Source organism: Schaedlerella arabinosiphila (assembly GCF_003885045.1).
GTDB classification, from domain to species: Bacteria; Bacillota; Clostridia; order Lachnospirales; family Lachnospiraceae; genus Schaedlerella; species Schaedlerella arabinosiphila.
On sequence record NZ_RHJS01000002.1, the window covers coordinates 1,845,493 to 1,903,163 of the forward strand.

At 54.2% G+C, this 57,671-nt stretch carries 48 protein-coding genes and 2 pseudogenes (1 of these 50 running past the window's edge); 2 read left to right on the forward strand and 48 right to left on the reverse strand.

The window, feature by feature from the left end; all coding sequences use genetic code 11:
- The 37 genes from radC to EBB54_RS09310 form a co-directional block, all read right to left on the reverse strand.
- Positions 1–670, reverse strand: the 5' portion of a protein-coding gene (gene radC, locus EBB54_RS09130) for a RadC family protein (RefSeq protein WP_044990620.1). Its footprint begins 20 nt before the window's first position; the window shows 670 of its 690 coding nt (coding positions 1–670); it begins with the start codon at positions 668–670; the stop codon falls past the left edge of the window.
- A 104-nt stretch (positions 671–774) separates the two neighbouring features.
- Entirely contained in the window at positions 775–2,397 is a 1,623-nt protein-coding gene (locus EBB54_RS09135; protein WP_125127185.1) for an NAD(P)/FAD-dependent oxidoreductase, read from the reverse strand.
- Positions 2,384–3,631 carry a BaiN/RdsA family NAD(P)/FAD-dependent oxidoreductase gene (locus tag EBB54_RS09140; RefSeq protein ID WP_334295298.1) on the reverse strand — a complete coding sequence of 416 codons (1,248 nt, stop codon included), beginning with the start codon at positions 3,629–3,631 and terminating at the stop codon, positions 2,384–2,386. Before EBB54_RS09140 ends, EBB54_RS09135 begins: the two co-directional genes overlap by 14 nt.
- Positions 3,628–4,926 (reverse strand): methionine gamma-lyase family protein, encoded by a 1,299-nt coding sequence (locus tag EBB54_RS09145; RefSeq protein ID WP_125127187.1) that lies wholly within the window; start codon positions 4,924–4,926, stop codon positions 3,628–3,630. Before EBB54_RS09145 ends, EBB54_RS09140 begins: the two co-directional genes overlap by 4 nt.
- Before the next feature lie 17 nt (positions 4,927–4,943).
- Positions 4,944–5,891 carry a tRNA (adenosine(37)-N6)-dimethylallyltransferase MiaA gene (gene miaA / locus EBB54_RS09150; RefSeq protein ID WP_125127188.1) on the reverse strand — a complete coding sequence of 316 codons (948 nt, stop codon included), beginning with the start codon at positions 5,889–5,891 and terminating at the stop codon, positions 4,944–4,946.
- A gap of 23 nt (positions 5,892–5,914) precedes the next feature.
- Positions 5,915–7,960, reverse strand: a complete 2,046-nt coding sequence (mutL, locus tag EBB54_RS09155) for a DNA mismatch repair endonuclease MutL (RefSeq protein ID WP_125127189.1) — start codon at positions 7,958–7,960, stop codon at positions 5,915–5,917.
- Positions 7,961–8,025: 65 nt separating this feature from the next.
- Positions 8,026–10,680, reverse strand: a complete 2,655-nt coding sequence (mutS, locus tag EBB54_RS09160; RefSeq protein ID WP_330554443.1) for a DNA mismatch repair protein MutS — start codon at positions 10,678–10,680, stop codon at positions 8,026–8,028.
- Between the two features lie 22 nt (positions 10,681–10,702).
- A complete protein-coding gene (locus EBB54_RS09165) occupies positions 10,703–11,119 on the reverse strand; it encodes a putative ABC transporter permease (protein ID WP_004079004.1) in 417 nt (138 codons plus the stop codon).
- Positions 11,116–12,576, reverse strand: coding sequence for a tRNA (N6-isopentenyl adenosine(37)-C2)-methylthiotransferase MiaB (miaB, locus tag EBB54_RS09170; protein WP_125127190.1), 1,461 nt, complete (start codon positions 12,574–12,576; stop codon positions 11,116–11,118). The genes EBB54_RS09165 and miaB overlap by 4 nt, the downstream gene beginning before the upstream one ends.
- 69 nt (positions 12,577–12,645) lie before the next feature.
- Positions 12,646–13,170 (reverse strand): hypothetical protein, encoded by a 525-nt coding sequence (locus tag EBB54_RS09175; RefSeq protein WP_125127191.1) that lies wholly within the window; start codon positions 13,168–13,170, stop codon positions 12,646–12,648.
- Positions 13,171–13,221: 51 nt separating this feature from the next.
- Complete coding sequence (locus EBB54_RS09180) at positions 13,222–13,404, reverse strand: DUF4250 domain-containing protein (RefSeq protein WP_125127192.1); 183 nt, start codon at positions 13,402–13,404, stop codon at positions 13,222–13,224.
- On the reverse strand, positions 13,374–13,979 hold the full coding sequence (locus EBB54_RS09185) for a 5-formyltetrahydrofolate cyclo-ligase (RefSeq protein WP_243127592.1): 606 nt from the start codon (positions 13,977–13,979) through the stop codon (positions 13,374–13,376). Before EBB54_RS09185 ends, EBB54_RS09180 begins: the two co-directional genes overlap by 31 nt.
- Positions 13,980–13,989: 10 nt before the next feature.
- On the reverse strand, positions 13,990–14,211 hold the full coding sequence (locus EBB54_RS09190; RefSeq protein ID WP_004078994.1) for a DUF896 domain-containing protein: 222 nt from the start codon (positions 14,209–14,211) through the stop codon (positions 13,990–13,992).
- A 23-nt stretch (positions 14,212–14,234) separates the two neighbouring features.
- A complete protein-coding gene (locus EBB54_RS09195; RefSeq protein WP_125127194.1) occupies positions 14,235–14,621 on the reverse strand; it encodes a hypothetical protein in 387 nt (128 codons plus the stop codon).
- Between the two features lie 62 nt (positions 14,622–14,683).
- Positions 14,684–16,357: a putative polysaccharide biosynthesis protein gene (locus EBB54_RS09200; protein ID WP_125127195.1), complete on the reverse strand. Its 1,674-nt coding sequence runs from the start codon at positions 16,355–16,357 to the stop codon at positions 14,684–14,686.
- 123 nt (positions 16,358–16,480) lie between these two features.
- A complete protein-coding gene (ybeY, locus tag EBB54_RS09205) occupies positions 16,481–16,975 on the reverse strand; it encodes an rRNA maturation RNase YbeY (RefSeq protein ID WP_044990669.1) in 495 nt (164 codons plus the stop codon).
- 147 nt (positions 16,976–17,122) lie between these two features.
- Positions 17,123–18,127, reverse strand: a complete 1,005-nt coding sequence (locus EBB54_RS09210; protein WP_125127196.1) for a PhoH family protein — start codon at positions 18,125–18,127, stop codon at positions 17,123–17,125.
- Complete coding sequence (locus EBB54_RS09215; RefSeq protein ID WP_193554345.1) at positions 18,102–19,400, reverse strand: sporulation protein YqfD; 1,299 nt, start codon at positions 19,398–19,400, stop codon at positions 18,102–18,104. The genes EBB54_RS09210 and EBB54_RS09215 overlap by 26 nt, the downstream gene beginning before the upstream one ends.
- Before the next feature lie 43 nt (positions 19,401–19,443).
- Positions 19,444–19,728, reverse strand: coding sequence for a YabP/YqfC family sporulation protein (locus EBB54_RS09220; RefSeq protein ID WP_243127594.1), 285 nt, complete (start codon positions 19,726–19,728; stop codon positions 19,444–19,446).
- 125 nt (positions 19,729–19,853) lie between these two features.
- Complete coding sequence (locus tag EBB54_RS09225) at positions 19,854–21,446, reverse strand: flotillin family protein (protein ID WP_193554346.1); 1,593 nt, start codon at positions 21,444–21,446, stop codon at positions 19,854–19,856.
- 132 nt (positions 21,447–21,578) lie between these two features.
- Entirely contained in the window at positions 21,579–22,166 is a 588-nt protein-coding gene (locus EBB54_RS09230; protein WP_125127198.1) for an HAD family hydrolase, read from the reverse strand.
- A gap of 31 nt (positions 22,167–22,197) precedes the next feature.
- Complete coding sequence (locus EBB54_RS09235; protein WP_243127596.1) at positions 22,198–23,067, reverse strand: DegV family protein; 870 nt, start codon at positions 23,065–23,067, stop codon at positions 22,198–22,200.
- A 23-nt stretch (positions 23,068–23,090) separates the two neighbouring features.
- Complete coding sequence (rlmH, locus tag EBB54_RS09240; protein ID WP_125127199.1) at positions 23,091–23,570, reverse strand: 23S rRNA (pseudouridine(1915)-N(3))-methyltransferase RlmH; 480 nt, start codon at positions 23,568–23,570, stop codon at positions 23,091–23,093.
- A 12-nt stretch (positions 23,571–23,582) separates the two neighbouring features.
- Positions 23,583–24,971 (reverse strand): NADPH-dependent glutamate synthase, encoded by a 1,389-nt coding sequence (gene gltA / locus EBB54_RS09245; protein WP_004078969.1) that lies wholly within the window; start codon positions 24,969–24,971, stop codon positions 23,583–23,585.
- Entirely contained in the window at positions 24,971–25,861 is an 891-nt protein-coding gene (locus EBB54_RS09250; RefSeq protein ID WP_125127200.1) for a sulfide/dihydroorotate dehydrogenase-like FAD/NAD-binding protein, read from the reverse strand. The genes gltA and EBB54_RS09250 overlap by 1 nt, the downstream gene beginning before the upstream one ends.
- A 205-nt stretch (positions 25,862–26,066) precedes the next feature.
- Complete coding sequence (locus tag EBB54_RS09255) at positions 26,067–27,248, reverse strand: iron-containing alcohol dehydrogenase (RefSeq protein WP_125127201.1); 1,182 nt, start codon at positions 27,246–27,248, stop codon at positions 26,067–26,069.
- A 133-nt stretch (positions 27,249–27,381) separates the two neighbouring features.
- Positions 27,382–29,253 carry a chitobiase/beta-hexosaminidase C-terminal domain-containing protein gene (locus EBB54_RS09260; RefSeq protein WP_125127202.1) on the reverse strand — a complete coding sequence of 624 codons (1,872 nt, stop codon included), beginning with the start codon at positions 29,251–29,253 and terminating at the stop codon, positions 27,382–27,384.
- A 30-nt stretch (positions 29,254–29,283) separates the two neighbouring features.
- Positions 29,284–30,120, reverse strand: coding sequence for a bifunctional methylenetetrahydrofolate dehydrogenase/methenyltetrahydrofolate cyclohydrolase FolD (gene folD / locus EBB54_RS09265; RefSeq protein ID WP_125127203.1), 837 nt, complete (start codon positions 30,118–30,120; stop codon positions 29,284–29,286).
- Positions 30,121–30,241: 121 nt separating this feature from the next.
- Positions 30,242–31,912 carry a formate--tetrahydrofolate ligase gene (locus tag EBB54_RS09270; protein WP_125127204.1) on the reverse strand — a complete coding sequence of 557 codons (1,671 nt, stop codon included), beginning with the start codon at positions 31,910–31,912 and terminating at the stop codon, positions 30,242–30,244.
- Positions 31,913–31,946: 34 nt separating this feature from the next.
- Positions 31,947–34,517, reverse strand: coding sequence for a DNA translocase FtsK (locus EBB54_RS09275; protein ID WP_125127205.1), 2,571 nt, complete (start codon positions 34,515–34,517; stop codon positions 31,947–31,949).
- Positions 34,518–34,620: 103 nt separating this feature from the next.
- Complete coding sequence (locus tag EBB54_RS09280) at positions 34,621–35,313, reverse strand: ClpP family protease (protein ID WP_004078956.1); 693 nt, start codon at positions 35,311–35,313, stop codon at positions 34,621–34,623.
- 148 nt (positions 35,314–35,461) lie between these two features.
- A complete protein-coding gene (locus EBB54_RS09285) occupies positions 35,462–36,736 on the reverse strand; it encodes an O-acetylhomoserine aminocarboxypropyltransferase/cysteine synthase family protein (protein ID WP_125127206.1) in 1,275 nt (424 codons plus the stop codon).
- 64 nt (positions 36,737–36,800) lie between these two features.
- The gene (locus tag EBB54_RS09290) at positions 36,801–37,535 is read right to left on the reverse strand and encodes a YebC/PmpR family DNA-binding transcriptional regulator (RefSeq protein ID WP_125127207.1); all 735 of its coding nucleotides are present in this window, start codon (positions 37,533–37,535) and stop codon (positions 36,801–36,803) included.
- Between the two features lie 144 nt (positions 37,536–37,679).
- A complete protein-coding gene (locus tag EBB54_RS09295) occupies positions 37,680–38,027 on the reverse strand; it encodes a type II toxin-antitoxin system PemK/MazF family toxin (protein ID WP_004078949.1) in 348 nt (115 codons plus the stop codon).
- Positions 38,028–38,167: 140 nt separating this feature from the next.
- Positions 38,168–39,298: an alanine racemase gene (gene alr, locus EBB54_RS09300; RefSeq protein WP_125127208.1), complete on the reverse strand. Its 1,131-nt coding sequence runs from the start codon at positions 39,296–39,298 to the stop codon at positions 38,168–38,170.
- Between the two features lie 50 nt (positions 39,299–39,348).
- Positions 39,349–40,878, reverse strand: coding sequence for an NAD(P)H-hydrate dehydratase (locus tag EBB54_RS09305; RefSeq protein ID WP_125127209.1), 1,530 nt, complete (start codon positions 40,876–40,878; stop codon positions 39,349–39,351).
- Between the two features lie 169 nt (positions 40,879–41,047).
- A complete protein-coding gene (locus EBB54_RS09310) occupies positions 41,048–41,695 on the reverse strand; it encodes a redox-sensing transcriptional repressor Rex (protein WP_125127210.1) in 648 nt (215 codons plus the stop codon).
- 409 nt (positions 41,696–42,104) lie between these two features.
- Between EBB54_RS09310 and abc-f the strand changes: the two genes are divergently transcribed.
- Positions 42,105–44,069 carry a ribosomal protection-like ABC-F family protein gene (abc-f, locus tag EBB54_RS09315; RefSeq protein ID WP_125127211.1) on the forward strand — a complete coding sequence of 655 codons (1,965 nt, stop codon included), beginning with the start codon at positions 42,105–42,107 and terminating at the stop codon, positions 44,067–44,069.
- A gap of 92 nt (positions 44,070–44,161) precedes the next feature.
- Here abc-f and EBB54_RS09320 read toward each other — a convergent pair whose 3' ends face one another.
- The 10 genes and pseudogenes from EBB54_RS09320 to EBB54_RS30120 form a co-directional block, all read right to left on the reverse strand.
- Positions 44,162–46,150 (reverse strand): 2-isopropylmalate synthase, encoded by a 1,989-nt coding sequence (locus EBB54_RS09320; protein ID WP_125127212.1) that lies wholly within the window; start codon positions 46,148–46,150, stop codon positions 44,162–44,164.
- A 134-nt stretch (positions 46,151–46,284) separates the two neighbouring features.
- Positions 46,285–47,607, reverse strand: a complete 1,323-nt coding sequence (locus tag EBB54_RS09325) for a D-alanyl-D-alanine carboxypeptidase family protein (RefSeq protein ID WP_408640794.1) — start codon at positions 47,605–47,607, stop codon at positions 46,285–46,287.
- Positions 47,608–47,883: 276 nt separating this feature from the next.
- On the reverse strand, positions 47,884–48,453 hold the full coding sequence (scpB, locus tag EBB54_RS09330) for an SMC-Scp complex subunit ScpB (RefSeq protein WP_044990663.1): 570 nt from the start codon (positions 48,451–48,453) through the stop codon (positions 47,884–47,886).
- A gap of 56 nt (positions 48,454–48,509) precedes the next feature.
- On the reverse strand, positions 48,510–49,253 hold the full coding sequence (locus EBB54_RS09335; protein ID WP_004078937.1) for a segregation and condensation protein A: 744 nt from the start codon (positions 49,251–49,253) through the stop codon (positions 48,510–48,512).
- Between the two features lie 191 nt (positions 49,254–49,444).
- Positions 49,445–50,311 carry a metallophosphoesterase gene (locus EBB54_RS09340; RefSeq protein WP_125127213.1) on the reverse strand — a complete coding sequence of 289 codons (867 nt, stop codon included), beginning with the start codon at positions 50,309–50,311 and terminating at the stop codon, positions 49,445–49,447.
- Positions 50,312–50,383: 72 nt separating this feature from the next.
- A complete protein-coding gene (gene deoC, locus EBB54_RS09345; RefSeq protein WP_125127214.1) occupies positions 50,384–51,034 on the reverse strand; it encodes a deoxyribose-phosphate aldolase in 651 nt (216 codons plus the stop codon).
- Between the two features lie 294 nt (positions 51,035–51,328).
- A pseudogene (locus tag EBB54_RS09350) lies at positions 51,329–52,126 on the reverse strand (D-alanyl-D-alanine carboxypeptidase family protein); the annotation flags it as partial.
- 57 nt (positions 52,127–52,183) lie between these two features.
- Positions 52,184–53,767: an AAA family ATPase gene (locus EBB54_RS09355; RefSeq protein ID WP_125127215.1), complete on the reverse strand. Its 1,584-nt coding sequence runs from the start codon at positions 53,765–53,767 to the stop codon at positions 52,184–52,186.
- A gap of 96 nt (positions 53,768–53,863) precedes the next feature.
- A complete protein-coding gene (locus EBB54_RS09360) occupies positions 53,864–55,480 on the reverse strand; it encodes a recombinase family protein (protein WP_125127216.1) in 1,617 nt (538 codons plus the stop codon).
- 76 nt (positions 55,481–55,556) lie between these two features.
- Positions 55,557–55,709 carry a hypothetical protein gene (locus tag EBB54_RS30120; protein ID WP_162307114.1) on the reverse strand — a complete coding sequence of 51 codons (153 nt, stop codon included), beginning with the start codon at positions 55,707–55,709 and terminating at the stop codon, positions 55,557–55,559.
- A gap of 225 nt (positions 55,710–55,934) precedes the next feature.
- Here EBB54_RS30120 and EBB54_RS09365 point away from each other — a divergent pair, with 225 nt between their 5' ends.
- Positions 55,935–56,633 carry a PilZ domain-containing protein gene (locus EBB54_RS09365; RefSeq protein ID WP_125127217.1) on the forward strand — a complete coding sequence of 233 codons (699 nt, stop codon included), beginning with the start codon at positions 55,935–55,937 and terminating at the stop codon, positions 56,631–56,633.
- Positions 56,634–56,704: 71 nt separating this feature from the next.
- On the opposite strand, the pseudogene EBB54_RS09370 reads toward EBB54_RS09365, so the two are convergent.
- Positions 56,705–57,208, reverse strand: a pseudogene (locus EBB54_RS09370) (D-alanyl-D-alanine carboxypeptidase family protein); the annotation flags it as partial.
- Positions 57,209–57,671 lie beyond the last annotated feature (463 nt).

The following is a 57,671-nucleotide window of genomic DNA, read 5'->3' on the forward strand; positions in this document are numbered from 1 at the left end:
CCCTCATGCTGCTGTAGCGGTTGTCCCCGATGATGATATGGTCGAGAAGCTCCACGCCGATCATCATGCCCGCCTCATGCACTCTCCTGGTAATCAGAATGTCCTCGCGGCTGGGAGCGGGGTCGCCGCTGGGATGGTTGTGGAGCAGGATAATAGAAACCGCATCCTTCTGCAGGGCTTCTACGAATAATTCCCTGGGGGAAATGACCGACGCGTTGACGGTTCCCCTGGAAATGTCGCTCTCCCCGATGAGCCGCGACTTTGTATTCAGAAGCAGAAGCTTCATGGCCTCCTGCTTCTGATGCCGCAGATCCTCCATGTAATAGCGGGCAATGGTCTCTGGAGTGTCAAATTTCAGCTCCGGCCCCGCGCTTGCCTTGGACAATCTCCTTGCAAGCTCACAGAGGCAGAGGATCTGGATCGCTTTTACCTTCCCGATCCCCTTGATCCGGGTAAGCTGTTCATAGGACCAGCGGCGGATGCCAAGCAGTCCCCCCTGGAAATGGTCCGAATAGAGGAGCCGTTTTGCAAGCTCCAGGGAGTTCTCCCCCCTGGTCCCTGTACGCAAAAGGACCGCCAGCAGCTCGCTGTCTGTCAGATTCTCCGGGCCGAAACGCTCACATTTTTCATAAGGGCGTTCTTCTGTGTTCAGTTCTTTTATTCTTTTCATAAGTTTTTTGCTGTGAAGATGGCGCAACACGCAAGACCTATTTTACCATAATTTGAAAAATGTGTACAGGTTTGGAAAACTGAAATTTTTGTGAAGCGGCTGTATCACTGGTTTTTCGGGGCAAACCGGCGAATCAGCGCCTCCCCCACTTTCAGGCCGTCCATGGCCGCGGACATGATTCCGCCTGCATAGCCGGCTCCTTCGCCGCAGGGATAGATGCCTTGGATCTGGCTTTCCATGGCCTCTCCCCGAAGCATACGCACCGGGGAAGATGTCCGGCTCTCCACCCCGGAAAGCAGTGCGTCCTCCCTGGAAAACCCGGGGATTTTTCGGTTCATGGCGCAGATCCCCTGCTGAAGGGATTCTGAGAGCTCCTCCGGAAAAATGTTCCGTACATTGGCCATCTGCCAGCCTCCCTTCATCTGCGGGACAACCGCCCCCAGCGCCGTCGTCCTCTCGTTTCTGCAGAAATCTCCGAAGCACTGGACCGGGATCTGTCCCTGTCCTTCCCGGTATGCCAGGGCTTCCAGCTTTTGCTGGAACTCCACCCCTGCAAGGGGATGTTCCTTCCCAAAATCTTTGGGAGACACGGTGACGATCACCGCGCTGTTGGCGTTTGTCCCGGCCCGGCCGTGGTAGCTCATGCCGTTGACGGCCAGCCGCCCTTCCTCGGAAGAAGCATTCACCACGTACCCTCCCGGACACATACAGAAGGTATACACCCCTCGATGATTTTCCAGGTTTTCCGACAGCTTGTAGGACGCAGCCGGAAGTTTTTTTGCCCACGTCCTGCCGTACTGCGCTTCCTGGATCATCTGCTGGGGATGCTCGATGCGCACCCCCACCGCAAATGCCTTGGCCTGCATAGGCAGTCCGGCGTCATACAGCATCCGGAAGGTATCTCTTGCGCTGTGCCCCAGCGCAAGGACCAGTGCCTCCGCCGGGATCTGCTCCCGGTGATTCACCGTAACCTTGCACAGGGTCTTTCCTGCGGGCGTATCCTTACAGTCCACTCCGGTGAGGCGGCTGTAAAACCGGATCTCCCCGCCCAGCTTACAGATCTCCTCCCGGAGGTTTTTGATCACCCGGGAAAGGATGTCCGTGCCCACGTGGGGTTTTTGTTCGTACAGAATCTGCTCCGGCGCGCCCAGGCGGACAAAGCTCTCCAGAACCAGCCGGTTCCGGCCGTAAGGGTCTTTGACCAGCGTATTGAGCTTTCCGTCGGAAAAGGTGCCGGCTCCGCCCTCTCCGAACTGGACGTTGGATTCCGGCTTGAGGACGCCGGTTTTCCAGAACTGTTCCACATCCCGAATCCGTTCCTCCACCGGAGCCCCCCGCTCCAGCAAAAGAGGGGCATACCCTTCCCGGGCCAGAATCCAGGCGCAGAACAGTCCGGCAGGCCCGGCCCCGACGATGACCGGCCTGTGCCCAAGCCGCTTTGTTCCGGCCTGGGGCGGACGGTAAAGGACTTCCTCCAGCGCTTCCACCTGTCCGGCCTTCAGCTTTTTCTTACGGAGCCGGCTTAAGACCCGGGATTCCTGATGGATCGTCACATCCACCGTATACGTGTAATAGATCTCCGGCTTTTTCCTGGCGTCGATGGACTGTTTGAAAATCCGGTATTCCAACGGATCTGTCTGTTTGAGATTCAGAAGCTTCCGAATCTTTTCTTCCAGCTCCTGCCCGCTGTGACCGGGTTTCAGCCGGATCTGACTAAGCCTCAGCATGGGCCGCCTCCTTTCCTGACACATGGCCGCTGGACCATGCCCACTGCAGGTTGTACCCTCCGCAGAGCCCGTCCACGTCCAGAATTTCCCCGGCAAAATACAGCCCCGGAACCAGACGGGATTCCAGCGTTTTCGGGTCCACCTCCCGGGTGTCGATGCCTCCCCGGCAGACCTGTGCCTGGGAAAATGGATTGGTTCCGGTGACCTGGGTCTCAAATCTGCGGATCAGCCCCGCCAGCTTCTCAATCTGCCCGTCATTAAGATCTCCCGCCCTCTGGCTTCTGGGAATCCGGCTCAGACGAATCCAGAGATCCCAGAGTTTTTTCGGGAACAGGCCCACAAAAAATTCTTCCAGCGTCTTTTCGGGCCGGGTATTGATCCGCTCCTTCAAAAACGCCAGAAAGGCTTCCCACTCCAGTTCCGGCATGAAGTCCAGCACCGCTTTTACAGACTTCCCCTCATGGAGCGCGGCCGCAGCCGCTCCGCTCACCTGGAAGACGGGGATGCCGGATATCCCGTAGCCGGTGAGCTGGATTTCCCCCCGGTCCCTGCCGATGCAGGCTCCGTCTGCATAGACGGCCACCTCTCCCATCACCCGCACCCCGGAGATACTTTTGTAAAAGTCTTCCCGGCATTTTAACTGCACCAGGGCAGGCACCACCGGTACGATCCGGTGCCCAAGGCGTTTGGCAAGGGTATAGCCGGAATCACCGCTTTCGGCTGAGACTGAGGCGAAAGACCCGGATGCCAGGATCACCCGGCCTGCCGTGACCATTCCTGAGGAGGTTTTCAGGCGGAAACCGGTTTTCACCGGCCGGATGTCCGTACACCGGCAGTCCGTGCGCACCTTCACCTGCAGGCGGGCGCATTCCATCCGCAGGACGTCCAGCACCGAGGATGCCTGGTCGGAATTTGGATAGAGGTAGCCCTCCCGGCTTTTCGGCTGGATTCCCAGCTCCCGGAAAAAAGCGACGGTTTCCGACGCGCCGAACTGAGAGACGATGCCCCACGGGAAGGAGGGGGTTTCGGAATGATAGCAGGAAGGCTCCTGGCGCAGGTTGGTGTAGTTGCACCTCCCGTTGCCTGTGCTTAAGAGCTTTTTTCCCACCCGGTTGTTCTGCTCGATCAGGGTCACTTCTGCTCCGGCTGCAGCGGCGGTGGCCGCAGCCATCAGCCCGGATGCGCCGCCCCCCACGATTGTGATATTTCCCATTGCTGACGCCCTTTCTTTTATATGGATTCGATCTGGCTTTTGGTTACGAGACGGGCATTCTCCAGATACTGAAGGGATTGGAGGATTCCCAGCTTTGCGCTGGGCCAGGTCAGCCCGCCCTGGAAGTACACGGCATAGGGCGGCTTGATGGGGCCGTCGGCGCTCAGTTCGATGGAGGAACCCTGTACAAAGGCTCCCGCAGCCATAATCACATCGCTGTCGTATCCCGGCATGGCCCAGGGCTCCGGGGTCACGTAGCTGTCCACCGGGGCTGCGGCCTGAACCCCTTTGCAGAATGCGATGACGCCCTCCGGACTCCCAAGGGTCACCGCCTGGATGATATCGTGCCTGGATTCCCGGCCGTCTGGAATCACGGAGTAGCCCAGCCGTTCATAGATATTCGCCGCGAATACGGCTCCTTTCAAGGCGCTGGAAACCACCACCGGAGCCAGGAAAAAGCCCTGGTAGAAGGACTGCATCACGCCCAGGGAAGCCCCCACCTCCCGGCCAAGCCCAGGGGAGGTCAGACGGCAGCCGCAGTTCTCGATCAGGTCTTCCCGGCCTGCCACGTAGCCGCCGATGGGCGCCAGTCCCCCGCCCGGATTTTTGATCAGGGAGCCTACCACCATATCCGCCCCCACGTCGCTGGGTTCCCGCGTCTCCACAAATTCTCCGTAGCAGTTGTCCACCATGCAGATCACGTCGGGCCGGATTCCTTTGATGAAGGCGATCAGCTCCCCGATCTGCTCCACGGAATAGCTGGGACGGGTCTGGTAGCCCTTGGAACGCTGGATGGTGACCAGCTTTGTCCGTTCGTTCAGGCTTTGCTCAATGGCCGGATAGTCAAAGTATCCGTCTGCCTTGAGTTCCACCTGCCGGTAGGTAACCCCGTATTCCGCCAGGGAGCCTCTGGAGGGCCGGATGCCGATCACCTCCTCCAGGGTGTCATAGGGCTTACCCACCGGCGAGAGAAGTTCGTCCCCGGGCCGCAGGTTGGCGGAAAGCGCCAAGGCCAGGGCGTGGGTTCCGCAGGTGATCTGGGGACGGACAAGGGCGGCTTCGGTGTGGAAGGTATCCGCGTAGATTTTCTCCAGTGTATCTCTCCCGTTGTCGTTGTATCCGTAGCCGGTGGCATACTGGAAGCACTCCGCGCTGACCCGGTTTTTCTGCATGGCCGCCAGCACCTTTAGCTGGTTAAATTCCGCTGTTTTGTCAAATTCCAGAAACCGGGGCATCAGCTCCTGTTCCAGGCGTTCTCCGGCTTTGTAAACCTCCTCCGAGATTCCCAGGGTTTTGTAGATTTCAAATTGTTCCATTTCTTTCTCCTTTTTTCTCACGCAATGATCTGCCGTTTTCTAAGCTCTGAAAGCATCTGTTCCAACAGCGCCCCTTCGTCATAGCCAGCTTGTCCCTTGTCCAGCCAGATGACCTCCCTCTCCCTCTTAAACCAGGTGATCTGACGCTTGGCAAAATGGCGGGTATCCCGTTTGATGACGGTGACCGCCTCCTCCAGTGAGCAATGTCCCTCCAGATAATCCAGCATCTCCTTATAGCCAAGGCCCTGCATGGAAACCATATCTCTGGTAAAGCCCTGGGCTCTCAGCCGGGATACCTCTTCTACAAGCCCTGATGAGAGCATTTCATCCACCCGGCGGTCGATCCGTTCATAGAGTCGCTGCCGCTGGTCGTTTAAGACGAAATAGGCAAAATTGTAGGGGGATTCCTTTTCCCTCTGGCGGAGATTGTGGTCGGATATTTTTTCCCCGGTCTGGTGAAAATATTCCAGCGCCCGGATGATGCGCTTCACATTGCGGGCATGGATCTCCTCCGCAGACTTTGGGTCCGCCTGGGCGAGCATGGCGTGTAAAACTTCCCCGCCCTGTTTTCGGGCCAGCTCTTCTAACTCCCTCCGGTAAGCTTTGTCTCCGCCGTTTTCCGCGAAATCGATGTCGTAGAGGACGGCCTGGATATAGAACCCGGTTCCGCCTGCCAGGATGGGAATCTTCTTTCTCTCAAAAATCTCCGCCATGGCCGCCTTGGCCATCTCCTGGAAACGGACCACATGAAAGGCTTCGTCCGGGTCCAGCACGTCGATCAGATGATGCCTCACCCCCTCCATCTCGTCGGGCCGGATCTTCGCGGAGCCGATGTCCATCTGCCGGTACACCTGCATGGAGTCCGCGGAAATGATCTCCCCGTCCACCGCCCTGGCCAGGGCTAAGGACATCTTGGTCTTCCCCACCGCGGTAGGGCCTGTCAGTATGATCAATGGTTGTTTCATGCGTTCTTTCACCTTTCCTATGCTCAAATGACCCGTTTAAACTTCTTTTCCAGATCCCGCCTGGACATGGCGATGATGGTGGGCCGCCCGTGGGGGCAGTGATAGGGATTGGATAAAAGGAGAAGCTCCCCGATCAGGGCATCCACTTCCCGGGCGGACAGCCGGCTGTTTCCCTTGACCGCAGCTTTGCAGGACAAAGACGCCACCTTTTCATCGATCAGCTCCGGGGTCATGGAAAGGTTGACGCACTCCGACAGGGAATCCAGCATTTCCATCAGCAGCTCTTTTTTCGCGATTCCGAACAGATTGGCGGGAACGGCCCGCACCGCATACTCTTTTCCGCCGAAGGGCTCGATCTCAAAGCCGATCCTCTGAAACCGGTCCATATGTTCGTTCAGAAGCTGCGCCTCCTGCATGGAAAGGCTTAAGATCACCGGAGGGCTTACGTATTGGGACGTATACTCCCGGGTTTTCATCTCCCGCAGGGTGCGCTCGTACAAAACCCGCTCGTGGGCGGCATGCTGGTCGATGATGTAGAGACTGTCCTGGAACTGAACCAGCCAGTAGGTGTCAAATACCTGTCCCACCAGCTTGTACTCCGCCCGGATGTCCCGTTTTAGAAGCTTTTCCTCAAAAAGATCCAGCTGCTTTGCCTGTTTGCTGCCGTCCTCCTCTAAAGAAGGCTTCCCGGGTACATGGTAGTCCTTCGTCTCCCGGATCTGGGCCGGCTGCTTTCCCTGGCTGCTTTCCGGCTGCTTCTCAGGGCTGGAAGACAGGCAGCCGGAAGACGCGGCTTTTTCCAAGCCGGAATGGGGCTTTTGCTCCACGTCTGCTTTTTCCTGTGTCTTCTGGACTTCCTGGTCTCTGCCGTGGCTTGAAAGCACCCGCTCCCGCATTTTTCGGATAAAATACTCCTCATCCAGGTTCTCCTGCTCCTGCGCCGTCTTTTTCGGCCTGAGCAAAAATGGACTCTCCTTTTGCATCCTCTCCGGCTCTGTATTCCCTGCCGGGATTTGCGTTGGTTTTGGTTCTTCCGCCGGCATGGCTTTTGGCTCAGGCACCTCCACCCTTGGGATCAGCTCCGGTTCCAGCAGCCTTCTGTGAATCCCTTCAAAGACCGTGTTGTAGACCTCCTGCTGCTTCTGGAAGCGGAGCTCCATCTTCGTGGGATGGACATTTACGTCCACCTGCTCCCCGTCGATCTCAAACGCCAGCACCGCAAAGGGGAATTTGTGCTGCATCATAAAGTCCTTGCAGGCATCCTCCAGCGCCCTGGAGATCATGGCGCTTTTCACATATCTGCCGTTCACGAAAAAGGTCTCAAAGTTCCGGTTGCCCCGGGTGATCACCGGCTTCCCGATGTATCCCCGGATGCGGATGCCGGGAGCCCTGTGATCCAGCTCCAAAAGGTTGGAGGCCACGTCCCGGCCGTAGATGCTGTAGATCACCTCGTCCAGCTTCCCGCTCCCGGAGGTTCTCAGCTTTTCCTGGCCATGATTCAAAAAACGAAAGCCCACCTCCGGATGGGAAAGGGCCAGCCTCATCAGCAGGTCCTGCACATGTCCGGCCTCGGTTATGGCCGTCTTCAAAAACTTCCTGCGGGCCGGCACATTGTAAAACAGCTGCCGCACGCAAAACGTGGTCCCGTCGGCCGCCCCGGCGTCCTCCATGGACACCTCCCGGCCGCCCTCAATCACATACCGGGTTCCGAAGGCGTCCTCCCCGGGCTTGGTGATTAGCTCCACCTTGGCCACGGCGGCGATGCTCGACAGCGCCTCCCCCCGAAATCCCAGAGAGGAAATCCGGGATAAGTCCTCCACACACCGGATCTTGCTCGTGGAATGGCGCAGAAAGGCATTCCGGATGTCCTCCCGGAGAATGCCGCATCCATTGTCCGTGATCCGGATCAGGGCGATCCCCCCGTCCTCGATCTCCACCGTAACAGTGGAAGCCCCGGCATCGACGGCGTTTTCCACCAGCTCCTTGACGATCGAAGCCGGCCGCTCGATGACCTCCCCTGCGGCGATCTTGTCAATTGTCATCTGATCCAAAACCTGAATCCGTGCCATAAAACCCGCTCCTTTTTCTCAAAAATGTTGCCCGGAAAACAAAATCATTGCTCCTTGAGCTTTCTTTACCATCGGTTCTTAAGCTTATTCTGCAGCCGGTAAATGGTATTCAGCGCATCAATAGGGGTCAAGTTGCCCACGTCGATGGTTTTCAGCTCCTCCAGCACATCGTCGTCCTGAACGGTATCAAAGAGGGAGAACTGTGCCAGATCCACCTCGTCGTACTTTTTCGATCTGCTCTTTTTCTGCGGCTTCTGGCAGCCCTTCACGGCGATCTCGCTGACCCGGCCCGTGATATCACCTTCCGCCAGTTCTTCTACGATCTCCTTGGCCCGGTTGATGACCAGATCCGGCACGCCGGCCAGCTTGGCCACCTGGATGCCGTAGCTCTTGTCCGCCCCGCCTTTGACGATCTTGCGCAGGAACACGATATCATCGCCCTTTTCCTTCACGGCGATGCAGTAATTATTCACATGCTCAATCTTCCCTTCCAGCTCCGTCAGCTCGTGGTAATGGGTGGCGAACAGAGTCTTGGCTCCCAGAAACCGGGTGTCGCTGATGTACTCCACCACCGCCCAGGCGATGGACAGCCCGTCAAAGGTACTGGTGCCCCTTCCGATCTCGTCCAGAATCAGCAGGCTCTTCGCCGTAGCATTCCGCAGGATGTTGGCCACCTCCGTCATCTCCACCATGAAGGTGCTCTGCCCGGAGGCCAGGTCGTCGGAGGCACCTACCCTGGTAAAAATCCGGTCCACCAGGCCGATGTCCGCGCTCTTTGCCGGCACGAAGGATCCGATCTGGGCCATCAGCACGATCAGGGCGGTCTGCCGCATGTAGGTAGACTTTCCCGCCATATTGGGCCCGGTGATGATGGAGATCCGCTGCTTTTTGTCATCCAGGAAGGTGTCGTTGCAGATAAAGGAGCCGTCCGGGATCATTCGCTCCACCACCGGATGGCGGCCGTCCCGGATATCAATGACCCCTTTCTCATTGATCTGGGGGCGCACATAGTGGTTGTGCTCCGCCACCAGCGCCAGAGTGGAAAACACGTCCAGCTCCGCCACGGCCCTGGCCGTCCTCTGGATTCGCTCCACCTCCCCCGCGATGGTATCCCTGACCTTGCAGTACAGCTCGTATTCCAGAGCATACAGCTTGTCCTCGGCCCCCAGGATGGTATCCTCCAGTTCTTTAAGCTGGGGCGTGATATACCGCTCCGCATTGGCCAGCGTCTGCTTGCGCATAAAATAGTCGGGCACCATGTTTTTGTAGGAATTGGTCACCTCCAGATAGTAGCCGAAGACCTTGTTGTACTTGATCCGCAGATTCTTGATACCGGTCTTTTCCCGTTCTTCCTCTTCTAACTTGGCCAGCCACCCTTTGCCCTCGGACTTGGCCCTGCGCAGGGTGTCCACCTCCTCGCTGTAGCCGTCCCGGATGATATTGCCCTCCTTCATGGCCAGGGGCGGGTCCTCCGCGATGGCCGACTTTACCAGGGTGCACAAGTCCTCCAGGGTATCCAGCCGATTCCGGATCTCACAGAGCAGCTCGGAGTGCATCTCCTCCAATATGTACCGGACATGGGGCAGCATTTCCAGGGAACCGGAAAATGCAGTCAGGTCCCGGGGATTGGCGGTGCCGTAGGTGATCTTCGTGATCAGCCGTTCCAGGTCGTAGACCGGGGAGAGATATTCCCGGATCTCCTCCCGGCAGATGGCCTGTTCTTTTAATTCCGCCACCGCGTCCAGCCGCCGCTCGATCTCCCCCCGCTCGATTAAGGGCTGCTCCGCGTACTTCCGGAGGGTTCTGGCCCCCATGGCGGTGCGGGTCTTGTCCAGTACCCAGAGGAGCGACCCGCGCTTTTGCTTCTCCCGCAGCGTTTCGCACAATTCCAGGTTCCGCCTTGTGGAGCTGTCCAGCATCATATATTTTCCCGTGGTGTAGGGCGTAATGCGGGTCATGTGGGCCAGATTGTTCTTCTGTGTCTCCAGAAGGTAGCCAAGCAATGCCCCCGCGCTGATGACGCCCGAGTCCAGATCTCCCAGCCCCAGCCCGTCCAGTGTCTTCACCTGAAAATGCTCCAGAAGGTTTTTTCTGCACATCCCATCGTCAAAATACCAGGCATCCAGCGCATACAGCGCGATCTTAAGCCGTTCCTTGAGGTCTTCCAGATCCATCCCGCTCATATAAAAAGACTCGTTGCAGATGATCTCGGAAGGGCTGAATCTGGAGATCTCGTCCTTAAGCTTTCCGCTGTCGGGCAGCTCCGTCACGAAGTAATCCCCTGTGGACACATCCGCCACAGAAACCCCGTAACGGTCCGCCAGGTATACGATACACATGATATAATTATTTTTGGATTCATCCATCATCTGGCTGTCCAGGATCGTGCCCGGCGTGACCACCCGAACCACCTCCCGCCGAACCAGCCCTTTGGCCTGCTTCGGGTCTTCTGTCTGCTCGCAGATGGCCACCTTGTAGCCCTTTGCCACCAGACGGTTCAGATACCCGTCCACGGCATGATAAGGGACGCCGCACATGGGCGCCCGTTCATCCAGCCCGCAGCTTTTCCCGGTCAGGGTCAGCTCCAGTTCCCGGGACACTGTAACTGCGTCCTCGAAGAACATCTCATAGAAATCCCCCAGCCTGTAAAACAGGATGCAGCCGGGGTATTCCTCTTTCGTATCCATATATTTCTGCATCATTGGTGTTAACTCTGCCAAATTGTTGCCTTCCTTTCGTATACTAAAGCACGTGAAAATGGGGTTTTTCTTCCCCGTAAATCCAGTGGAGCAGATATCCGGACATGAGTATGCCCAGTGCGCACAGCCCGGAAAACAGGATCAGAAACGGGACGCAGACCTGCCCGAAAAGCTGCAGGGGCTGGTTGGTATAATCCCATACGTTCCATTTCATCCATTTATTGACGATCATCCCGGTAATGAACTCCCCCGCCCCCACAAACAGGGTGCACCGAAGCACCTGCAGCCAGAGCGGGTCCTGCCATTTTTGCATCAGGCCCTGCCATCCGAAGAACAAAAGGCAGAAGCCGCCCAGCACAAACATGGACCAGTGGGAAAACCCGCGGAACACCACCTCGATGGTATAGTATATAATCCCTCCCAGGGCCCAGATAAAAAGGTATTCACTTATCCGTTTCACGAAATAATTTGTCCTCCTTCGCCAAGGTAATAAAACCCCCTGCATTCCTTCAGCCTGACGGAATAAAGCTTCCCGATCAGGGACGCATCCCCCGGAAAATGTACCAGCAGGTTGTTGCTCATGCGCCCGGTCAGAAGCGACGGGTCATGGTCATTTACAGACTCCACCAGTACCTCCTGGACGGAACCTGTATGTACGCTGCATACCTCTGCGGAAATGGACTGTACCTCCGAAAGCAGCCTGTCAAACCGATCCTTCACCACCTCCGGCGCCACCTGCCCGTCCATAACGGCTGCAGGCGTGCCGCTCCGTTTCGAATACTGGAACGTAAACACGGCGTCGTAGCGCACCCGGCGGACGATGTCCAAAGTCTCCTGGAAATCCTCCTCTGTCTCCCCCGGAAATCCCACGATGATGTCTGTAGTCAGGGAAATATCGGGCACGGCACGGCGGATCTTCTCTGTCAGCTCCAGGTATTGTTCCTTCGTATACCTGCGGTTCATCCGCTCCAGAATCCGGGTGCTTCCGGACTGAACCGGAAGGTGTAAGTGCCTGCAGATCTTTTGGGAGCTTCCCATGACCTGAATCAGCTCGTCGGAGAGATCCTTGGGATGGGAGGTCATGAACCGGATTCTCTCAAGCCCGTCAATCCTTTCGATCTCGGTCAGAAGCTGTGCGAAGGTGATCGGATCTTCCAGTGTTTTCCCGTAGGAATTGACATTCTGCCCCAGCAGCATGACTTCCACCACGCCGTCCGCCGCCAGGCTTTTGATCTCCCGAAGGATATCTTCGGGCCTGCGGCTTCTCTCCCGCCCTCTCACATAGGGCACGATGCAGTAGCTGCAGAAATTGTTGCACCCGGTCATGATGTTGACCCCGGATTTGAAGGAGAATTTGCGCTCGCTGGGAATGTCCTCCACGATCTGATCCGTATCCTCCCACACATCAATGACCATCCGGTCCGAATCCAGGCAGGCAGACAAAAGCTCCGGGAATTTGTAGATATTGTGGGTGCCGAAAACCAGGCTCACGAAGGAGTAGCTTTTTTTCAGCTTCTCCAGCACCCCGGCCTCCTGCATCATGCAGCCGCACAGCGCGATCTTCATATCCGGGTTGCGCTTCCGGCTTCTGCCAAGCTGGCCCAGCCGCCCGTACAGACGCTGGTTCGCGTTTTCCCGCACGGTGCAGGTATTGAAGATGACAAAATCCGCCTTCCTTTCATCCGGCTCCGCCGCAAAGCCGGCTTGCTTAAGAACGCCTTCCAGCTTTTCCGAATCCCGGGCGTTCATCTGGCAGCCGAAGGTGGTCACACAGGAGTTAGGCACGCGCCCGTTTCTTTGTTCAAAATCTCTTACCCATTCCCGGCATCTGGCAATGAAATAATACTGTCTGGCGGGTTCTTTAGCTGGAGGGCCTAAAGTTATATCTATTTTGTCTAAATCAATTTCATTGTACATTTCTCTTGACTTTTCTACCTTTCTATCGTACTATAAATAAAAATGAAGCGGGTTTTTTACCGTACAGCCTTATGGCTCAAGCGGGGTGCTCGTTTCTTTTTTTATGTTTATAATATCATATAAATACAGTTTTTTATTTTCAGAGTGTCTTATCACCAACTCTGCATGAAATACATTATACCGCAGAACATCATTATTTTCATCAAAAACCGGTATTGCAAATCTGGAATCATATCGATACCAGCCATATTTTGCATTTCTGTCATGTTTCCTATCAAGATTTTCCCGAAATCTTCTGTTCCCCGCGATTTCTATGATCTCTGGAATGCCCTGTGCGGCATTTGCTTTGGCCTTTGCCAGAGTTCCTTTTAATTTCGCAGTATACTTTGAGCCTGAATATTCATCAGGCAGGTCACTTCCAATATAAATAATTTCTTTACTTTCGGCAATTTCTATGAACTCTCCAACATATTGTTTTAAATACTGCTCCACTTCATCCCAGTCTATATTTCTTTTCCCTTTAAATCGAATGTCATTTACAATGACAATCTGATTCCCATTCACATCTTTTATAACACTTATGTTTCTTTCCATAAATCCTCACTGTGAAATACCGTATATCTAAATCTTCCGGCAGACTCTTGTTCATACAAACTGGTTCTGTTCTTCGCTGTATTCATAATCGATCCGCCCCAGGGCGTCCGTCAGTTCTTCTTTTTGAATCCCCGTCTCCCGGCAGAGCTCGTCCAGCGAGGAGTAATAATCCCTAAGCCTGGTATTGATCACGCTGAGCAAAATCACTGGGTCTTTCGGCAATTGGTTTTGCATGTCACAAAATTTCCTTTCTCTGTTATGACGACTTCCGCGCGGATATCCCACTCCCGGGCGGGAATCTCTTCCACACACTGAACCATATAGGCCAGCCCCATCCGGCGGCACCGGGGAAAATCCTGCAGATACCGGTCGTAGAATCCCTTTCCGTATCCGATCCGGTTTCCCATCCTGTCAAAGGCGGCACCCGGCAGAATCATCAGTATATCATCCTCCCCGGTTTCCGGCAAGCCCCTCCCTAAAGTTTGGGAAATGTCCCGGTCTGCGGCGGCCCTCTCCAGAAGCTCCGCCTCTGGCTCCGGGATGCCGAAATACCCCGGCCGAAGCTGGCGGAAGCTTTCTATGTAGCAGAACTCCATCCGCAGCCCGTCCGTGACACGGGGAACCGCAACCAGTTTTTTATCCCTCCACGCCTGTTCGATCAGGCCGGCGGTGGGCACCTCATCCCGAAAAGAGGCATAACAATAAATCTCCCGGGCATTTTGAAAAAACGGATGGGCCGCCGCCAGCCTGAGGATCTCCCGGTCATGGGATCTTTTCACCTCCGGCGGCAGTTCTCTGCGTTCTTTCAATGCACGGGCTCTAATTTCCTTTTTTGCTGCCATATTTTTCACCAAGATTGACGATCCGGCCATCCTTCTCTTTGATGTCAATATTGTTAAGCTGGCTTCTTAAATTTCCCCGGATGGCTTCCAGATATTCCTCCCGAAGCAGCTTCTGCTCTCTTCGCTCCTCGCTGCTTAAGCCCTCCGCCTTGGATTTCCGGTATAGTTCATTGATCCTGTTTATCTTTTGTTCCTCCATCACCTGTCCGTCCTTTCCTTCGTTCAACTGGAATAATTCTCTAAAAATCCGTACAGCTCCCTGGCTGTCTCCACGTACTTCCCGGCCTCCACCTCCGCCCGGACATTTTCCGGAAGGGTGTCCAGGGGGATCTCCGTCATTTCGTAGATCGTCTCATGGTCGCTTAAGTACACCACCACATATCCCTGCAGCTCACAGAGATAGTACCCTTCATTCTTCTGCGCCGCCCCCTTTGTGGTGACAAGCTCCTCCTCCTTCGGACGATCCGGCGCCCTCTCTTCCCTCTTAGCCTGGGCCTCGGCCTCATGCCTGTCCATGACGTACTGGTAGCTCATCTGGTACCCGATGCCAAGCATAGATGCGATAAAAAACACCGCCATAAAAAAACCAATATAATACTTCTGCTTCATAAGGATTCACTCCTTTTTTACACAGTATTGGTTTTTTTACGAAAATTTATACAAAAAAACGGTTATCTCGGCAGCAAACGGTATTTTCTGCAGATCCGGTAAATCTTCTTCCCCTGGGGAAGATCCTTGATATCCTGTCCTGTAAATACCCCCAGCTTTAAAGCGGCAACCGCATAGATCAGGGCCGAGACCAGGATCGACACCGCAGTCGGGATGAAACGCCCTCCAATCACAATATCCAGTATCAAATGCACCAGATACGTGAAAATCCCCATGATCAGGGCCGCCGTCAGCGGCTTGATGTATGTCCGGTCGATGTCCTGGCGGTAGCCGCAGGCACCGCGGATGGCCCGGGCATTCAAAACGCACATGCACAGGGAGAAAACGATGTTGCTCCCTACCAGCGCGTAAATGTTCCATTTGAGCACCACCAGCATGATAAACAAAGCCCCCAGGTGGATAATCAGGGAGATCCCCGCATTCTTCGCCGGCGCCCCCATCTCGTCCAATCCCTGAAGTATGGAATTGGCGATGGTGGAATAACAATAGAGCACCACGGTGATGGACCCCATGATCAGAAGCGCCGCCGGGGTCTTGCTGTCATCGTTGAACAAAAATACCATCAGCGGTGAGGCAAGCACGGTAAATCCCACAAAACAAGGCATGGCGATCACCATGGTAAAACGCAGAGTCTGGGAGATCTTTGCGTGGATCTGCTTCCGGTCCCTCTTGGTCACCGCCGCCGTCAGGCTGGGAATGACCGACGCGGCCAGTCCGTTTGCCATGGCAAGGGGCACGCTGATGAGGGTATTGTATTTTCCGGTGAAAATCCCCTGCATCGCCATATATTCTTTTTCCGTATAGCCCTGTGCGGACATGATGCTGTTAAAAATCGTCAGATCCAGGATCTGATTGATGTTGTAGATGGCCGTGCTGAAGATCACCGGCGCCACCGTCAAAAGCAATATCTTCAGAATCCGCCCGTAGCTCTCCCGCTTCCGGATATGGTCCATGCGGATCTGCCGGTAAATGACGGGACGGTAGATCAAAAACGAAAATCCCAGGAAAAACAGCGCAAACAGCGCGCCCGCCACCGTTCCGAGGGTCCCCCCCGCAGCCCCGTAGGCCGGCGCAAGCAGTTCTTCCCCGTTCTTTAAGGCGGCGTCCGTCCCGATCCCGAACAGGATGCTGGCACCCACGATGCTGACCACCGCGTTGATGATCTGCTCGATGATCTGGGATACGGCGGTGGGAAGCATGGTCCCAAGCCCCTGAAAATACCCCCGCAGTACCCCCAATACAGCCACCACCACCAAGCCCACTGACAAGACTTTCAGGGCGTAGGCGCTTAAGGGGGACTTCATCATATGCAGGGAAATGGTGTCCGCGCCGAAAAAGATCAGCAGCGTGACCGCCAGGCCCACGGCTGCCGAAAATACAAATGCGCAGACGAATACCCGAAATGCGTTGCGCCGCTGCCGCATGGCGACCCTTGCGGCCACCAGCTTGGAAACGGCCGTGGGGATGCTTAAGGACGACAGGATCAAGGTCATGGCATACACCTCAAAGGCATAGCCGTAGAACCCGTTTCCCTCATCCCCCAGGATGTTGGTCAGCGGAATCCGATAGACCACGCCGATGACCTTGGTCAGAACCATTGCGACAGCGAGGATCATGCCCTGCATCAGAAAATCATCTTTTTTTTGTTTTCGCTTTCTTCCCTGTATCTCAGACATGATATCCTCCGTAACCCCTGCTGTGCACAGCGAAAATAAATTCTTGAAAAGGCATCCCTCTTTTAGGAGCCCAAGCCTTCTTAAGGCCGCACTAACGGCATCTGCCTGATCCGCCCAGGCCGCCTACCGCAGAATACCCAGCTGCTCCAGTATCTCCCGCTGCTTCTGCTCCATAACCAGACGCTCGTCCTCTTCCATATGGTCATATCCAAATAAGTGTAACATACTATGGGCGATCAGAAAAGCAAATTCTCTTAAGGGGGAATGCCCGTATTCCTCCGCCTGCTTCAAAACCATATCCTTGGAAACCATAATATCCCCCAGAAGCAGCTCCCCCGTCTCCGGGTTGAAGGCGTCTGCCTCCTCTTCAAAGCCGGAAAAATCCCCCGGCGTCCCATATTCCAGCATGGGAAACGAAAGCACGTCCGTGGGGGCGTCGATCTGCCGCTGGGCGCGGTTCATCTCCCGAATCTCCTTGTCTGTGACCACCAGAAGGCTGACCTCCGCCTCATAGGGGCACCCCTCATATTCCAGCGCCTTCTCGATGACTACCCTTGCGGTTTTCTCCGGGTTAAAGGGCAGATGGGTGCCGCCCTCTTCCATATAATATAAACTCACTGTACTCACGGTAGTTCTCCTTTCCCTGGGCATGCGCCGATTCCGCCGGGCACACTGCTTTTGTTCCCTGCGGCGCTTTCTCAGGGGCGCTGCCTTTCTTCCTTTTGACACGCTCTAACCTGTGCCTTATTCCTTCCTGCACCGCTTTTATGTGCGCCGCCTTTTGTTCCGCCCGGTGCCTCCGCCGGAACGCAGCTCCTTTTTCTCATAGTCCTCATAAGCCTTCACGATCTTCTGGACAAGGGGATGGCGGACCACGTCCTTGCTGGTGAGCATGCAGATGCTTACGTCCTCAATATTTTTTACCACCTTCACCGCCACATCCAGCCCGGAGGCCGAACCAGAGGGCAGATCCTTCTGGGTGGAGTCCCCGGTGATCACCACTTTGGACCCGAAGCCGATCCGGGTCAGAAACATCTTCATCTGGGCGGGCGTGGTGTTCTGGGCCTCGTCCAGTATGATAAACGCGTTGTCCAGCGTCCGGCCCCGCATGTAGGCCAGAGGCGCCACTTCGATGAGCCCCTTTTCAGAATTTTTCAGGAAGCTCTCGGCTCCCATGATCTGATACAGTGCGTCATAGAGCGGGCGCAGGTAGGGATCAATCTTGCTCTGCAGATCCCCCGGCAAAAAGCCCAGCTTCTCCCCCGCTTCGATGGCCGGCCGGGTGAGGATGATCCGGCCCACCTCGTTCTTTTTAAAGGCCGTCACTGCCATGGCCATGGCCAGATACGTCTTTCCCGTTCCGGCGGGGCCTAAGCCGAAGGTGACCATCCCGGCCTTGATGGCGTCTACATATTTTTTCTGTCCCAGTGTCTTGGGCTTCACAGGCTTTCCCTGGAGGGTATAGCAGATCAGGTCCTTGTCGATCTCCACAAGCTCCTCCTCCTGATCCTCGAATACCAGGGAAATGGCATAATCCACATTTTGTTCGGTGATGGTATTGCCCCGTCTGGACAACTCCGTAAGCTGGGTGAGGACCCGCCTGGCCTTCTCGGCCGCGGCTCCCTCTCCGAGCACCTTCACCACTCCGTCCCGGGCGATCAGCGTCACCCGGAAAGTACGTTCAAGCTTCTTCGCATATTTATCGAACTGTCCAAATACATTATTCTCATGTTCTGCTGGAATGTCAACCACCAGTTCCGTTAGACTCATCCTGTTCGTTCCTTTCCATCGTCAGAATTTCCGTATCTGCCGTCTCCGTAATCTTCTGGTTCAGATACAGCGTGCCCGCGGCAGAGGCAGAATTTTTGTACACATGTATTTTAACACTATTTTCACAAATTTGAATACCCTTTTCTTCCAATTCTTTCGAAAAAAGTACAAAATTTTGTGTCAGAATCTTCTGAAGCTCTTCTTTGGGGTATTTTTTCTCTTCCGTTTCATAAGATTTGACGGAAACCATGCCGTAATCCACGGGCAGATAGAAGTTTTCCCCCAGCCTGAGCTGGTGCTCCTGTGTATAAGTCTCCCACTTTGAAAAATCATGGGACAGGGTGCCGGCCGAGATCCGAAAGGAGCCAAGCCGTATGTACCAGAGCCGCCTCTGTTTGTATGGGTCGTACTTTTTTTTCTGATAGGTGAGGGGAATCTGATCCTGGTATGTCATCCGGGTATCCGCGTAGATATCCGCGTCCGACTGCTGATACTGATAGCCCACCACCTCCCCGGCGTCGTTTTTCACCTCCACCCGCCCGGATACGAGCAGGTCCCCTTTTTTCACCTCGTCCCCCTCATGGACCATGGGAACCCCGCTGCGGGTGATGATGCTGGTGATCACCCCGTCCTGAGACGCCACCAGGTCGGTGGGATGGTCTTTGTCCCCTCCGGCTGCCGTACTTTCCATGGTTTCCCCGGAAGGTACCCCTTTCGTCTCCTCCTCCCGGAACGTGTCCTCATTTTCCTTGATCTGAATCCGCAGCCTGCTCCCGTCGATGGAGGCGGAAACCCATACGATGTCGTCGTACCGCGCCCGGACGTCCTTGACGATGCGGCTGCAGTCCACCCTGCGCTTGGGCATTGCAGGGGATACGTCCTTTGTGTCCAGAAATTCCAGCAGGGTCTGGTCGGTCCACTTCTCGTTTCCCTCAAAATGGATATCCCAGATGTAGCTGGAATAAAAAAACAGAAGCCCGATACAAAGCAGCACTCCCATCAGAAATGCTTTCCGTTTCCGGTGCTTCCGGATAAAAAAAGGAAGCCCGTATCGTTCCAGCAACGCCACCTTTGTATGGGTCTTCCGTATGATCGGCCGAAGCTTGCGGAATCCGTCCAGGGACAGGTACATCTCATAGGCGTTTCCCCTGGGCATCAGTCCCCAGATCAGGATCTGGTGATACCGGCACAGATTCAGGAAACGCTCCGGGGAATAGCCCTGAACCCGGATCTTGACATATCCGCGTATGTAACGAAAGATTGCTTGTATCACAGATGGTCACCTCTCTTTTTCCTTCTTTTCCTCTTTTGGACATTCACTTACAAAATTCCAGAGAACAGATGGTTCCGGTGATCTTCATTTCGTCGTTGGTATAATACTCGATCTGCAGATGCTTTCCGTGCAGACGGATCTGTTTTCCCTTTGCCTGCACCCGGATCAGGCATTCGGTGTATTCGAGGATTCCGCGGTAGTTCTCGATGCACACCTCGGAATCGCCGAGAAGTGTGACGACAGCCGCCCCCAGCACCACATCCTTCGGCATGCCGGCTGCAGAGGCAAGACGGCTCTTGAGCCTTTCGTTTTGACGTTCATGTTCCATAAAAGAATAGCCACACATACACCCTTTATAAAAAGTATATGTGCGGCTCTCCTGTCCTATACCTGCATCTTGGCCGGGTTTTGTTCCGGCCTGTCATTTTCTGCGGCTTCAAAGGGAGTCCTTCGTCAGCCCTGGCTTGCCTTGTCGCTTCCGTCCGCTATTTTTGCGCCCAGAAATCCGGATAAGACGGACTGCACGTCAACGCCTGTGGATTCCTTGAGCCCGTCGGATACCTGGGTAAAGGTTCCCACGATATCCTTCACCAGCTTGGCGGTATTGCCGTCCCCGTACATGGTGATCTTATCCACCTTGGCAAGAGGTTCGGCGATATTTCTGGCAATCTCCGGCATCGCCTTGAAGTACATCTCCAGAATGGCGGCCTCGCCCATCTGCTTCATGGCCTCCGCCTTTTTCTCGATTCCTTCCGCCTCCGCAAGCGCCTTTGCCTTGATGGCCTCGGCTTCCGCAAGCCCCTTGCTGCGGATTCCTTCCGCTTCCTGCTCCATGGCAAACTTCTGGGCTTCGGCGGTGGCTTTGAGCGCTTCCGCTTCCTTCTCCCGCTCAAACTTATCCGCCTCGGCGTTCTTCTGGCGTTCAAAGAGCTGCGCCTCGGAATTGCGCTGTACTTCATAGAGCTTTGCGTCGGATTCCTGCTGCTTCGCATAGCGCTCTGCCTCCGCCTGTTTCTTGACGGTGGCTTCCAGGTTGCGCTCGGTCAGCTCGACTTCCTTTTCCTGCAGGGCAATGGCCTTTTCCTGGCGTGCTAAGTTGGCATCCGCTGTAGCGATCTCCACAGTCTTCCGCTCGGTCTCCTTCTGGATCTGGTATGCGGAATCGGCAATGGCCTTCTTCGTATCCGCATCCTTCTGGAGCTCTGCCTTGCGGATCTCCAGGTCGTTCTCCTTCTGGGCGATCAGAGTTGCCGCGCTGATCTCCGCCTCCTTCGCCTCCTGGTTGGCCTGTGCCTGCACCACTGCCTTTTCCTTCTGGGCCCTTGCCCTGGCATTGGCGATCTCCAGCTCAGAGGTCACCTGGGCGTCGTTGGCTTCCTTCTTGGCCTTGGCCTGTGCCTTGGCGATCTCCTTCTCACTGTCGGCCCTGGAAATGGCCGCGTTTTTCTGGATCTTGACGATGTTGTCCACACCCAGGTTCTCGATTACGCCGTTGCCGTCCACGAAGTTCTGTACGTTGAAGCTGACGATGTCCAGCCCCATTGCCGCAAGGTCCGGCTCTGCGTTCTCCTTGACCAGCGTGGCGAACTTCTGGCGGTCGGATACCATCTCTTCCAGGTTCATCTTGCCCACGATCTCACGCATATTTCCTTCCAGGACTTCCCTGGACACCTGGGCGATGTAATCGGTGGGCCGATTCAGGAAGTTCTGGGCCGCCAGGGAAAGACGTTCAGGCTGGTCGCTGATCTTCACGTTTACCGCCGCGTCCACCCGGATGTTGATATAATCCGCCGTGGGCACCGCGCTGGAGGTCTTCACGTCTATTGGGATCAGCTGCAGGTTCAGCTCATCCTTCTTCTCCAGGAAGGGGATCTTGATGCCCGCCTTCCCGATCAGCACCTTCGGCTGCTTTCTCAATCCAGAGATGATGTAAGCCGTGTCCGGGGACGCCTTCACATATCCCGATGCCAGGATGATGAGAATCACCAGCAGAATCAGGATCACCGGAAGGACTTTCAGTACAACTTCTAGTATCATATTACTCATAGCGCTTTCTCCTTTGTCATTCTATTAGGAACCCTCTCCAAATATTTTTTGACGATCCCCCGCTCTCTACGAATAATTGTATCACTTTCGGGTTCCGGGTGCAATATTTTCTGACGATTCTTTCTATTCTTGTTACAGCTTCTTACGGATCTCCTCAAAATCTCCGCCAAAGACTGCCCCGCTGATCCCCGCTTTTCGGGCGCCCTCCACATTTGCAGCCATGTCGTCGATAAAGAAGCATTCTTCCGGCGCCAGGCCGTATGTTTCCAGGAGATACCGGTAAATGCGGATATCCGGTTTGACGATGTGGATGTCGCAGGACACCACCAGCCCGTCAAAATACTCGAAGGGCGCGAATCTGGGAAAATATTGATAAAACGAACTGCTGGCGTTGGACAGCACATACAGCCGGTATCCCTGCTCCTTCGCATACGCGCAGAACTCTTTCGCCCCGTGGACCGGCTCCATGCACATGTGCCACTGTTCCACGCACTGCCTCAGTTCTGTGTGAAGCTTTTGGGGAACCCTGCGGCTTACGCCGTCGAAGCGCTGTTCGTCGGTGATGTGGCCCAAGTCTCCCTGAACCCACTCCGGCCCCTCAAAGAGCTCCCGCCGGATCAAAGCCCGGTCCTCCTCCCGCTTTACAAAGCGGTTCAGACAGACCTCCGGGTCATAACGGAGCAGCACGTTTCCCATGTCAAATATGATGTTTTTTATCATCTTATCCTCTCCTTGCCTGCCGCCGGTCTTTTTACTTTCCGAACAGGATGACGGCCACCATCCCCGGGCCGGTGTGGGCGCCGATGATGGGAGAAAGCATGGTGCGGCGTATCACTGCCTCCGGCGCCGCCTCTTTGATCCTGTCCGCAAGCCCCTGGGCAAGCTCCGGCGTATCCGAATCGCAGATGTAGATCTTGGTATCCACCTCCGGATTATAATTCTCTTTGAAAAACGTAAGCAGAGACGACATAGCCGCCTTGCTGCCGCGCTTTTTATCCACGGTTTCCAGCTTTCCCTCTTCATTGACCACCAGCATGGGCCTGATATTGAGCGCAGAACCTACGATGGCGGTTGCCGCGCCTACACGTCCGCCCCTCTTTAAGTACATCAGATCCTGTACCATGAAGTAATGGCGGAGTTTGGGGATCACCGCCCGGACAGCTTCCAGATTGTCCCGGATGGACATGCCCGCCTTCCGGTTCTCTACGGCTTTTTCCACCAGAAGGCCGATGCCGCCTGTCGCCGCCAGGGTATCCACCGGGTATACCTCCCCCTGGGGATACTCCTCTTTCAGCGATTCCGCGGCCAGCATGGCGCTTTGATAGGTGGACGACAGTCCGCTGGAGAGACAGAAATACAGGACGGATTTTCCCTTCTCCAGAAATGGTTTGAAATAGGATTCGTACATGTAGGGGGAGATCTGGGACGTCTTTGTCAGATCCCCGTTTCGCTGGCCGTCGTAAAACTTTTTCAGCAGCTCCTCGCTCTCACACCCCTGGGATGTGCGCATCTCCTCTCCGAGAGAATATTCCATAGGGACAAATTCGATCCCGTTGTCAGCGGCGACCTCCCGGATGAGGTCCCCGGAAGCGTCCATACAAATAATATAGTCGTTCATCATAACCTCCAAATGCTTGTCCTTTTTTATTTGTGATAAGGAGCCCCCTGGATGATTCGAAAACTCCTGTAAATCTGTTCCAGCAGGATCACCCGCATCAACTGATGTGGAAAGGTCATCCGAGAAAAGCTGAGCGCAAAATCAGACTTGTCTAGAACCTCTTTTCCAAGCCCCACGGAGCCGCCGATGATAAAGATCAGATGCCCCGTCCCCTGCACCCCAAGCCCTTCGATCTTAGCGGCCAGCTCCTCGGAAGAAAGCTGCTTCCCGCCGATCTCCAGGGTGATGATGCAGGCGTCCTCTTTGATGTGCTTTAGGATGCGCTTTGCCTCTCTGGAGAGGATCATCCGCTCCTGGGCTTCGCTGGCGTGCTCTAACGTCTTTTCATCCGCAACCTCCACGATCTCTAATCTGCAGTATGCCCCCAGCCTTTTCTGATATTCCCGGATTGCGTCATTCAGATATGTTTCTTTTACTTTTCCTACGGCAATCACTGTAATTTTCATTTTATTATGGAATTACCGATTCTTTAAATATGCATCAATTCCCCGTGCGCCGGCTTTGCCCGCGCCCATGGCAAGAATCACCGTAGCCGCGCCTGTCACCGCGTCTCCGCCGGCATATACGCCTTCCTTGGAGGTCTTGCCGAACTCCTCGTCCGCAACGATGCATTTCCACCGGTTGGTCTCCAGCCCCTTCGTGGTAGAGGAGATCAGCGGGTTGGGGGATGTGCCCAGGGACATGATCACCGTATCCACCTCGATCTCGTACTCGGACCCCGGAACCTCCACGGGACGTCTTCTTCCGGATGCGTCAGGCTCGCCCAGTTCCATCTTGATGACTTTCATGCCCTTTACATTGCCGCTGTCATCGACGAAGATCTCCTTCGGGTTGGTGAGCAGGTCGAAGATCACGCCCTCTTCCTTCGCGTGATGAACCTCTTCCACTCTGGCCGGAAGCTCCGCCTCGCTTCTTCTGTAGACAATATGTACCTCCGCGCCGAGACGCAGCGCCGTTCTTGCAGCGTCCATGGCCACGTTTCCGCCGCCTACGACCGCCACCTTCTTTCCGCCCGCGATGGGGGTATCGTAGGAATCGTCAAAGGCTTTCATCAAATTGCTTCTGGTCAGGTATTCGTTTGCGGAGAATACGCCGTTGGCATTTTCCCCGGGGATGCCCATGAACATCGGAAGCCCTGCGCCGGAACCGATAAATACGGCCTCGAAGCCTTCTTCCTCAATGAGCTGGTCGATGGTGGTGGACTTTCCGATGACCACGTTTGTCTCGAACTTGACGCCCAGCTCTTTCACCTTCTCGATCTCCTTTGCAACCACCTTCTGCTTCGGAAGACGAAATTCCGGAATCCCGTATACCAGCACGCCGCCCAGTTCGTGGAGCGCCTCGAATACCGTCACCTCGTATCCCATCTTTGCCAGATCTCCCGCGCAGGTCAGGCCGGAGGGGCCGGAACCGATCACCGCCACCTTATGTCCGTTGGTCGTCTCCGGACCTTCCGGATTGATGTCGTGCTCCAGCGCGTAATCCGCAACAAACCGCTCCAGCTTGCCGATGGATACCGGTTCGCCCTTGATTCCCCGGATGCATTTTCCTTCGCACTGGGATTCCTGAGGACATACGCGTCCGCAGATCGCCGGCAGCGCCGAGGATTTTCCGATCACCTTATATGCTTCTTCGATATTTCCTTCTTTGACTTCTTTGATAAATCCCGGAATGTCAATGGCTACCGGGCATCCGCTGATGCACTTCGCATTCTTGCAGTTGATACAGCGGGAAGCTTCTTCCATGGCCTCCTCCTGATTGTAGCCCAGACAAACCTCCTCAAAATTCGCCGCACGTACCTTTGGCTCCTGTTCTCTGACAGGCACTTTCTTCAATACATCTGCCATTAGTTGTCACCTCCGCAATTTCCGCATCCGCCGTGATGTGTGTCGCCTTCCGTAAGCTTGAGCATTGCACGGCCTTCTTCTGTCTTATACATCTGGCTTCTCTTCATCGCCTGGTCAAAGTCTACCAGGTGTCCGTCAAATTCCGGCCCGTCCACGCATGCAAACTTGATCTGGTCTCCTACCTGCAGACGGCAGGCGCCGCACATGCCGGTTCCGTCCACCATGATCGGGTTCATGCTGACGATCGTGGGAAGCCCCAGCTTCTTTGTCAGGAGGCAGACAAACTTCATCATGATCATCGGTCCGATGGCCACGCACACGTCGTAGTTCTTGCCTTCCTTCTGCACAAGATCCTCAATCACAGCCGTAACCATACCGGAACGGCCGTAGGAGCCGTCGTCCGTCGTCACGTACAGATTTCCCGAAACCGCTTCCAGTTCCTGTTCCAGGATGACCATATCCTTTGTCTTGGCGCCCAGGACCACATCCGCCTCGATCCCGTGCTCGTGGAGCCATTTTACCTGTGGATATACAGGGGCAGCCCCCACGCCGCCTGCCACAAAGAGCATCTTTTTCTTTTTCAGTTCTTCGGGAGCTTCATTTACAAATTCAGACGCGCATCCAAGCGGTCCTACGAAATCACGGAACGCATCCCCTTCCTTCAAGTCTGCCATCTTCGTGGTGGAAGCCCCAACCTCCTGGAATACGATGGTGATTGTTCCCGCTTCGCGGTCATAATCGCAGATCGTAAGCGGAATCCTCTCTCCCTTGTCGTCCATCTTCACGATCACAAACTGTCCCGGCTGACAATGCTTTGCAACACGCGGCGCAAGTACGTCCATGAGAATAATCTTATCAGCCAGTTTTTCTGCCTTTAAAATCTTGTACATGTTCTTCCTCCTGGTATTATAACCATCTATTTGGCTGCCAGAAACAGCAGCCCTTGCCATAACATATCATACGATATTCCTCATCTGTTGACAAGTATTGTTTTCTGTTAATTTTTGAAACTGCTCACAGTTTAGTTACAGTTCGCGGCCGGTTGGGCCGTGAACTGTAACGGGCAGACACCGTGTGCCTGCCCCTTGTCAGAAATTAAAAATCAACCTCTGTTCCGTAATATGTACATGTCAGTAATTTTTCCATTGCTGCCGGATCAATGGCCCGCGGATTTGATCCTGTACATGCATCGCCTACTGCCAGCTCTGCAATCTTTGCAACTTTTTCCTTGAACTCATCCTCGTTGATTCCGAAGTCTTTCAGTGTCTTCGGAATATTCAGCTCTACGTTGAATGCGTCGATCTTCGCGCACAGGCTGTTGATCAGCGCTTTCTCGGATGTTCCCTCCAGACCCATTCTCCGTGCGATCTCCGCGTAGCGGCTTGCAGCGGTGGGTTCTTTTGCGTTGTATTTGATTACATAAGGCAGGTAGATGGCATTTGCGCAGCCGTGCGGGATATGTCCTGTGGAGAATGCCGCGCCGGTCTTGTGCGCCATGGAATGTACGATCCCAAGCAGTGCGTTGGAGAATGCCATTCCTGCAAGGCACTGTGCATAGTGCATCTGCTCCCTGGCATCCATATTGCAGTGGTAGGAAGCCGGAAGGTAATCCAGAACCATCTCAATGGCCTGCAGCGCCAGCGGATCGGTAAACGGTCCGTTCAGCGTAGATACATAGGCTTCTACAGCGTGCGTCAAAGCGTCCATTCCGGTGTATGCAACCTGCTTTACAGGAAGTCCGGTTACCAGATCCGGATCAACGATGGCCACATCCGGCGTGATGTTGAAGTCTGCCAGAGGATACTTCACGCCTGTGCTGTAGTTCGTGATTACGGAAAATGCGGTCACTTCCGTGGCGGTTCCCGATGTGGACGGGATCGCGCAGAATTTTGCCTTCTGCCTCAGTTCCGGGAAGTTAAACGGGATGCACAGATCCTCAAAGGTTACGTCCGGATACTCATAAAATGCCCACATAGCCTTTGCCGCGTCGATCGGAGATCCGCCGCCCATGGATACGATCCAGTCCGGCTCAAACGCGCGCATTGCCTCCGCGCCTTTCATTACGGTCTCAACAGACGGGTCCGGCTCAACGCCTTCGAACAATTCTACTTCCATGCCTGCTTCTTTCAGGTAGCCCACTGCCCGGTCCAAAAATCCCTGACGCTTCATGGAGCCGCCGCCCACAACGAGGATGGCTTTCTTTCCTCTCAGGTTCTTCAGCTCTTCTAAGCATCCTTTTCCGTGGTACACGTCTCTTGGTAATGTAAATCTGCTCATGCTACACATCTCCTTATGTATGTTCTATAATGTTATGGATTTAACGATAATTATTATAGCACTGTGAAACTTTTAACACAAGCAGATTTACTAAAATTTTCGAAAAAATTCTATGAAATTTATACGAATTATCCTACTCAAACTGCAGGGTGTAATTCCGCTTTGTCACCGGTGTCATTTTACCCGCATCGCTGATCAGCACGGCGGAAAAGATCAGGCTGCCGTTCCCTTCGGTCACGTCCAGAGGCCCGGTATACATCTGCGACGCGGCGGAAGGCGTACTTCCGTCGGTGGTGTAATAGGCGGTATACCCTTCCGGAACCTGGATAGAGATCTGGAACGCCTCGCTGTACTTTCCGGTGGACGGATTCACCGCCGGGGCTCCCTCTCCCTCCCGCTCCACCGTATAGGTCCTGGTGGCTGTGAGGCTGGGAATCCCTTTTTTATTGATGCAGACCGCCTTGAGAACGGTGGTTCCGTCATTTAAGAGGATGGGTTCCGTGTAGGGTGTGCTCGATTGGGTAGGCGTGCTCCCGTCGTCGGTATAATAAATGTCCCCGTCCCCTGTCAGCGCGATCTCCTGCACTTCCTTGTAGGTGCCCTCCTCCATGCTGAACTTTGGTGCCTCGGACACATAGTCCGAAACCTTGGACAGCACGGAAGCATCGCAGCCGTCCAGCAGCGGAGAGATCTTTTCGGTCTGCTCCGTTTCCAGATAAAACCGGATCGCCGCATCGTAAAGGTCTGCGTTTTCCGGCTGGGAATCAATGGCCGTAATGAAGACCTCTTCCGCTTTGTCCAGGTTCTTCTGCTGGATGTAGACCTTTGCCAGTCCGGTATAGGCTTCCGCCTTTTTCACGTCTTTTCTGAGGGCTTGTTCAAAATAACTCTCCGCAGAGGTATATTCTCCGGACTGCAGGGCCTTCTGTCCCTTCCCCACCGCGCCGGCATAGGAATTTTGGTAGAGGAAGAAAACCAGCACCGCGCCCGCCGCCAGGATCATACAGAAGACGGCCAGTACTTTCTGCATGCGCTTCTTTGCGGAACGCTTTTTCCTCATCCGCCGCTGCTGCCTTCCCTGGGCATCCTGCCGGATCTCCCCGGTGCCCTGCCTTCTGCCCTCGGAATCCGTCTGATGCATTCCCGACGTCTCCCGGCGGAGGCTGCCCGTATTGCGGCGCATGTCCGAACCCTCTCTCCGGTCATAGCCTTCATTCAGGCCGGCCCCGGCCTCTCTTGCGGCATAACCGCCGTCCCGGTTCCAGGCTCCGGTATATCCCTGGGCCCCATTTCCGGCAGTTCTCCCGGCATAGCCGGTTTCACGCATTCCGCTTCCGGTGTTTCTTCCGGCATAGCCGGTTTCACGTATCCCGCTTCCGGTGTTTCTCCCGGCATAACCGGTTTCACGCATCCCGCTTCCGGTGTTTCTCCCGGCATAACCGGTTTCGCGCATCCCGCTTCCGGTGTTTCTCCCGGCATAACCGGTTTCGCGCATTCCGCTTCCGGTATTCCTTCCTGTATAGCCGGTTTCGCGCATTCCGCTTCCGGCAGTTCTTCCTGTATAGCCGGTTCCCCGCATCCCGTTTCCGGCGGTTCGCCCGGCGTAACCGGAATCCCAGGCAGTATTCCCGGGATTCCTGGGCACGTAATCCGTTCCCCGGGCGGATGTATTGCCGTTTCCGTAACGGGACTGGGACGGCGTCCGGGTGTACTGGGAGCGGATTCGGCTCATCTCTCCCTGGCTCAGCACCCGCGTTGAGCTTCTGTACTCCCCCTGGTTCAGCACACGGGTGGCATAGTCATTTTCACGTTCTTCACGGCTCCGGTAACGTCTCAGATCACTGGAATCAATGGGACGAGTCGCATATTCCACAGAGCCCTTTACTTCGCGGGCAAGGACATCCTCCAACGGATTGTAGTCAGGTACAATCTGCACTTCCATATGGCAGGCCGGACAGATCAGCTGACCCTCTGGGATCTCAGCGCCGCAGTTTCTACATCTCATGTTGTGCTTCCCCCTTATTTACGCACTGTGCTACCGCATTGTTTCTACGCAATTATTCATCAGCATGGCGATGGTCATCGGCCCTACTCCTCCCGGAACCGGTGTAATCGCCGATGCCTTTTCAGACACCTGGTCGAACGCCACGTCTCCGCAGAGCCTGCCGTTCTCGTCGCGGTGCATTCCCACGTCGATCACCACCGCCCCGTCTTTCACATAATCAGCGCCGATAAACCGGCGTTTTCCCATGGCCACGATGAGGATATCCGCCCGTTTTGTGATCTCTTTCAGATCCCTGGTATGGGAATGGGCAACGGTCACCGTGGCATGCTCCCGCAGAAGCAGCGCCGCCATCGGTTTGCCTACGATGTTGCTCCTCCCCACGATCACGCATTCCTTCCCGTCTATGGAAATGCCGGAACGCTTCAAGAGCTGGATGATTCCGGCAGGCGTACAGGAAAGAAACCCCGGCTCCCCTATCCAGAGTTTTCCTACGCTGACCGGATGGAACCCGTCCACGTCCTTGTCCGGTGAAATGGCCCGGATCACCTTGTCTTCGTCGATGTGGGCCGGAAGCGGGAGCTGCACCAGGATTCCGTTCACATGCCCGTCCTGGTTCAGCTTCTCCACCAGGGCGAGAAGCTCCTCCTCCTCCACGGTCTCCGAAAGCTCATAGGCTTCTGAACGGATTCCGATATAGGCACAGGCCCTCTTTTTATTGTTTACGTATACGCAGGAGGCGGGATCCTGCCCTACCTGCACCACGGCAAGGCATATCTCCTTTCCTTGGCGGTTCAGCGCTTCTACTTCTGCTTTCAATTCGTCTTTTATCTCGTTGGAAATCTGCTTTCCGTCTATCAACTGTGCCATATACTTTCTCCTTCAACTCCAAAAACTTCTTCAACGCCTAAATCTAAGGCAGCGCCCCCTCACATTCGTTCGAGGGCAAATCGTCGGAAAGCATGAAAAAATGCTCCGCATTGCTTTCCTCCTAAAAGAGACCTGTAATCTTTCCGTCGGCGGATACGTCGATCTGATTTGCCGCGGGAACTTTCGGGAGTCCCGGCATGGTCATAATCGCCCCCGTCAGCGCGACCACAAAACCGGCACCTGCGCTGACATAGACCTCCCGGATATGGATGTCAAAATTCTCCGGCCGTCCAAGCCTGGACGCGTCGTCGGAAAGGGAGTACTGGTTCTTCGCCATACAGACGGGGAACTCCCCGAAGCCAAGGGCTTCGATCCTGGCAAGCTGCTTTTCGGCAGCCGGCTCATAGACCACCTTTCCTGCGCCGTAGATTTCCCGGGAAATGGTCTCGATCTTTTCCTTCAGAGACAGGCTGTCCTCATACAGCGTATGGAAGCTGCTCTTCTTCGTCTCCAATGTTTCCAGCACCTTTTCTGCCAGGGCGATGCCGCCCTCCCCGCCCTTTTCCCAGACTTCGGAAAGGGCAAATTCGCAGCCTTTTTCCTCACAGAATCGGCGGATAAACTGGTTTTCCGCCTCCGTATCCGTGACAAAGGAATTGAGGGTTACCACGACCGGAACGCCGTACTTTTGTATATTTTCAATGTGCTTCTCCAGATTCACGATTCCTTTTTTCAGGGCATCCAGATTTTCCGTACCCAGATCCGCTTTCAAAACCCCGCCGTTATACTTCAAAGCGCGCACGGTTGCAACCAAAACCACCGCATCCGGCTTCAGCCCCGCTTTTCTGCACTTGATATCCAAAAATTTTTCCGCGCCCAGGTCCGCTCCGAAGCCTGCTTCCGTGATGGTGATGTCGCTCATCTTCAGAGCCGTCTTCGTGGCCCGCACGCTGTTGCAGCCGTGGGCAATGTTGGCAAAGGGACCGCCGTGAACCAGCGCCGGCGTATGCTCCAGGGTCTGGATCAGGTTCGGCTTGATGGCATCCTTTAGGAGGGCCGTCATGGCTCCGGTTGCCTCAAGCTGGTCTGCCGTGACAGGCTCCCCGGCAAAATTGTAGGCCACGATGATCCTGCCCAGTCTCTTTTTGAGGTCCTGCAGGTCGTCCGCCAGACAGAGAACCGCCATGATCTCCGAGGCAACGGTGATGACAAAATGGTCTTCCCGGACCATTCCGTCCATTTTATTGCCAAGCCCTACGACGATGTTGCGCAGTACCCGGTCGTTCATATCCAGGCAGCGCTTCCACACCACCTGCCGGGGGTCGATCTGCAGCGCGTTTCCCTGCTGGATGTGGTTGTCCAGCATAGCCGCCAGCAGGTTGTTTGCGGAGGTAATGGCATGGAAATCCCCTGTGAAATGCAGGTTCAGATCTTCCATCGGAACCACCTGCGCATAGCCGCCGCCGGCCGCCCCTCCCTTAATCCCGAAGCAGGGCCCAAGGGACGGTTCACGGAGCGCGATGACGGCATTTTTTCCCAGTTTGGCCATGGCCTGCCCCAGGCCGATGGTTGTGGTGGTCTTGCCCTCTCCGGCAGGGGTGGGATTGATGGCTGTCACAAGAACCAGCTTCCCGTCCTCATTGTCCTTGACCTTCTCCCAGAACCCGTCGGAAAGCTTTGCCTTGTACTTTCCGTAAAGCTCCAGGTCTTCCGCCGCGATCCCCGCTCTCTCTGCGACCTCTGTAATTGGCTGCATCACTGCTTCCTGTGCAATCTGAATATCTGTCTTCATTCGTATCCCTCCTGAATGTATGCAATTGTGTCGGTTACTGTAAAAACTCCTCAAACTCCTCCGCCGTCATGATCACCTTCCTTGGCTTGGTTCCCTCTTCCGGCCCTACCACGCCTGCGTCCGCAAGCTGGTCCATGATCCGGGCGGCCCGGTTGAATCCGATTTTGAACATTCTCTGCAGCATTCCGATGGACGCCTTGTCCTTGTCGATGATCAGCTTTCCCGCCTCCGCGAAATACTGGTCCCGGGCGTTTCCGCCGTCTCCTTCTCCGTCGGAGATGGGCGTGCCGCCCTCTCCCCCAATGTCCGCATTCATATGTTCTTCCAGCTCATTGCTGTAATCGGCATTTCCATTGTTCTCAATGAGATAGTCCACCACCTTCTGGACCTCTTTGTCGGATACGAAAGAGCCCTGTACCCGCATGGGCTTGGGAATCCCCGTGGGATAGAACAGCATGTCGCCCTTTCCCAGAAGCTTTTCCGCGCCGGACATGTCGATGATGGTCCTGGAATCCACTCCCGAGGACACCGCAAAGGCGATCCGGGAGGGCATGTTGGCCTTGATCAGTCCGGTGATGACATTGACGGAGGGACGCTGGGTCGCCAGGATCAGATGAATCCCGGCCGCTCTTGCAAGCTGAGCCAGACGGCAGATGGCACCCTCCACATCCTTGGGAGCCACCATCATAAGATCCGCCAGCTCGTCCACGATGATGACGATCTGGGGCATCTTCCCTGGCACATCCTCCCCCTCCAGATGCTCCACTTTTTCATTGAAGCCTTTCAGGTCCCTGACATTGTATTTTGCAAACAGGTCGTACCTCTTCATCATTTCCGCAACCGCCCAGTTCAGCGCGCCGGCCGCCTTCTTCGGGTCGGTGACCACCGGGATCATCAGATGGGGAATGCCGTTGTAGATGCTCAGCTCCACCACCTTGGGATCGACCATGATCAGCTTCACATCCTCCGGGTCCGCCTTGTAGATGATGCTCATAATCATCGTATTGATGCATACGGATTTTCCGGAACCGGTGGAACCCGCTACCAGAAGGTGGGGCATCTTTGCGATATCCGCCACCACCGTTTTTCCGGCAATATCCTTTCCAACCGCAACCGTGATCCTGGATTTGCTCTGCTGAAATTCACCGGACTCCAAAAGATCCCGGAGCATGACTGCCGTATTCTCACTGTTGGGCACTTCGATCCCCACCGCGGCCTTGCCGGGGATGGGGGCCTCGATCCGAAGGTCGGTGACCGCCAGGTTCAGCTTGATATCATCCGCAAGGCCCACGATCTTGCTGACCTTGACGCCCTGCTCCGGCTGCAACTCATACCGGGTGACGGAAGGCCCGCAGCTTGCGTTTGTGACATGCACCTTGACGCCGAAATTCTGCAGCGTCTGCTCCAGCTTCCGGGCGGTGGCCCGAAGCTGCGCGTCCGAGTCGCCCCCGGTCTTCTTTCCCTTTTTCAGCAGATGCAGAGGCGGCACCTGGTATTCCTTAGGCACAGTCTCCTGCTGTTCCCGGATCGTTTGTTCCACGGCCCGGGCTTCTGCTTCCACATCCGATATGGTTTCTTTTTCCGTCTTTTTGGGGCTGCTCTTTTCCGCAGTCTGCCGGACGCTCTCTTTCCTGGCCGGCAGGGGATCAGAGACGGCAGACTTCGGTTCTGCTTCCGGGGATGCGTCCTCCTGATCCCTGTCCTCCTGGGGCTCCGCCCGGCTGATGACCAGTTCCTCAAACGCAGGTTCTATAGAAGCCTGAACCCCGGACTTCTCCTCCCGGGCGGGAATCGTCTCCTCTTCCAGATCCAGGGAAACTGCCGGATCTGGGGAGTGATTGTCCACTGTCAGCTCGTGAACCTCCGGTGATTTCGGCCCGTCAGCCAGGGTGGTGGCAAAGGACACCCCTGACACCTTCTGTCTCCGCCTGGAGCCAGAAGACCTGCGCGGCTTGTCGTCATCCTTCTGCCGCTGCCTTTTCTCCTGCATCCGTTCTTCCCTTCGGATCATGGATGTCTCATGGCGCTGCCTGGCACCCTCGTACACCCTCCGGCTGCCGCTGCCCAAAGGCTTTAGCAGCGACCGCTCCGTGATCAGGATGACGCAGATGATCCCCAGTACGATGAGGACCACATAGCTGCCCACCACCCCGATGGTGGGACACAACAGCTTGACCAGACAGCCTCCCAGAAGGCCGCCGGAATTTTTATCAATGCTTGCCTGCTTATAATAGGCCATAAGACCCATTCCAGGCGTGTAAGGATTCATAATCAGCTCCAGCAGCGCGCAGAGCACCACCAGCAGGATCAGCAGCGCTGCCGCTTTTATGTAAGCGTGGGCATTGCCCCTGTTGGAAACAAGAAATGCCGCTGCCCCGAAGAGCAGAACCGGGATCAGGTAGGCCATCCAGCCGAAGATCCCGAACAGGATTGCCGAGCAGACCTCCCCTGCCAGCCCGCCAAGTCCGAAATTGCTGATCAGCATCAGGATGCATGCAGCCAGCACGCAGAGGATGATGATCTCCTCCTGCAGTGCCGGGCTTCCCTGCGCTTTTTTCGTCCTGTCATTTGTAGATTTTCTTTTTTTGGTTGACTTTGCAGCCATTATACTTCCCCCTTGTATTTTTGAACATACTACAAATCAGTATAGCATTATTTCAAAATACTGTCATCATAAAATTTTTATTTCCGCTTTCACGCATTTATTTTTACTCCATTTTTCGCCTCTCGTCAATCATTTCGTGAAGTTTTTTCATGGCCTGGCTGATTCCGCCCACCTCGTCAATGAGGCCCTCCCGAACCGCATCCTCCCCGTCTAACATGGTGCCTACGTCCTTCACAAGCTGGGTGGGATCAAGCATCAGCTCCTCCAGCCGTTTCTGGCTGATCCGGGAATGCTCGGCGATAAAACCGGTGATCCGATCCTGGGTCTTCTCCATGTTCCGGTAGCTCTGGTAGACCCCGATGAACATGCCGCTGGAACGCACCGGATGCACGATCATAGTCCCGCTGGGCACGATAAAGGAATAATCTGCCGAGACGGCTAAGGGCCCTCCGATGGAATGGCTTCCTCCCAGTACAAGGGAAACCGTGGGCTTGCTTAAGGACGCGATCATCTCCGCAATGGCAAGTCCTGCCTCCACATCCCCTCCCAGGGTATTGAGAAGGATCAGAACGCCTTCCACCTCTTCGCTGTCCTCCGCCTCCGCAAGCCTGGGCAGCAGATGTTCATATTTGGTGGCTTTCGTATTGCCGGATACGGCTTCGTGCCCTTCGATCTCCCCGATGATCGTCATCAGTTGGATTCGGTGCCGGTCCGGGCTCTGATTGAGCTCCAGCGTTCCGGTTTCCTTGATCTCCTCCCGCTTTTCTTCCTTCTTCTCCTGCGTCTGTCCCATCATATTCACAACCTTTCTGCTCTTGTTCAGCAGTAGTATGTGAAAAAACAGGCGGGGCTATACACTATTTTGTTTCTTAATTCACTTTTATGAAAATCCCCTTCACCAAAAATGGTATGGATGTAAATTGTATACATCCATACCATTCAAATCAAAGCAGCGCCTGCCGGACATCCGCAATGATATCATTTATATTTTCAATTCCCACGCTGAAGCGGATCAGATCCGGCTGAACCCCCGCTTCCATAAGCTCCTGCTCGTTCATCTGACGGTGGGTATGGCTTGCCGGATGGAGCACGCAGCTCCTGGCGTCCGCAACATGGGTCACGATGGCAACCAGTTTCAGCTTGTCCATCATCTCTACTGCCGCTGCCCTTCCGCCTTTCAGTCCGAACGTGATCACGCCGCAGCTTCCGCCCGGCATATATTTCTGCGCCAGGTCGTAATATTTGTCGCCCGGCATGGAGGGACAGGATACCCAGGCCACTTTCTCGTGGTTTTTCAGATATTCTGCCACAGCCAGCGCATTTTCACAATGGCGCGCCATCCGCAGGTGCAGTGTTTCCAGCCCTAAGTTCAGAAGGAACGCATTCTGGGGCGACTGGATGGAACCCAGGTCGCGCATGAGCTGGGCGGTGGCTTTGGTGATATACGCCAGCTTTCCGAACTTCTGGGTATACACGATCCCGTGGTAGGTCTCGTCCGGCGTCGTCAGCCCCGGAAACTTCTCCTTGTGCGCTTCCCAGTCAAAATTGCCGCTGTCCACAATGGCTCCGCCTACACAGGATGCATGTCCGTCCATATACTTTGTGGTGGAATGGATGACGATATCCGCACCCCACTCGATGGGACGGCAGTTGATGGGGGTCGCGAAGGTGTTGTCCACAATAAACGGAACTCCGTGCTTATGGGCCGCAGCGGCAAACTTTTCCAGATCAAGGACCACCAGCGCCGGGTTGGCGATGGTCTCCCCGAAGACCGCCTTGGTGTTTTCGCGAAACGCATTGTTCAGCTCTTCCTCTGTGCAGTCCGGGTCCACAAAGGTGGCTTCCACGCCCATCTTCTTAAGGGTATGGGCGTAAAGGTTGTAGGTGCCGCCGTAAAGCGCGGAGGAACAGATGATGTGATCCCCCGCCTGGGCAAGGTTCATGATGGAATAAAAGCTTGCCGCCTGCCCGGAGGATGTCAGCATGGCCGCCGCTCCCCCTTCCAGGTCGCAGATCTTCGCCGCCACGGCATCATTGGTGGGATTCTGGAGACGGGTATAAAAATAGCCGGACTCCTCCAGGTCAAATAACCTTCCCATCTGCTCGCTGCTCGTATACCGGAAGGTGGTGCTCTGGTAGATCGGCAGAACCCTCGGTTCTCCATTTCCCGGCTCATATCCGGACTGGATGCATTTTGTCTCTATCCTGAAGTCAGTCATGTTCAATTCCTCCTGCTGTTTCTCTTCTGTTCCTCTTCTATCTGTCTGGCCCTGTTCCGGCTGATCAGTCTTCATTCCAGTTGTGGTACACATCCTGGACGTCGTCATCTTCCTCTAAAAGGTCCAGGGTCTTCTGGATATTCTTGATATCCTCCGGGCTGGTCAGGTCCACATAGGTCTGGGGGATCATCGTCACCTCCGCCTCGGCCATGGGGATGCCTGCCTCCTCCAGCTTTAAACGCACCTCGCTGAAGTCTGCGGGAGCGGTGAGGATCTCAAAGCTCTCCTCCTCCTCCGAGAAGTCCTCCGCCCCTGCGTCCAATGCCAGCATCATCAGCTCGTCGGCGTCCATCTCACAGTCTTCCTTGGCCACAAAGATCTGTCCCTTCTCGTCAAACATAAAGGACACGCAGCCCGGGGTTCCCACGTTGCCGCTGCCCTTTGTAAAGGCATTTCTCACATTGGAGGCAGTGCGGTTCTTGTTGTCCGTCAGCGTCTTTACGATGATGGCGGTTCCGTTGGGGCCGTACCCTTCATATGTAATGTGCTCGTAGTTGTCCCCTGCGCCCTCGCCGGCCGCCTTTTTGATGTTCCTGTCTATGGTGTCGTTGGGCATGTTGTTGGACTTTGCCTTGGCGATTACGTCCCGAAGCCTGCTGTTGTTGGCCGGATCCGGGCCGCCCCCCTCCTTCACCGCGACTGCCAGCTCACGTCCGATCTTGGTAAAGATCTTCCCCTTCGCAGCGTCGTTTTTTTCTTTTTTATGCTTGATATTTGCAAACTTTGAATGTCCTGACATCTTCTCAAATCTCCTTTATACGTGCTTTGTTTCCAGCCGTTTTTTCTGAACAGTTACAGTGTACCACGGTTTTTTCCATCTGTAAAGTTATAATCCAGGCATTGTCCCGGCCGGATTCCGTGCAGGTTACTGTACCGCCTGTGACTATGTATGCAGTTCCAGGCTGATCCGGATCGCTTCGTTGACCTTGCCCATCAGCCGGCTGTCCACATGGCAGACAAATTCCCGCAGACGCTGTTTGTCGATGGTCCGGATCTGTTCCAGCAGAATCACCGAATTTTTTATGATATGGTATCTCTGGGCGCTGATCTCAATGTGCGTCGGCAGCTTTGCCTTATTCATCCTGGACGTGATCGCCGCACAGATCACCGTCGGGCTGTGCCGGTTGCCTACGTCGTTTTGTATCACCAATACCGGACGGATTCCTCCTTGTTCCGAGCCCACCACCGGGCTTAAATCCGCATAATAAATATCTCCACGTTTGATCGTCAAAATTTCTCACACTCCGAACTTCCTTCTTTTCCGATTCTTTGTACTTACATCGAATGGTACTTAAAGTATTCCCAGGTTTCGGGGAAATATTCACAGATCTGTCCGGTATCTTCAAAAAGCGCGGGCCCGGGCGTCCTTTGTCAGCGGCTGTATACCCTTGGAATCCGTTTCCCCAGGCAGCAGACGAACTCATAGGGGAACCGTCCGCTCAGGCCGGCCAGCTCCTCCACCGTGATCCGCTCCTCCCCGTCCGGCCCGATCAGCGTGACCCGGTCCATAAACGCGGCTTCCGGGATATGGGTCACATCCACCATAAACTGATCCATGCAGATCCGCCCCAGGATTTTTGCGCGCTTCCCGCGGATCAGCACTTCCCCCCTGCCGGAGAGGGACCTTGGATAGCCGTCCCCGTACCCTACGGGAATCGTGGCCACGCGCATCTTCCGGTCCGAGACAAAGGTCCCCCCGTAGCTGATGGGCGTCCCAGCTTCCACATCCTTGACATAGGAAATGTGGCTGACCAGTTCCAGGGCCGGCCTAAGGGGTACTGCGTCTTTGTCCACCTCGTCCGACGGATATATGCCGTACATCGCGATCCCCGCCCGGACAAGGTCCTGCTTAAATTCGGGATACCCGATGATCCCCGCGCTGTTTTCACAGCTCAGACAGGGAATCCGTATATTCCGGCGTTCCAGCGCTTCCTGCATCTGCAAAAATCTCCGGTACTGCTCCCTTGTAAATGCCTGGTCGGCTTCATCCGCCTTTGCAAAATGGGTGAACATCCCTTCCAGACAGACGCCCTCAAGGGCGGCCATCTCTGCAACAGCCTCTGCGCTTTCCTCCGATACCGGAAAACCGATCCTGCCCATGCCGGTGTCGATCTTGATATGGAAATACGCTGTTTTGTTAAGCCTGGCTGCGGTCTGGGACATACCCTGCGCCATCTCCGGGGTATAGACGGCGGCGCGGATCTCGTGGGTGATCATCTCCTCATACTGGTCCGGAAACACGCATCCCAGGACCAGGATCGGTTTTTTTATGCCCGCCTCCCTCAAAGACAATGCTTCCTCCAAAGCGGCCACCGCATACCCCCATACATATTCTGTCTGTTCAAACATCTGCGCGATGGGAACCGCCCCGTGCCCGTAGCCGTCCGTCTTGACCACGGCAGCCATCTGCGCGCCGCCGCCGATCCTGTGCTTCATCTGTTTCATATTATATGCAATGGCATGCAAATCTATTTTTGCATAAACCCGATTGTGCTGATTCACTGTTTTCTTTCCTCCGCCATCCCGATTTTCTCTGTTTTTAAAGGCTGTTTTTAAAGATTCCTTTTCTGCCTGGAAATTTTGATGTTCTGCTCTTCCGCCTCTTTCAGGCATTCCCCGACCCCGCAGATCAGATCCTCAGCCAGCATCGAATAGCTTCCCAGCTTCTTTCTGGCCGCGTCTCCGCCGCAGGCGTGGAGATAGACTCCCAGAACCGCGCTCTCGTATACTCCAAGGCCGCCTGCCATCAATCCTGTGATGACCCCGGAGAGCACATCCCCGGAGCCCCCTTTCGCCATCCCGTGATTGCCCGCCGTATTGACAAAATCCGGCTTCTTGTGCCGTGCCACGATGGTGCGGGAATCCTTCAGGGCGCAGATTACCGGATACTGTTCTGTAAACTCGTGAAGCCGGCTCATACGGCTTTCCTGCAGTTCCGCCACGGAACATCCTAAAAGCCCGGACATCTCCTTCATATGGGGGGTCAGGATGAGGGGCGCGAGGCTCTCCGACAGAAGCCGGGTATGGCAGGCCAGCAGGTTGATGCCGTCCGCGTCCACCAGGCAGGGCACCCGGCTTCCTCTCAGGGTCCCTTTCAGCAGACTCTCCGAAGTACCATCCTGCCCCAGGCCGCAGCCGATGCACACCACATCCGCCCATTGGAGCAGCGACAAAAGCTGCTCCCCGTCATACCGTTCGTAGGAGGTCACGATTGCCTCCGGCAACAACTGCTGCAGCACGGCCCGGTTGGATTCTTCGGTGTAGATCCGCACCAGCCCGGCGCCGCATGTGTAGGCTGCCCTGGCGCTTAAGTAGGCCGCCCCGGCCATCCCCCGGCTTCCGGTGATCATCAGCACCTTGCCGTACGTCCCCTTGTGGGAATCGGCCCTCCGCACCGGAAGCCGTGCCGGCAGGTCGCTTTTTTCCAGCGTATAGGCAATATCTGCCCTCCCTTCAAAAAAGGACGTATCAATCCCGATGTCCGCGGTGATGACCTTCCCTGCATAATCCCTGCCTGGAAACAGGACCGTCCCCAGCTTTTCACACTGGAAGGCCACGGTCAGATCCGCCCGGAAGGCGCACCCCAGCACTGCCCCTGAAGCCGCGCAGATTCCCGACGGAATGTCCACCGACACTTTTTGGCAGGGCATGGCGTTGAGCTTCTCTAAAAGCTCTGCGTAAACGCCTCCCACCTCCCGGCTCAGCCCCACTCCGAACAGGGCGTCCACCACCGCCGTATACTCCCCTTTCGGCAGTTCCCGATATATGGAGATCCCTAAGTTTTCACAGATCTGCTTCTGAATCCGGCACTCCTCTGTGAGGGAGGCTTCCCGCCCCGCAAAGACAACGTCCACCTGGGCTTTCTTCCCTGCCAGCAGCCTTGCGACGGCAAACCCGTCCCCGCCGTTATTTCCCGAGCCGCAGGCCACCAGCACCCGGGAGCAGTCGATCTCTTCCCGCTCCATGGCCTCCAGGGTGCTCCATGCCGCGTGTTCCATCAAAACCACGGATGGAATCCCGATCTCCCGAATCGTATGTGCATCCGCTTTTTGCATCCATGTTCCGTCTGGTAAATAGCGCATCTTCTTCTCTCCTCCCGGTAAATGTCTCTTTGTCTGACGCCCAAGGCGCTTCTTTTCAATAATCTCTCATAAACGAATCCCTCATAAACGCAAGATACCCTGCAGCCGCTCCTGCAGGATATCTTGTACACCATTATATGCAGATAAGCGATCGGCGGCAGGACAGCTCCTACGATTCGCCATGTTCCTTCCGATAGCTGGTGATGTTGTAGGACAGCCGCATCAGGCTGTCGGAAAGATGGACGCTTTCCACGATCACGTCCTCCGGCAGGTTCAGATCCGTATGCGCAAAATTCCAGATTGCCTTGATCCCGCATTTTACCAGGATCTCGGAAACCCTGAGCACTTCGGTCTTGGGAATCGTAAGGGCCGCGATCTCGATGGGATTCTCTTTTAAGAACGCTTCCAGCTCATCCAGCATACGGATGGGGATGCCCCGTACCTCCCTGCCGTCCAGCCTGGGATTCACGTCAAAAAGCCCCTTCACCAGAAAACCGTTCTTTTCGAAGGAAGCATAATTGGCCAATGCCTGCCCCAGATTCCCCATGCCGATGATGATCATGCTGTGGCTCTGGTTCAGACCCAGTATCTTACCGATCTCCGTTCGGAGATATTTGACATTATATCCATAGCCCTGCTGTCCGAATCCCCCGAAATTATTCAGATCCTGCCGGATCTGGGATGCCGTCACCCGCATCTTCCGGCTCAGGTCATTGGATGAGATCCGTTCCACCCCTGCGTTTGTCAACTCGCCCAAATACCGATAATATCTTGGCAGCCTGCTGATCACCGCTTTTGATATTTCTTTTTCTTCCACTTTCAATCTACCTCCAAACAAATTATATTTATTATATAGAATTGTCTGCTCAAAGTCAAATTTTTTTCTTTGTTGCCCATACGGGCCGATTGTAGTATAATTGTTACTGTTCACACGGTGTCGTGCACTTGCTGCACGGCATCCGGCCAATTCAGTGATGGGGCGGGCATCCAGCCCGTCTACACTCCGTTCCGGTCCGTCCTAAACAAGCGTCGCTGGCGCTTAGGACCGCCGTCAGGCGACTTTTCAATGGGCTGGATGCGTTACAGTTCGCGGCCGGTTGGGCCGTGAACTGTAACGTATAATTAGTTACCGGCTGCGCCCGATCAGGGCGCGGCCTGCGGCTATCATTACGAATACGCACCCAAACCGGGGCGCGTCAAAAGGCTGAGCAGTAAGGAGGGTTTTCATGATACTTGCATGTCATAATCTGAATAAATCATTTGGGGAGCGGGTCATCGTCAAGGATGGCTCTTTCCACATAGAGGAACGCGAAAAAGCCGCTTTTGTCGGAGTCAACGGGGCCGGGAAGTCCACGGTCCTTAAGATGATCACAGGGGAAGAACCCACAGACAGCGGCAATATTATTCTCACAAAGGGGAAGCAGATCGGATATCTGGCCCAGCAGCAGAATCCCCAAAGCGGCAGGACCATTTACGAGGAGCTCAAAACCGCAAAGGCTGACATCATCCTGCTGGAACAGCAGATCCGTTCCATTGAGCAGGAATTGAAGTCGCTTTCCGGGGAAGCGCTGGAGACGCGGCTGGAGACTTACAACCGCCTTATGTCCGAATTTGAATCCAAAAACGGCTACGCCTACGAGAGCGAGATCACAGGCGTGCTCAAAGGGCTGGGATTTCAGGAGGAGGACTTCGAAAAGCCTGCCGATACCCTGTCCGGTGGACAGAAAACCCGGGTCTCTCTGGGAAAGCTGCTTCTGACAAACCCGGATATCCTGCTTCTGGACGAGCCCACCAACCACCTGGATTTGAACTCCATCTCCTGGCTGGAGACGTATCTTCTGAACTATCCGGGAGCCGTGTTCATCGTCTCCCATGACCGTTTCTTTCTGAACCGGGTGGTGACCAAGGTGGTGGAGATCGAACACGGGAATATCCGCATGTACAGCGGCAATTACAAGGCTTATTCCGACAAGAAGAAGCAGATCCGGGACGCCCGGATGAAGGAATATCTGAACCAGCAGAGAGAGATCAGCCACCAGGAGGCGGTCATTGAAAAGCTCCGCTCCTTCAACCGGGAAAAGTCCATCAAGCGGGCCGAGAGCCGGGAAAAAATGCTGAATAAAATGACGCTGGTGGAAAAGCCTTTAAGCGACACGGATGAGATCCATTTTTCCCTGGAGCCCGCCTGCGTCAGCGGAAACGATGTGCTGGCCGTAGAGGGGCTCTCCAAGCAGTACGACGGGCAGGTCTTATTTTCCGACGCGGAATTTGAGATCAGGCGCGGGGAGCACGTGGCGGTCATCGGCAGCAACGGAACCGGCAAGACCACCCTGCTCAAAATCCTCAACGGCCTAGCCGATGCCGACAGCGGTTCCTTTTCCCTGGGCGCCAAGGTACAGATCGGGTATTACGACCAGGAGCACCATGTACTCCACGACCGGAAGACCATTTTCGAAGAGATCTCGGACGATTATCCGGCCCTCAACCATACCAAAATCCGCAGCACCCTGGCCGCTTTTCAGTTTACCGGGGACGATGTGTTCAAGCTGGTGGGGGATCTAAGCGGCGGTGAAAAGGGACGGGTTTCCCTGGCGAAGCTGATGCTCTCAGAGGCCAATTTCCTGATTCTGGACGAGCCCACCAACCATCTGGATATCACCTCCAAGGAGATTTTAGAGCAGGCGCTGAACGATTATACCGGAACCGTGCTGTATGTGTCCCACGACCGTTATTTCATCAATCAGACCGCCGGACGTATCCTGGAGCTGGCCAACCAGACCTTTGTCAACTACATCGGCAATTACGACTACTATCTGGAGAAAAAAGAAGGGCTGCCCCCTGCCGGAACAGCGGACGCAAAAGGGGCGTCAAAAGGCTCCTACTTCCACGCCCAGAAGGCCGGCCCGGCAGAATCCGAAGCCGCCGCGCTTTCCCAGGCTTCCGCGTCAAAGCAGAGCTGGCTGGAGCAAAAGGAAGTCCAGGCCCGGGAACGGAAACGAAAAAATGAACTTAGAAAGACAGAAGAACAGATTTCCCTTCTGGAAAAACGCTGCCAGGAGATCGACGAGCTCATGACCCATGAGGACGTCTACTCCAACTCCGTAAAGTGCCAGGAGCTTGCAGAGGAAAAGGCCCTGCATTCCGCCAGGCTGGAGGAGCTCTACGACCTCTGGGCCGAGCTGGAAGACTGATCCGACTTCCTGCATACAATCGTATCAAATACAATATGTCAAAAAAACACGGATCTGCCCGCGTCCTGCCGGCAGATCCGTATTTTTTTTGCTTACTTCCTGTTCCGGAACTGTACCGGCGTCAGGTCATACATTTTCTTAAAGATCCGGTTGAAATGCTCTACATTCTGATATCCTACAGACTCCGCGATGCTCTCCACCGTCGCATTGCTGCTCTTGAGCATGGCGCGCGCTTTTTTCATCCGTACCTTTTTCAGGATATCCCCGAAGGTCTCCCCGGATTTTTCCTTGATGTACTTGGAGAGATAAGGCTTGGAAAGGAAAAACTCTTCCGAAAGGTCATCCAGCGTCACGGTCTTATAGTTTGCATAGATGTAATTGGTGATCTGCAGCAGCCGTTCGTCCTTGCTCTCCTCGTTGTTTCTGATCTCTTCGATCTTGTTGACCGCCACCTCCAAAGCCGCGATGGAGGCTTTGATGATATCGGGGTCGATTCCCACGCCCCAGTATTTTTTCTTATTGCAGATGATCCCCACATAGGCAACCGCCTTGGAGGAGGAACCTTTGGTCAGGGAATGCTCCTCGTAGACGGACAGCTCATAGCTGATGTCAAAATAATGCTTGATGGCGTTGCTCACCGCGTCCAGGCGGCCGTTGCCCACTCCGGTGATGACTTGCTGCCTGCCCCCGTGAAGGATGGTGGCGGTGGCCACGATGCCGTCCTCCTGTTTGAAATGGCATTCATCCAGGGTAAACAGACTCTTCGCGTTGATGTAGTGGTCCTCAAATATATGGTAGATCCATTCCGGAGACAGCTCCTTATGGGCTTTGTCGGAAACGTCCTTCACCAGATATCCCACTTCCTCCCGCATCTTCTGGGGCAGGCTGATGCCGAAGTTCTGCTTCAGGATGTAATTTACGCCGCCCTTGCCGGACTGGCTGTTGATCCGAATTACGTCCGAATCGTACCTTCTTCCCACATCCTTCGGGTCAATAGGAAGATAGGGAACGCACCACTGCTGTGTATGTCCGTCCTCCCTCCAGGACATTCCCTTTGCGATGGCGTCCTGATGGGATCCGGAAAAGGCGGTGAATACCAGCTCGCCTGCATAAGGCTGGCGGGGGGATACCTGCATTCTTGTGAGCCGCTCATAGACTTCACTGATCTCGCTCATATTGGAGAAATCCAGTCCCGGATCTACCCCGTGGGAAAACATGTTCATGGCCAGCGTGATGATGTCTACGTTTCCGGTCCGCTCCCCGTTTCCAAACAGGGTGCCCTCGATCCGGTCCGCCCCTGCCAGGATGCCCAGCTCCGCCGTTGCCACGCCGGTTCCCCTGTCGTTGTGGGGATGAAGGCTGATGATCGTGTTTTCACGGTATTTCATGAATTTGTGGAAATATTCCACCTGGCTGGCAAACACATGGGGAATGGCGTTTTCCACGGTTGCCGGAAGGTTGATGATGGCCTTGTTTTCCGAGGTGGGCTGCCATATGTCCAGCACCGCGTTGCAGACCTCCATAGCATATTCCATCTCCGTGCCGGAAAAGCTTTCCGGGCTGTATTCGAAGGTAAAATTGCCTTCCGTCTCCTGGGCCAGCTCCTTCAAAAGCTTCGCCCCGTCAATGGCGATCTGCTTCACCTGCTCCCGATCTTTGCGGAACACCTGCTCCCGCTGTGCTACGGAGGTGGAATTGTATACATGTATCACTGCATGCGGAGCGCCTTTCACTGCCTCAAACGTCCGCTTGATGATGTGCTCCCTGGCCTGTGTCAGCACCTGGACCGTCACATCCTCAGGGATCATATCCCGCTCGATCAGGGTGCGCATAAACTGGTATTCCGTCTCCGATGCCGCCGGAAATCCCACCTCGATCTCCTTGAACCCTACGTCTACAAGCATCTGGAAAAATTCCACCTTCTCATCCAGACTCATGGGCTCGATCAGCGCCTGGTTTCCGTCCCGCAGATCCACGCTGCACCAGGTGGGCGGATGGTCGATATAATCCTTCTTCACCCAGTCATAGCAGTCAACCGGCGGCATAAAATATGCTCTTGCGTATTTCTCAAAATTGTTCATCTTCACATCTCCTTATATTTTATCAATGTAATTGTTCTTTTTTATCTTTGCTTATACTAACACATCTATCCCTTAGAATCCAGTGACGTTTTTAATCATTTTTATTGATATATTTTAACATATCATTTGATTTATCAAATCCTGAGGAAAAAAATCTCCGCCATTTTTTCCAGGCACCATCTGTAATCACGCACCTCCACGGTCTCATCGGCGATGATATCCTGGGTGTACAGCACTTCCTCCCCCAGCATGTAAGACACCGTTCCCACCGTGTCCCCTTTTAAAACCGGCGCCTCCAGGCTTTCTGCTGTTTCTGCCTTCACCGAAATTTCCGCGTCGTCCCGGAGCAGGATTTTTTTCCCGGCCCCTTCCGGATTTCCTCCGTTTTCCTTGTTTTCCTCCATTCCTTCCGGATTTCCCTCATTTTCCTCCGTTCCTTCCGGATTTCCTATGTTTTCCTCCGTTTCCTGCCGGCCGGGATCTACGCAGGTATGTACCGAAGCCGCCCCGTTAAAGCGGTTTCCGTCCGGAATGCCGCCCAGGACAGGCACTGTGCCTGTATCCACCTCCCGGCAGACATCCTGATAATGGAAGGAATCAATCCCGTAGGACATCAGCTTTTTGGTATCCGACCACTTATAGCCTTTGTTGTTGGGCCAGCCGCAGGCCAGCAGGCTCACCACATAGGTGCGGTCATCCCTTTTCAGCGCCCCCACGTAGCAATAGCCCGCTTCCCCGGTAAATCCGGTCTTGCCGGAGAGGGCCCCCTCCATCATTTTCAGAAACGCGTTGTGGTTGACGCAGGAAAAGCTGCGGCCTCCGTCCGCACTGGTAAACGTATAGCTTTCCGTCCGGGTGATTTCCAGAAATGCATTTCTTTGCGGCGAGTCCATGATACAGTATTTCATGATCCTGGCCAGATCCTCCGCCGTGGTGCGGTGGGCCCCCTCCTCATCTGCGGCGTCCAGCCCGTTGGGCGTGACAAAATGCGTCTGGGTGCATCCGGCCTGTCTTGCCTTTTCATTCATCATATCCGCGAACCCTTCCACACTGGTCCCGATATGCTCGGCAATGATCACCGCCGCGTCGTTGTGGGATTCCAGCATCAGGGAATAGAGCAGATCCCGGAGCCGGAACTGCTCCCCTTCCCGGACGCCTAAATGGACCTCCGGCTGGGACGCAGCCTTTGCGCTGGCAGTCACCGTATCGTCCAGATTGCCGTTTTCCAGGGCAAGAATGCAGGTCATGATCTTGGTGGTGCTGGCCATGGCCCGTTCCTCCCGGCCGTTTTTCGCAAACAAAATACGCCCGCTGTCCGCATCCATCAACACAGCCGACTGGGCGTATAAGCCTTCCGGTTCCCTGATCTCGTTGTCCGGTTCTGCATGTACCTCTGCACCCATGCCGCTCCATGTTCCAGCGCAAAATACAAGGCATAATCCGTATGTTCTGACCATATTCCGGAAGTTATTCACATTCTTCCCTGTTTTATCCACACTCTTCTTCTCTTTATCCACACTGCTTTCTCTTTTATCCACATGTTTTCCGCACGCAGCAAAAGTTTTTCTACATACTTTCAGAAATTTTCCACATACCTCTGAGAGTTTTCCACATTTCCCATCCATTTTCATCCTGTACAAAGCTCCGCGATACACACTTTTATCCTATATGTATGTACTGCTTTCTGTTCTTAGAACCGGTATCAGGACATGGATTCCATGATAAAGTCTTGGTCAGATGTCCAACTGAAGCTGCGCCTCGTCTTCCGCTTCTTCCTTAAAGTGGGCAATCTGTTCTTCATCCAGGGTGGGCAGCTCATCCAGCGACTGAAGGCCGAAACGCCGGAAAAATTCCTGGGTCGTCCCAAACTGCAGGGGACGTCCCGGGGCGTCCAATCTTCCCACTTCCTCGATCAGCCCATACTCGATCAGCTTATTCACCGCATGGTCTGTCTTGACCCCGCGGATCTTTTCGATCTCCAGCCTGGTCACCGGCTGCTTGTATGCCACGATAGAGAGTGCTTCCAGCATCACATCGGTGAGGACGTACCGCTTCGGCTGCTTTGCAATCCGGATCAGATATTCATAGGCTTCTTTTTTGGTGCACATCTGAAAGGAATCATCCATCTCCAGAATCCGGATGCCCCTGTCCTCCTTGTTATATCGGTCCATCATGTTGTGAATGAGCTTCCTGGTCGTATTCTCATCATGCTCGATGGCAGACGCGATTCTGCCCAGCTCCACAGATTCCCCCATGGTAAATAAGATCGCCTCTATGATTCCCTGCATCTTTTTTATTTCCATCGGCTCCAATTGTTCCTTTCCGTCTTCCATGATCATCCACCCGCCCTTGCCGTATATTATAATGATGATTCAATGAGGATTTCTCCAAATGTATTTTCCTGTATCGCCCGGATCGTTCCTGTCTTCATCAATTCCAGAATGGCGAGAAACGTCACGACCAGGTGCATGGTGCTCTTCTGCCCCTCAAGAAGCTGCCGGAAACTGAATTTCCGGTGGGCTTTCGCATAGCCTTCCACAAAGGCAATCTTGGATGGAAGGGGCACCTCCTCTTTTTCGATTCGGCCGAACTTGCTTCGAACCGGGTCGATCTTGTTATTCTGCCGTTTCATCACGTCCCGGAAAATCCTGCTCAGCCTGGAAATTGTCACATCGGCCAGCAGCTCGTCCAGATCCACCGGCTCCTCGTACTCCCGGACCTCCTCAGGAATGGTGGGCTTTTTGAACAAGACCAGATCCGCGTCCAACTGCCTGTCCTTTAACTCAAACGCGATGTACTTGTACATCTTATATTGAAGAAGCTGTTCCACCAGCTCCTGTCTCGGATCTTCCTCTTCGCCCTCTTCATTGACCTCCTTGGGAAGGAGCATACGGCATTTGATGTCCAGCAGCGTGGCCGCCATGACAAGAAATTCACTCATTACATTCAGGTCTGCCCGCTGCATCTGCCGGATATAGTCCATATACTGGTTCGTGATCTCCACGATCGGTATATCATAGATGTCTATTTTATTTTTATCAATCAAATGCAGGAGCAGATCCAGCGGCCCCTCAAATACTTCCAGTTTTACAGGTATCCCCATGTCATTCCCCTTTTTTCATCATCCAGTCCGTTTTTTGGGCGGTTGTATGCGCTTTTTTGCCGGATTGCAGCCGTTCTTCTATGCGGACATGCCAGGCACTGCCACTTGTTTACCGGGCTGCAGCCCGTTCTTCTATGCGGACATGCCAGGCATTGCCGTTTTTTTCCGGGCTGCAGCCGTCCCTTCCTGCGCTATAGATGGATCACCACAACCTCTGCCGGGTTGAACACGCGCAGGTTCACGGTGTGGGTTCCCAGTCCCTTGCTGACCACCACCGCCGTATCGCCTTCCACGGTCATCTCCCCGGAATATTTCGGAAACAGGGACGCCTGGGGGGTCACAACTCCTCTCCATCCCGGAATCCGCATAACGCCGCCGTGCAGATGCCCGCACAGCACCAGATCCGCGCCCCACTCCTTATATGCGGCAACGTATCCCGGATTATGGGCGAGCAGAATCTGATAGCAGGTCCCATCAGAGGGCCCCGCCAGCTTTTCAATCTTCCCGGCTGTGACAGGCGTATGTTTTTTTTCATAAGAACCCAGCGGCAGCGCCAGGCCGGTGATCCTCAGTTCCCGGCCGGACAGCGAAACATGGGCAGATTCATTTTCCAGAAAATGCACACCTGCCGCCGTCAGTTCCTTCCTATAATAATGCATCACGTCTCCGTATTTTTCCACGCAGTTCTTCAGCCGCTGCTCATGGTTGCCCAAAGCATAATACACCGGGGCGATCTCCGGAAGCCGTCGGATCAGCTCCAGCGCATGGGCGGGAGAAGTATTCTTTTTTCCGATCAGCATATCCCCGCCGATCAAAATCAGCCCAGGCTCCTGCTTTCGGATCTCTTCAAGCAAAATGTCATTCCGGCTGCCGTAGACCTGGTTGTGCAGATCGCTCAAAAAAACGATTCTCCGTTCTGCAGGACTGCCGGGGTTCTTTTCGGAAGCTCCCGGCGTGTAATGGGTGACCCGGAACCTGCGGCATTCCCGCATCCCCTCTCCCAAAACCAGGAACAGCATCCCAACGCTTGACAGGGTCAACTTTTTCCACCAATTCATAGGATTCCTCATTTACATACTTTTTCGTCTCTGCCGCCAAAGCCGTACAGGCGGCAGATTTTCCGAAACGCCTTACTCCTGCGCCTTTACGATGGCCGCCCCGGAGCTTGTACCCAGCCGGTTGGCCCCGGCTTCCACCATCGCCTTGGCGTCCTCCAGACTCCGAATGCCGCCGGATGCCTTCACGCCCATCTCCGGGCCTACCGTCCTGCGCATCAGCGCCACATCCTCAGCCGTAGCCCCGCCTTTGGAAAATCCGGTGGAGGTTTTCACAAAATCCGCCCCGCATTCCCGGCAGACCCGGCAGGCTTGGGTCTTCTCCTGCTCTGTCAGCAGGCAGGTCTCCAGGATTACCTTCACGGCAGCCTTTCCCCTTGCCGCCTCCACAACCGAAGAGATATCCTGCTTTACATACTCCCAGTCTCCGCTTTTGATCATCCCCACATGGATCACCATATCCAGCTCCGAAGCCCCGTCTGCCATGGCCTGCTCTGCTTCCGCCACTTTGCCGGCCGTGGACATGGCGCCCAGCGGAAAGCCGATCACCGTGCAGACCTTGATATGGCTGTCCTTTAAAAGCTGTGCGCAGTAATAGACAAAGCTGGAATTTACACAGACCGAATGGAATCCATATTCCATCGCTTCACCGCACAACTGCTTCACTTGTTCCTTCGTAGCCTGGGGGGCCAGTATCGTATGATCGATCAATGCCGCATAGTCCATCTTTTTTCCTCCGCACTTCATCGTTTTATCCGGATTGTATACAAGTATACTCCGTCCGTTCCTATCAGAATCTAATATATCCTACCATTTTTTTACCATAAAGTAAAGAACCCCTTTTATTTTTATCCCACTTATTGGAAATCGCAGAGTGCGCTCTGATTTTTACAGAGCGCGCTCTGCGATTTTGTGCTGTTTTACCTGCATTTATCTCATTTTTTCCTCTGAATATCCATACAAGGGATCTGCGCCCTGCCCTCCCTGAAAAAAGCTGCGATCCGAATGGAGCCGGCCATCCTATGCCCGGAATTTTTCCAACGTCTGGATCAGATAATCCACAAATCCCGCTTTTTCCACATCTTTGCCGGCCAGGATATCCACGGTGCCGATTTCCCTGCCGTCTAACAGATAGGCCACACAGCCCGCGGGATCCCCTTTTTTCACAGGCGCCGTGATCTCCTCTTCCATCCGGTATTCTTTTGTGATGGCTGACAAATCCGACCCGCTTGTATCCAGCCAGGTGAAGGTCCCGCCGTATTCACAGGGGACGGACTCCGAAGCCCCTCCTCTCACCGGGATCTCTCCCAGCGGCTTTAAGTCTTCATCCCGATAGATCTGGCATTTGCCGAATCCGTGGTTCAAAAGTGTGGTGGCGTCCTTGAACCTTGCCTTGGAATCCTCCGCCGCCATAATCACCGCGATCAGCTCCACGTCTCCTTTTTTGGCCGTGGCAGATACACAGAATTTGGCAAGCCCAGTAGATCCTGTTTTCAGGCCCGTGGTATACTCATACTGGCGGACCAGCTTATTCGTGTTGGTGAGCCCAAATTCGCTGCTGCCCTTCCTGGTGGTATGGGTGATATTTTCCATCCAGATCATGCAGTAATCATGGATCTGGGGATATTTTGTAATCAGCTCCCTGGACATCAGCGCGATATCCCGGGCGGTCGTCACATGCCCGTCGATGTCCAGGCCGTTGCAGTTGACGAAATTCGTGTTTTTCATCCCCAGCCCTTTGGCCCGCTCGTTCATCTGTCGGACGAACTCCTCCTCGCTTCCGGCTATGTATTCCGACATGGCCACACAGGCGTCGTTTCAAAATAGCAGAAAAAAAAGAGGCTTTGCGGCCTCTTCCTTTTCCCTGCAATCCCGTCACGGGCAGGGCTTTCTTACCTTTTCTATGATGCAGCTATGGGGCTTATTCTTATGATCCCTGGTATAGTTGATCCCCACCAGCAGGATTTCCCCGGAATATCCCTCCAGAGCCCTGGTATACTGCCGGTCTTTGATCTGCTGTATGGCTGCCCCCGGAGTCTTGTCATATTTTAATTCCACCACAATCGCAGGCTTGTTCACAGACGGCAGCGGCAGGAATACCACATCCGCGAATCCCCGCCCGGAAGGCAGTTCCCGGATGAGTCTGTATTCCTTTCTGGCGCTGTAATAGGCAAGCCCGATGGCGCATCCAAGTGAATCCTCATTGTTGTAAGCCAGTATGGAAGCAGCCTCCATGTGCGCCCTGTCCAGTCCCCTGGCAACGGCCTCCTCATTTCCATGGAGCGTATCCACAAGAAGCTGTTCCGATGCCTTAAGGACACGCATCACCTCCGGCCAGCCGCTCACACTCATGGCATTCTCAAACTCCCCGATAATCTCTTTATTGGGGATAAAGGCCTCCTCCGTCTCCGGATCGTACCCCAGATATCCCAGATGGATCAGCAGTGTAAGGACGTCATCCTTTGTCTGAAAATTGCACATATCATTCTGGAAACTCCATGTGTGGATCTTCACACGCCGTCCGCCGAGCATCTCCACAATCGCGGCCTTCAGCCCGTCAAAATCCATGTCCATATAAAGCTTTAACGCCTCATAGGTCTCCGTAGAGGTCCAGTAATTGGACAGCACCCGATTTCTCACAGCCGCCACGACAGACCGTGGATTATAGATATGCCTGAATTTTCTGAGGCTGTATCCGTCATACCAGTTGCTGACCTGGTCAAAATCCATATCATACCGGACGCACAGCTCCTTTACCTCGTCTTCCGTAAAACCGGTATATTCTTCAAAAACAAACTGCTCTGTCATGGAGTATTCCCAAAACATATTTAATGCTGAATGCTGTCCGTATTTTTTCACCGGAAGAATCCCTGTCATGTAGGCAAGCGCAACGTAGGGCTGATCTTTCAGAAGGTTTCTCAGAAAATCCAGATACTGCTTCTGCAGCCCCTCTGACTCCTGCCTTTCACGCATCACACAGTCCCACTCGTCGATCAGGAAGATGAACGGCTTCCCTGTTTTCGCATATATTTTCCGCAATGCAGGAGCCAGCCTTACTTCCCGCCCGTTCAATACATCCCCGTATGCCTCGGACAGTTCTTCCATCAGCTCCTGTTCCAGGTATTTTGTTGTCTCCCCGGACTCCCCCTCAATGAGGAATTGCTGCATATTCAGAAAGATCACGTCATATTGATTCAGATATTCCTGAAATGTCTCATTCTTTTCGATCTTAAGCCCTTTAAACAAAGCGGCGGAGTCACAGCCCCGGCTGTAATAAGCGGCCAGCATCTTGAGTGCCATCGACTTGCCAAAACGCCTGGGCCTGCTGACACATACAAATTTATCCTCCGTCCCCAGAAATCGATTCGTACACCCGATCAGCTCCGTCTTATCCACATAGATTTCGGAACGGATGGATTCCAAAAAGCCCGTATTTCCCGGATTCACGTAAATTCCCACAGACCGCACCTCACTTTCCAAATCATCTCCACTTCCAATGGGAAACACAATCGTCTTTCCTTATGAAATACAGTTTACCACAGCCCCCGCCCGATATCAAACAAAATCAGGACTTGTTCCCGTCCGGCAAACCAGCGGATTCTGAAATCTGTAGAAGATATTGATGGAACCGTCGCCGTTCACCTCGATCTTTTCAATCAATTCCAGAACCACCTCCCTGGTCAGCTCCTCTATATTGATATAGTTTTTAAACTGCTCTGTCCATATCTGGTTTTCGGATTCCAGTTCCGCCTGTTCTTTGATCCGCATCTGCAGATGGTCCAGCTTCCCCTGAAGCTTGGAAATCTCCTCATCCAGTTCTTTCACATAGGCGCTGTATTCTGTTCTGGAAATGACCTCGTCCAGATAGTTCTGATAGGTCAGTTTTTTATATTTTGATTTCTGCCCCATTTCTTTTTCTACCTGGCGGATCTGCGCCCGGTAGTCCGCGCCCAGGCTGCCTGTATATTCTGCGGTGTCCAGTTCCCGGATGTCGTTTGGAGTGAGGATCTGCCGGGCTTCCTTTTTTATGGATTTCAGTACCGCGGCTTTTAGCTGCTCATAATTGACCCCATGGCCTGTACATGCCTGTTTCCCCTGCGTCTTATAGGTTTTGCAGCAATAACCGATGAATCCGTGTTTCCCCCGCCGGTCATACATCCGCACCATCGTGTGTTTGCAGTCCCCGCACACCAGGATGCCGGAAAATACCGAGTTTTCTTTCTGTTCATTCCTTACCGCTTTTGTGCGGATCTTCTGCCTTTCCTGCACCTGCGAAAAAAGCTGTGCATCTATGATGGGCTCATGCCGGTTTTCTACTTTGATCCATTTTTCTTTCGGCTGGGGGACATGCCGTTTGTCTTTGTAGGACAGATTGCTGTGCTTGTTCTGCACCACATGCCCCAAATAAACTTCATTGTTCAATATGGTATGTATCGTCTGATATGACCAGTTTCTGGTCGTCTCCAGTTCCCGGGAATTGTGATACCTAATACCCAGAACCTCCCTTTTGTAGTGGCTTGGAATCAGGATTCCATCCTCCGTAAGAATCCTCCCGATCTTCGCTTTCCCATGCCCCTGCAGATACAAGCCGTAAATTCTTCTGACTACATTTGCCGCATACTCGTCTATGACCAGATGGTTGTGGTCCTTTGGGTCTTTGATATAGCCGTACGGGCAGGAGGAGCCTAAAAACTGTCCGGCCTTCATTTTTGCTCTGAACGCGCTGCGGATGTTGTTGGATAAATCCTCGCAGTACCATTCATTTACCAGCCCGTTGATCTGCCGTGATTTCTTGTTGCCCCTGTTGGCGGTATCCGCCCCGTCCACCACCCCGATAAACCGGATTCCCAGATTGATCAAATCATGGTGGAGGTATTTTTCGATATGCTCCATGTTCCGGGAAAACCTGGATTGTGACTTTGCAAGAATGATCTGAAATTTTCCCAGCCTGGCGTCCCTGAGCATCCGCTCAAAACCCGGCCGGGTATCAAACAGGCCGCTTTCATCGTCGTCGGAATATACTTCCCCAATCTCCAGGTTCCGCTCTAAGGCGTAATCTGTCAGCAGAAGCCTCTGGTTCTGGATGCTTGCGCTGTCATCCCCCTTCCTCAGCTTATCCTGATCCTCTTTCGATAAACGCAGATATAACGCCGCTTTCTTTTTTTCTTCCATAATCCATCCCCATCCATTTTTTCTGTTATGCGTTCCCAGAGCGGCAAAGGACGCGCCTTCACAGCCCTCCCGCAGCTCAGTTTGCCGTATGGGCCCTGATCGCCGACCGCATACAGTCAACCAGCTCTTTTGTGCCATAAAAAACATTTGCGACGGGGATGTGTGTTTCCTTTTGTTTCCCCATCTCTTCCCCTTCTTTTCGATTGCTGCTTTGCTTTTTTCCATCCATTGATTTCTGCATAGGAACGAACCGCTTTTTTTGATATTCTATGCGTACAGCATCCTATATTATACGAACTTTCTTTCGTCTTAATGAGTAGAAATACCGACCGGCTTGTGGTATAATGTATTGCATTGATGTACAAAGCAGGTCATCCATTTTCTGACGAAAATCGGTGCAAAATATAAGCTGTGAAACGCAGCAGAGGGAATACTCAGGAGGAGGTAGTCTGATTTGAAACTATTTGATATACTCAGCAAAAAGGCAGAAAACGATGCAGCCGGAGAGCACAGGAGACGACACGACACAAGGGAACTTGAAATTTATTCCGGTATGCGCGTATTGGTGGAGCATCCGGACGGAACGCTGCTTTTTATTGCGAAACTGCAGAATCTGCAGAGCCAAACAGCAGAACTGCTCCAGTATTCTGAAATGGAAGTTTTTCAGGAGACGGATACTCAAATGTATCTGAACACCGCTCCTGCTCCCGTAAAAATCCGTGGTTACAACGAGAACAAAAGAACCGCCGTTTTTATGGAGGGAATGATGATCCCCAGGCAGAACCATGTATGGCAGCTTGAACATCTGAACGTTACTGCAATTGAAAATGAGCGTTCTGATCCGCGCCTGGATCTGGATATAGATGCAGCGATTATGGTTTCCAATGAAGCCGGTGCCGAAGAGACGGCCTGCAGGCTTTTGAATATCAGCGTCGGCGGTGCCTGTATTGCCCTGGATCATCGCTATTACAAGGGGGATCAGTTCTTTTTAAAGGCAGATCTGTTTGGGGACAGGCGGATCTTTATTGTGTATTGTGAGGTGCTGCGTGTGATACAGACCGGAACGTCCCGGTTTGAATACGGCTGTCAGTTTCTCAAATTGGAGGATGCTGATCAGGAACAGATTCGCCGATTGATTGCACAGGCGGGTTGATACTTCCATGCCGCTCTGACGGTACCAGACAACCCTGCTTCCTCTTTTCCCGGCGGTCTGCTATTTTTAAACGCCGCACAGGCGTCGTTTGCGCTTGCCACGGAAATACACTTGAGCATGGTATCCACAGTCTGCGTCTCCCCCGGCTCCAGAAACACCTGGGAGCCGCCCATGGAAGCCGCATACTCCGAGACCGTCACCTCGTCCTCCAGCTTGATCTTTCCGCTCTCCAGCGCGTCAAAGATCAGAAGCATGGTCATTACCTTCGTCACGCTTGCCGGGGGACGCGGGGTATCCGCATCCTTTTCGCAGATCACGGTTCCCGTGGACGCTTCCATCAGGATTGCCGACGGAGCGCTGACCTGCGGGCCTGCCGTGCTGCTCTCTTCCGCGTCTGCCTCCGCATTTGTCTGTGCCCCCGCTTCTGCTTCCTGTTCCGCGTCTTTGCTTCCGGCTTTCTCCTCTTCTTCCTGGCCTGCATGACCGGCCGCCGTTTCCTCCGCTGGGTTCTGCTCTTTGCTGACAGCTTCCGTCTCCTCCTGTAGAATATGTACATTCTGTGCGTACACGCCCATACTTCCGCTGTTTTGTCTCGAAATCAAATGCCCTGCACTGTCTCCTGTCACTGTCAGCAAACTCAAAAGTACTGCCAGAAATGCCTTCATAAAAAAGCTCCCTCCGCTAAATCGTCTATTAGCAATATAGTATCCGGGAATGCATTTTAGAACAGTTTCATAATCTGTATTTTCTATATAATTCTGTGTTTATAAAAAAATTTTGATGTAAATTGACAATCTGACAAATATCAGAAAGCAGAGATACAGTTCACGGCCTGGCCGCGAACTGTAACGGCATCCAGCCCATTGAAAAGTCGCCTGACGGCGAGGGGCTGGATGCACGCAACCGCTATTTTACTGGCCGGATGCCTTGCAGCAGAGTGCAAGGCACCGTGAACAGTAACCAGGCAGAGATACAAATCACCTATATCCTATGGCAAAGCTATGCGGAGTGTCAAATTTATGGTATGATAATAAAGCA

Bases quoted from the DNA above. Each gene is read 5' to 3' on its own strand.
- EBB54_RS09135 (WP_125127185.1), bottom strand. From the start codon at position 2,397: ATGCTGAGGCTTAGTCAGATCCGGCTGAAACCCGGTCACAGCGGGCAG.
- EBB54_RS09145 (WP_125127187.1), bottom strand. From the start codon at position 4,926: ATGGAACAATTTGAAATCTACAAAACCCTGGGAATCTCGGAGGAGGTT.
- miaA (WP_125127188.1), bottom strand. From the start codon at position 5,891: ATGAAACAACCATTGATCATACTGACAGGCCCTACCGCGGTGGGGAAG.
- mutL (WP_125127189.1), bottom strand. From the start codon at position 7,960: ATGGCACGGATTCAGGTTTTGGATCAGATGACAATTGACAAGATCGCC.
- miaB (WP_125127190.1), bottom strand. From the start codon at position 12,576: ATGTACAATGAAATTGATTTAGACAAAATAGATATAACTTTAGGCCCT.
- EBB54_RS09175 (WP_125127191.1), bottom strand. From the start codon at position 13,170: ATGGAAAGAAACATAAGTGTTATAAAAGATGTGAATGGGAATCAGATT.
- EBB54_RS09180 (WP_125127192.1), bottom strand. From the start codon at position 13,404: ATGCAAAACCAATTGCCGAAAGACCCAGTGATTTTGCTCAGCGTGATC.
- EBB54_RS09190 (WP_004078994.1), bottom strand. From the start codon at position 14,211: ATGGAGGAACAAAAGATAAACAGGATCAATGAACTATACCGGAAATCC.
- EBB54_RS09195 (WP_125127194.1), bottom strand. From the start codon at position 14,621: ATGAAGCAGAAGTATTATATTGGTTTTTTTATGGCGGTGTTTTTTATC.
- EBB54_RS09200 (WP_125127195.1), bottom strand. From the start codon at position 16,357: ATGTCTGAGATACAGGGAAGAAAGCGAAAACAAAAAAAAGATGATTTT.
- EBB54_RS09210 (WP_125127196.1), bottom strand. From the start codon at position 18,127: ATGAGTCTAACGGAACTGGTGGTTGACATTCCAGCAGAACATGAGAAT.
- EBB54_RS09220 (WP_243127594.1), bottom strand. From the start codon at position 19,728: ATGGAACATGAACGTCAAAACGAAAGGCTCAAGAGCCGTCTTGCCTCT.
- EBB54_RS09225 (WP_193554346.1), bottom strand. From the start codon at position 21,446: ATGAGTAATATGATACTAGAAGTTGTACTGAAAGTCCTTCCGGTGATC.
- EBB54_RS09230 (WP_125127198.1), bottom strand. From the start codon at position 22,166: ATGATAAAAAACATCATATTTGACATGGGAAACGTGCTGCTCCGTTAT.
- EBB54_RS09235 (WP_243127596.1), bottom strand. From the start codon at position 23,067: ATGATGAACGACTATATTATTTGTATGGACGCTTCCGGGGACCTCATC.
- rlmH (WP_125127199.1), bottom strand. From the start codon at position 23,570: ATGAAAATTACAGTGATTGCCGTAGGAAAAGTAAAAGAAACATATCTG.
- gltA (WP_004078969.1), bottom strand. From the start codon at position 24,971: ATGGCAGATGTATTGAAGAAAGTGCCTGTCAGAGAACAGGAGCCAAAG.
- EBB54_RS09250 (WP_125127200.1), bottom strand. From the start codon at position 25,861: ATGTACAAGATTTTAAAGGCAGAAAAACTGGCTGATAAGATTATTCTC.
- EBB54_RS09255 (WP_125127201.1), bottom strand. From the start codon at position 27,248: ATGAGCAGATTTACATTACCAAGAGACGTGTACCACGGAAAAGGATGC.
- EBB54_RS09260 (WP_125127202.1), bottom strand. From the start codon at position 29,253: ATGAGATGTAGAAACTGCGGCGCTGAGATCCCAGAGGGTCAGCTGATC.
- folD (WP_125127203.1), bottom strand. From the start codon at position 30,120: ATGGCACAGTTGATAGACGGAAAGCAGATTTCCAACGAGATAAAAGAC.
- EBB54_RS09270 (WP_125127204.1), bottom strand. From the start codon at position 31,912: ATGAAGACAGATATTCAGATTGCACAGGAAGCAGTGATGCAGCCAATT.
- EBB54_RS09275 (WP_125127205.1), bottom strand. From the start codon at position 34,517: ATGGCTGCAAAGTCAACCAAAAAAAGAAAATCTACAAATGACAGGACG.
- EBB54_RS09280 (WP_004078956.1), bottom strand. From the start codon at position 35,313: ATGATGGGACAGACGCAGGAGAAGAAGGAAGAAAAGCGGGAGGAGATC.
- EBB54_RS09285 (WP_125127206.1), bottom strand. From the start codon at position 36,736: ATGACTGACTTCAGGATAGAGACAAAATGCATCCAGTCCGGATATGAG.
- EBB54_RS09290 (WP_125127207.1), bottom strand. From the start codon at position 37,535: ATGTCAGGACATTCAAAGTTTGCAAATATCAAGCATAAAAAAGAAAAA.
- EBB54_RS09305 (WP_125127209.1), bottom strand. From the start codon at position 40,878: ATGCGCTATTTACCAGACGGAACATGGATGCAAAAAGCGGATGCACAT.
- abc-f (WP_125127211.1), top strand. From the start codon at position 42,105: ATGATACTTGCATGTCATAATCTGAATAAATCATTTGGGGAGCGGGTC.
- EBB54_RS09320 (WP_125127212.1), bottom strand. From the start codon at position 46,150: ATGAACAATTTTGAGAAATACGCAAGAGCATATTTTATGCCGCCGGTT.
- EBB54_RS09325 (WP_408640794.1), bottom strand. From the start codon at position 47,607: ATGGTCAGAACATACGGATTATGCCTTGTATTTTGCGCTGGAACATGG.
- scpB (WP_044990663.1), bottom strand. From the start codon at position 48,453: ATGGAAATAAAAAAGATGCAGGGAATCATAGAGGCGATCTTATTTACC.
- EBB54_RS09335 (WP_004078937.1), bottom strand. From the start codon at position 49,253: ATGGGGATACCTGTAAAACTGGAAGTATTTGAGGGGCCGCTGGATCTG.
- EBB54_RS09340 (WP_125127213.1), bottom strand. From the start codon at position 50,311: ATGAATTGGTGGAAAAAGTTGACCCTGTCAAGCGTTGGGATGCTGTTC.
- deoC (WP_125127214.1), bottom strand. From the start codon at position 51,034: ATGGACTATGCGGCATTGATCGATCATACGATACTGGCCCCCCAGGCT.
- EBB54_RS09360 (WP_125127216.1), bottom strand. From the start codon at position 55,480: ATGGAAGAAAAAAAGAAAGCGGCGTTATATCTGCGTTTATCGAAAGAG.
- EBB54_RS30120 (WP_162307114.1), bottom strand. From the start codon at position 55,709: ATGGATGGAAAAAAGCAAAGCAGCAATCGAAAAGAAGGGGAAGAGATG.